Annotated in this window: 33 protein-coding genes and 2 tRNA genes; 30 read left to right on the top strand and 5 right to left on the bottom strand. The window is 39.9% G+C overall.

Features of this window, described 5'->3' with window-relative positions; genetic code table 11:
• The first annotated feature begins 943 nt into the window (after window positions 1-943).
• The 11 genes from V7161_RS05865 to V7161_RS05815 all read left to right on the top strand — a co-directional run bounded on the left by V7161_RS05865 (window position 944) and on the right by V7161_RS05815 (window position 13,967).
• Entirely contained in the window at window positions 944-1,618 is a 675-nt protein-coding gene (locus tag V7161_RS05865) for a GntR family transcriptional regulator (protein ID WP_335443055.1), read from the top strand.
• Between the two features lie 246 nt (window positions 1,619-1,864).
• Window positions 1,865-3,256: an allantoinase AllB gene (allB, locus tag V7161_RS05860; protein ID WP_335443053.1), complete on the top strand. Its 1,392-nt coding sequence runs from the start codon at window positions 1,865-1,867 to the stop codon at window positions 3,254-3,256.
• Window positions 3,257-3,591: 335 nt separating this feature from the next.
• On the top strand, window positions 3,592-5,094 hold the full coding sequence (locus tag V7161_RS05855; RefSeq protein ID WP_335443058.1) for an ABC transporter substrate-binding protein: 1,503 nt from the start codon (window positions 3,592-3,594) through the stop codon (window positions 5,092-5,094).
• Window positions 5,095-5,207: 113 nt separating this feature from the next.
• Window positions 5,208-6,146, top strand: a complete 939-nt coding sequence (nikB, locus tag V7161_RS05850; RefSeq protein WP_223588201.1) for a nickel ABC transporter permease — start codon at window positions 5,208-5,210, stop codon at window positions 6,144-6,146.
• A gap of 3 nt (window positions 6,147-6,149) precedes the next feature.
• A complete protein-coding gene (locus tag V7161_RS05845) occupies window positions 6,150-7,058 on the top strand; it encodes an ABC transporter permease (RefSeq protein ID WP_335443051.1) in 909 nt (302 codons plus the stop codon).
• Between the two features lie 9 nt (window positions 7,059-7,067).
• Window positions 7,068-8,081 (top strand): ABC transporter ATP-binding protein, encoded by a 1,014-nt coding sequence (locus tag V7161_RS05840; protein WP_335443048.1) that lies wholly within the window; start codon window positions 7,068-7,070, stop codon window positions 8,079-8,081.
• The gene (locus V7161_RS05835; RefSeq protein WP_335443046.1) at window positions 8,071-9,045 is read left to right on the top strand and encodes an ABC transporter ATP-binding protein; all 975 of its coding nucleotides are present in this window, start codon (window positions 8,071-8,073) and stop codon (window positions 9,043-9,045) included. The genes V7161_RS05840 and V7161_RS05835 overlap by 11 nt, the downstream gene beginning before the upstream one ends.
• Before the next feature lie 179 nt (window positions 9,046-9,224).
• Complete coding sequence (locus V7161_RS05830) at window positions 9,225-10,307, top strand: sugar phosphate isomerase/epimerase family protein (protein WP_335443044.1); 1,083 nt, start codon at window positions 9,225-9,227, stop codon at window positions 10,305-10,307.
• Window positions 10,300-11,289 (top strand): sugar phosphate isomerase/epimerase family protein, encoded by a 990-nt coding sequence (locus V7161_RS05825; RefSeq protein WP_335443042.1) that lies wholly within the window; start codon window positions 10,300-10,302, stop codon window positions 11,287-11,289. The genes V7161_RS05830 and V7161_RS05825 overlap by 8 nt, the downstream gene beginning before the upstream one ends.
• Before the next feature lie 43 nt (window positions 11,290-11,332).
• On the top strand, window positions 11,333-12,571 hold the full coding sequence (locus V7161_RS05820; RefSeq protein WP_335443040.1) for an ArgE/DapE family deacylase: 1,239 nt from the start codon (window positions 11,333-11,335) through the stop codon (window positions 12,569-12,571).
• A 157-nt stretch (window positions 12,572-12,728) separates the two neighbouring features.
• A complete protein-coding gene (locus tag V7161_RS05815; RefSeq protein ID WP_335443038.1) occupies window positions 12,729-13,967 on the top strand; it encodes an allantoate amidohydrolase in 1,239 nt (412 codons plus the stop codon).
• 247 nt (window positions 13,968-14,214) lie between these two features.
• On the opposite strand, the gene V7161_RS05810 is transcribed toward V7161_RS05815, so the two are convergent.
• Entirely contained in the window at window positions 14,215-14,541 is a 327-nt protein-coding gene (locus V7161_RS05810; protein ID WP_335443036.1) for a TM2 domain-containing protein, read from the bottom strand.
• 280 nt (window positions 14,542-14,821) lie between these two features.
• Here V7161_RS05810 and V7161_RS05805 point away from each other — a divergent pair, with 280 nt between their 5' ends.
• The 12 genes from V7161_RS05805 (at window position 14,822) to V7161_RS05755 (ending at window position 28,934) form a co-directional block, all read left to right on the top strand.
• On the top strand, window positions 14,822-16,063 hold the full coding sequence (locus tag V7161_RS05805; RefSeq protein WP_335443034.1) for an esterase/lipase family protein: 1,242 nt from the start codon (window positions 14,822-14,824) through the stop codon (window positions 16,061-16,063).
• Window positions 16,064-16,191: 128 nt separating this feature from the next.
• Window positions 16,192-16,265: transfer RNA gene (locus tag V7161_RS05800), tRNA-Gly, on the top strand.
• A 7-nt stretch (window positions 16,266-16,272) separates the two neighbouring features.
• Window positions 16,273-16,346, top strand: a tRNA-Ile gene (locus V7161_RS05795).
• 100 nt (window positions 16,347-16,446) lie between these two features.
• On the top strand, window positions 16,447-17,256 hold the full coding sequence (gene mutM, locus V7161_RS05790; protein WP_335443032.1) for a bifunctional DNA-formamidopyrimidine glycosylase/DNA-(apurinic or apyrimidinic site) lyase: 810 nt from the start codon (window positions 16,447-16,449) through the stop codon (window positions 17,254-17,256).
• Between the two features lie 201 nt (window positions 17,257-17,457).
• Complete coding sequence (locus V7161_RS05785; protein WP_289984960.1) at window positions 17,458-18,093, top strand: helix-turn-helix transcriptional regulator; 636 nt, start codon at window positions 17,458-17,460, stop codon at window positions 18,091-18,093.
• A gap of 16 nt (window positions 18,094-18,109) precedes the next feature.
• Entirely contained in the window at window positions 18,110-18,925 is an 816-nt protein-coding gene (locus tag V7161_RS05780) for a pyruvate, water dikinase regulatory protein (RefSeq protein ID WP_335443030.1), read from the top strand.
• Between the two features lie 2 nt (window positions 18,926-18,927).
• On the top strand, window positions 18,928-21,597 hold the full coding sequence (ppdK, locus tag V7161_RS05775; protein ID WP_335443028.1) for a pyruvate, phosphate dikinase: 2,670 nt from the start codon (window positions 18,928-18,930) through the stop codon (window positions 21,595-21,597).
• Window positions 21,598-21,701: 104 nt separating this feature from the next.
• Window positions 21,702-21,893 (top strand): YbxH family protein, encoded by a 192-nt coding sequence (locus V7161_RS05770; protein ID WP_223590867.1) that lies wholly within the window; start codon window positions 21,702-21,704, stop codon window positions 21,891-21,893.
• 100 nt (window positions 21,894-21,993) lie between these two features.
• Window positions 21,994-22,083 (top strand): putative holin-like toxin, encoded by a 90-nt coding sequence (locus V7161_RS30370; RefSeq protein WP_223590865.1) that lies wholly within the window; start codon window positions 21,994-21,996, stop codon window positions 22,081-22,083.
• A 182-nt stretch (window positions 22,084-22,265) separates the two neighbouring features.
• A complete protein-coding gene (locus V7161_RS05765) occupies window positions 22,266-24,842 on the top strand; it encodes a DEAD/DEAH box helicase (RefSeq protein WP_335443026.1) in 2,577 nt (858 codons plus the stop codon).
• Window positions 24,843-24,990: 148 nt separating this feature from the next.
• Window positions 24,991-26,343, top strand: coding sequence for a 3' terminal RNA ribose 2'-O-methyltransferase Hen1 (locus tag V7161_RS05760; protein WP_335443024.1), 1,353 nt, complete (start codon window positions 24,991-24,993; stop codon window positions 26,341-26,343).
• Window positions 26,340-28,934 carry a polynucleotide kinase-phosphatase gene (locus V7161_RS05755; protein WP_335443022.1) on the top strand — a complete coding sequence of 865 codons (2,595 nt, stop codon included), beginning with the start codon at window positions 26,340-26,342 and terminating at the stop codon, window positions 28,932-28,934. The genes V7161_RS05760 and V7161_RS05755 overlap by 4 nt, the downstream gene beginning before the upstream one ends.
• Window positions 28,935-28,982: 48 nt before the next feature.
• On the opposite strand, the gene V7161_RS05750 is transcribed toward V7161_RS05755, so the two are convergent.
• Window positions 28,983-29,807: a dienelactone hydrolase family protein gene (locus V7161_RS05750; protein ID WP_335443021.1), complete on the bottom strand. Its 825-nt coding sequence runs from the start codon at window positions 29,805-29,807 to the stop codon at window positions 28,983-28,985.
• Between the two features lie 167 nt (window positions 29,808-29,974).
• On the opposite strand from V7161_RS05750, the gene dacB reads away from it, so the two are divergent.
• Entirely contained in the window at window positions 29,975-31,408 is a 1,434-nt protein-coding gene (dacB, locus tag V7161_RS05745) for a D-alanyl-D-alanine carboxypeptidase/D-alanyl-D-alanine endopeptidase (protein ID WP_335443019.1), read from the top strand.
• A 50-nt stretch (window positions 31,409-31,458) separates the two neighbouring features.
• Here the strand turns inward: dacB and V7161_RS05740 are convergent, their stop codons facing one another.
• Window positions 31,459-32,184, bottom strand: coding sequence for a hypothetical protein (locus V7161_RS05740; RefSeq protein WP_335443017.1), 726 nt, complete (start codon window positions 32,182-32,184; stop codon window positions 31,459-31,461).
• Between the two features lie 186 nt (window positions 32,185-32,370).
• Here V7161_RS05740 and V7161_RS05735 point away from each other — a divergent pair, with 186 nt between their 5' ends.
• The 3 genes from V7161_RS05735 (at window position 32,371) to V7161_RS05725 (ending at window position 38,767) form a co-directional block, all read left to right on the top strand.
• A complete protein-coding gene (locus tag V7161_RS05735; RefSeq protein ID WP_335443015.1) occupies window positions 32,371-35,379 on the top strand; it encodes a PD-(D/E)XK nuclease family protein in 3,009 nt (1,002 codons plus the stop codon).
• The gene (locus V7161_RS05730) at window positions 35,372-38,572 is read left to right on the top strand and encodes a UvrD-helicase domain-containing protein (protein WP_335443013.1); all 3,201 of its coding nucleotides are present in this window, start codon (window positions 35,372-35,374) and stop codon (window positions 38,570-38,572) included. Before V7161_RS05735 ends, V7161_RS05730 begins: the two co-directional genes overlap by 8 nt.
• Window positions 38,573-38,668: 96 nt before the next feature.
• On the top strand, window positions 38,669-38,767 hold the full coding sequence (locus V7161_RS05725) for a putative holin-like toxin (protein ID WP_223590929.1): 99 nt from the start codon (window positions 38,669-38,671) through the stop codon (window positions 38,765-38,767).
• Between the two features lie 183 nt (window positions 38,768-38,950).
• Here the strand turns inward: V7161_RS05725 and V7161_RS05720 are convergent, their stop codons facing one another.
• Window positions 38,951-39,370, bottom strand: a complete 420-nt coding sequence (locus tag V7161_RS05720) for an acyl-CoA thioesterase (RefSeq protein ID WP_335443011.1) — start codon at window positions 39,368-39,370, stop codon at window positions 38,951-38,953.
• Between the two features lie 26 nt (window positions 39,371-39,396).
• Window positions 39,397-39,870 (bottom strand): SRPBCC family protein, encoded by a 474-nt coding sequence (locus V7161_RS05715; RefSeq protein ID WP_335443008.1) that lies wholly within the window; start codon window positions 39,868-39,870, stop codon window positions 39,397-39,399.
• A gap of 243 nt (window positions 39,871-40,113) precedes the next feature.
• Between V7161_RS05715 and eutL the strand changes: the two genes are divergently transcribed.
• The 3 genes from eutL to V7161_RS05700 are packed head-to-tail and all read left to right on the top strand — an operon-like array spanning window position 40,114 to window position 41,295.
• Window positions 40,114-40,770, top strand: a complete 657-nt coding sequence (gene eutL, locus V7161_RS05710; RefSeq protein ID WP_335443005.1) for an ethanolamine utilization microcompartment protein EutL — start codon at window positions 40,114-40,116, stop codon at window positions 40,768-40,770.
• A 52-nt stretch (window positions 40,771-40,822) separates the two neighbouring features.
• Window positions 40,823-41,164 (top strand): BMC domain-containing protein, encoded by a 342-nt coding sequence (locus tag V7161_RS05705; RefSeq protein WP_335443003.1) that lies wholly within the window; start codon window positions 40,823-40,825, stop codon window positions 41,162-41,164.
• Window positions 41,161-41,295, top strand: a complete 135-nt coding sequence (locus V7161_RS05700; protein WP_335443001.1) for a EutP/PduV family microcompartment system protein — start codon at window positions 41,161-41,163, stop codon at window positions 41,293-41,295. Before V7161_RS05705 ends, V7161_RS05700 begins: the two co-directional genes overlap by 4 nt.
• Window positions 41,296-41,313: the final 18 nt, after the last annotated feature.

Raw genomic sequence — 41,313 nt, 5'->3', positions numbered from 1 at the left:
TACATAGATTGTTTAATAAATCATCTTTAACGAGCTTTTACCAAAGAAATGAATGATTGAATTTGGAAGGAGGAAATGCTTTATGTGGCTATTGCAAGCTTTTTTGATTCAAAATACGAAAGAAAAATCTCTGAATACGAGTTTGCTCAAAGTGCATATCTAAAAGAAATAGATGAACTAAAATTGAATTACTCTGCTAATTAAACTAAATACAGGTTATTAGGAAAAGTTGATATTCAACCAAGGGATGGGATATTGGGTAAATGTGAGAAAGCAGGTAAATTACTAAATACCTGCTTTAAAATTTACAAATATATTTTTCACAAATTTTACACAATTCTTCAATGAAACCCTATAAACTCATTATTTATTACCTTGTTTCGACCCTGACCATCGGTATTGTTTTCCAGTAATGGAACGGATCACTTGGCAGCATGCAATGGATAATTTTCTATTTTGGAAGTAAGCGAAGGGAGGAAGTAAACCAACCTTAAAGGGATATTCCAATCAAATTTGCCATTTCTATATTCGGTTTGAGGATATCTGGAAAGATAGAGGAGGTTGACCCTATTTTAACAAAAAGTGTGATCCACTTCATTTTATAGCAGTAGTGATCCGCTACAGATTAAACAAGGTGCTTTTTTGTGTTTAAATCCTTATCTAAGAGTTTAAAAAGTGACCAAAAAGTTAGATTTATTATATTAGCAAGACCTTTCTTTGTAACAGAGGTTAATTGTACCAGCCATAAAGATATATCATAATAATAATCAGATTTTTCAGAAAATAGGTTGATATCTTAGAGAAAATATTGTAAACTTTGTTGTATAAGAGATTGCATACAATCATGTATTGATAGAAAAATACATGAAGGTTTTTCTTTTTTACACATATTGTATACATTTTATTCCAGCATCAAGGCTAGAAAAAGGGAAGGGAAAAACAAATGAATTCGAAAGAACTGGAAATTTACAAGAACATTAAACAAGCAATCGTTCATCAAAAACTGCGGCCCAATATGCAGCTAGTCGAGAAAGAAATCGCTGAAGCTTTTGGTGTGAGCCGTACTCCAGTCCGTAATGTCCTTCGAAAGTTGTCATATGAACGGTTGGTAAAAATTATTGAGAATAAAGGGGCGTTTGTGACCTGGTTCTCGGTAAATGAAGCAATAGAAGTTTTTGAGATGAGACGAATTCTTGAAGTCAATGCAGTTCGATATGCCTGTCGTCTGGCAACAGAAGAGCAATTGCATGAATTTGGGAAACTCGTTGAAGTCGAACTTAATACTTATCAAGATGCTGACTACATTGAAGCGATTCAAATGTCTGGAAAATTTCATTTGAAGATAGCAGAACTTGCCAGAAACTCTTATTTTTATCTGTATCTTGAAGACTTAATATCCCAAACTTCTGTTATTATCTCCATATATGGAGAGAGCCATGGAAAAAAAAGCACCTGTCTCCATCATCATCATATCTACAACGCCATTCAGCAGCGGGATGAAGACCTTGCAGAAAAACTGGTAATAGAACATCTGAAAGAAATTGAAGATACCCTCCATTTTGATGAAAACCTACAGATACCCGCATCTTTGTCGGACTTATTTCAAAATATGCTATAAATTGATCACACCTATAACCCAATAAATTACGTTCATTTTTCCTGATTACATAAGCTGGAAACTCCACATGAACCCTAAAAAATACAAAAATGAAAAAAGACGCTTTTTGAAAGGAATGGGGCTGCAAATCTCATTTTGCTAAACTAGTTTTTTCTTTGTGTTCAAATTTCTGAATATTCAAAATTACTTGTTCCTATTTTTATTTCTCACTAGGTTTCTTGGATTAAAGAAGAGAGGAGATCAGCAATGGGGTATGACTTAATGATTCGAAACGGTACGATCGTTTTTAGGGAAAACGTGAAAAAGGCAGATATAGCCATTAAAAATGGAAAAATAGTTGCCATGGCCGAGTGCTTAATAGGTACTGCTGATCAGATTGTTGATGCAACAGGTCAATTGGTAATGCCAGGGATGGTCGATGCACATGTACATATTTGTGAACCGGGGCGCACGGAGTGGGAGGGATTTGAAAGCGGTTCAAAAGCGTTGGCTGCTGGAGGCACCACATCCTACATCGATATGCCCTTGAATGCATTACCGGCAACAACGACAAAGGAAGCATTGGAATTAAAACTTGCAGCAGCTAAAGGGAAGAACTACATAGATTATGCTTTGTATGGGGGATTGGTTCCGGGAAATCTACAAAATTTGCAAGAGCTTTCTGATGCAGGTGTTGTAGCTTACAAGTGTTTCATGGCCACATGTGGAAGCGACCTGCCAGGTGATTTTAAAAATATTGATGATTTTACGCTTTATGAAGGGATGAAAAAGTTAGCCGAGCTTGAGCATGTCTTAGCCATCCACGCAGAGAATGCAGAGATTACGGACCGTTTAGCCCTAGAAATGATCAAGCAAGGAAAAACATCAGCCTCCGATTTTGTTGCATCCCGCCCTATTTTTACCGAAGTAGATGCAGTAAAGCGGGCGTTATTATTAGGGAAAGAAACGGGTTGTAAATTGCATTTTGTGCATATTAGCAGTGCAGATGCAGTAGGAGAAATTATCACAGCACGAAATCAAGGACAGGATGTGACCCTGGAATCATGTCCGCACTATTTTACAATTACGGCCCGTCAGTTTCAAGCTATTGGGCCCCTTGCCAAATGCTCACCCCCTTTACGGAGTAAGGTGGAACAGGATAAATTGTGGGAAGCATTTAAACAAGCCAAAATTGATATGTTAACCTCAGATCATTCACCTTGTCCACCCGAAATGAAGTTTAGTGCAACTAACAATATGTTTGAAGTGTGGGGAGGAATTTCGGGATGCCAGAACAATGTAGATTTGATGTTTGATGAAGCTGTTAAAAAGCGTAAAGTGCCGGTAACCCAATTTGTCCGGATGATCGCAACCAATCCTGCCGAAAGGTTCAACCTTAGAGCGAAAGGTGAAATCGCCATCTCCAAAGACGCGGATATTATCTTGGTTGATCCTAATCAATCCTATGTAGTAAAAACAGAAAACTACTACTATCGACACAAGCATAGTCCGTATACCAACAGAAAGATTGATTGCCGGGTGACCAAGACATTCGTTAGGGGGCAGTTAGTCTATGACTTAGATGAAGGGATCGTAGGAAAACCTATTGGACAATTAATTCTTTCCCAAAAATCTTCAAATTATATTGTGCCATCGTAGAAAATATCAATGAATCATGGTAAAGGGAGAAAGATAAATTTTGCAATTGATGGAAAACTATCAATTACTTAGAGTCTATTAAATTCTATAGAGAAAAGATTTGGGGAAAGCGAGGTAGGTATATCGATGCGTATTGGAATTAATGTTAGAAAGATGTCTGAGCAAATGGCGAGAGAACCGTTAGGCACTCTTTGCCATGCCAATTGAAGGGGGGGCCGTACCATCCTAGATGTAAGACTGATACTAGACAAATCGGTAAACTACCAATTATCGAGACAATCAAAAAAAATAAGGGGTGTGAAAAGATGGTAAAAAGATTTTCAGTTTTGTTTATTGTGTTTATTCTGATTGTCAGTGTTATGGCAGGTTGCTCAAGTCAAGCAGGAAATGGTACAACAGGCAAAAATAATACGAAGGATACTCTAACTATTGGAGTTCCAGAAGCGCCAACTTATATGGATCCTCAGATTCAAGCCACCCTTGCTTCATACCGTGTAACAACACAGATTTTTGACAGGCTTGTAGCTCTTGATGATGATATGAAAATTGTTCCTGCACTTGCGGAATCTTGGGACGTAGAAAATGAAACAACTACCGTCTTCCATCTTCGCAAGGGTGTCAAGTTCCACAATGGGGAAGAAATGAAAGCTGAAGATGTTAAATTTAGTCTGGAAAGAGCTATTGCAAGTGCAGGCGTAAATTACAATTACCTCATTATCAAGGACATCATTATAGTCGATGATTACACAATTAAGATTGTAACAAAACAACCTTTTAATGCTCTATTGTACAGGCTTTCGCTTGATGCAGCTGCAATAGTAAGCAAAAAGGCAGCTACGAGTGATAAAGATTTTAATAAACATCCCATTGGTGCCGGTCCTTATAAGTTTGTCTCTTGGGATCTAGGTGGCGATGTTGTTTTAGAGGCATTTCCTGATTATTACAAGGGCGAACCCAAAATTAAGAAATTGATTTTCAAGCATATTCCTGAAGCAATCAACAGATCTATCGGTCTTGAAACTGGCGAAATTGACTTAGCTTATGATTTGGCAATTACTGATTTGGATAAAGTCAAGAACAACAAAAATCTTAAAGTGGAGGAAGTTACCAGTACAACGGTAAATTATCTTGGATTCAATACCAAAAAGCCTAATCTTGATGATGTTCGCGTCAGAAAAGCAATCGCCTATGCACTTAACACTAGGGACATTATCGATATCGTTTTTAATGGCATCGCAACTCCGGCTCATAATACCATGCTTCCACCAAACCTTTCTGGTTCTGTGCCAGATACCGTTAAGTATGATTACAATTTAGACAAAGCGAAAAGCTTGCTCGCTGAAGCTGGGCACCCAAATGGCTTTAAGACAACTCTTTGGGTTCCTGATACCCAGGTTCTAAAAAGTGCTGCGGAAGTAGTTCAGGGGCAGCTTAGTAAGATTGGGATTGATGTTGAAATCAAGCAGATGCAGTCAGGAACATTCTATTCTTCTACAGGAAAGGGTGAACATGACCTGTTCTTTATGACAAAAACATCTATCGATCCTGATAGTATGCTTAGAGCTATTTATCATTCTGAAGCCTTTGGACTTTCAGGCAATCGTTCGTTCTGGGCAACGAAAGAAGTCGATGAAATGTTAGATAAAGCAAGTGAAACAACAAATCCCGACGAAGCTAATAAGCTTTATGCAGAGGTACAGAAAATTGTGGCTGACCAAGTTCCGGTTATCCCAATCGCCATTGAGCATTTAAATGCAGGAATGCAGTCAAAGGTTAACGGCTTCGGCTTATATCCTGGAAAAACGCATTACATTTATGGGACGCATTTTGGTAAATAAGATTTGTTCTAAGTTCCATGCCGATATCCTATCGGCATGGAACCTAAAAAACTAACAATCTCATAAAAGCTGATTTTTCCACGTACGTCAATTAGATTTTTAGGGGGTGCCAGATGCATAAATTTATTCTACGCAGGCTTGCCATGCTGATTCCAGTATTATTGGGGGTAAGTTTCATTGTATTTTCCATTATGGATCTTACTCCTGGTGATCCTGTTGAGATGTATTTAGGTGATAACTATACACCTGAGGCGCATGCTGAGATGACGAAGGAGCTCGGTCTCGATAAACCATTTATTGTCCGTTATTTAAATTATATCGGAAATGCGGTTCAAGGTGATTTTGGTATTTCTTATTCAACAAAACAACCAGTACTTGATGAAATTCTGGCAAGATTTCCTAATACTCTCGTTCTTGCCATCGCTGCATTAATCTTTGCTATTGTGGTAGGTATTATATTGGGAACTATTTCAGCAGCTAAGCAAAATTCAATATTTGATTCAACATCAACATTTACAGCTTTGATAGGAGTTTCAATGCCAAACTTTTGGTTTGGGTTAATGTTAATCATAATATTTGCCGCAGGTTTAGGGTGGTTTCCATCTTCAGAATTCAGTGGGGTAAAGTCCTTGGTTCTACCGGCAATTGCTTTAGGGACAAACTCGCTTGCCATAATTACACGAATGACACGTTCTTCCCTTTTGGAAACAATCAGGCAGGACTATGTCAGAACAGCACGTGCAAAGGGACTCAAGGAGTATAAAGTAATTATTAAACATGCGCTTCGTAATGCGATGATACCAATCATTACCATATCGGGGTTGCAGTTTGGTTTTCTTATTAGCGGTGCTGTGGTTATAGAGACTGTTTTTTCATGGCCTGGAATTGGCAGGCTTCTAGTTGAGGCCATTCAATTAAAAGATACGCCTATTGTATTATCACTTGTCCTTATTAAAGCAGCAATGTTTACGGTTATTAATCTAGGCACTGATATCATGTACGCATTTTTTGATCCGCGTATAAGAGCACAGTACAAGGCGAAGAGGGTGTAGGGAATGAATACAACCATAATACCGAGTAGGAACCAAAAATCTGAAATATTACCGGAAAAGAAAAAAAAGTCCCAATTGGTTTCTATCTGGAAACGCTTGAGGAAGAATAAACTGGCAGTTGCCGGCTTAGTTATATTAACTTTTATCATTCTTTCGGCTGCTTTTGCAAATGTTTTATTTGATTATAACACAGTAGTAATTCAACAAAATGCCGCAGAGAGGCTGCAACCACCATCAGCAAAACATTGGCTTGGGACTGATGAATTAGGAAGAGATATTCTCGCAAGAATCGTTCATGGAGCGAGAGTTTCAATCCCAATCGCGTTTACAACCATCCTAATTGCAACAGTTGTAGGTGGTTTAATTGGGGCCATTTCCGGTTATGGGAGTAAAAGGGTTGACAATATTATTATGCGGATTATGGATATTTTTCTAGCCATCCCCGGTATCTTATTATCTATTGCCATTGTAGCTGCGCTTGGCCCAAGTTTGAGGAATTTGTTAATTGCTATAAGTATAGCAAATATACCTCCATTTGCTAGAATCGTAAGGGCATCTGTTTTGTCCATTCGTAACGAAGAGTTTATTGAAGCGGCTAGAGCGATTGGTGCAAATGGTGTACGAATTATTTTTAAACACATCATTCCCAATTCTATGGCCCCAGTAATCGTTCAAGCAACTTTGTGTATTGCTGGTTCGATATTAGAAATTGCCGCCTTAAGCTTCATCGGTCTGGGCATTCAGCCTCCTGCTCCCGAATGGGGCGCTATGCTTAGCGGCGGTCGACAGTATATACGATATGCATGGTGGATTTGCGCTTTCCCTGGCATAGCGATTATGTTAACCATTCTTTCTCTCAATCTACTTGGGGATGGATTGCGTGATGCATTGGACCCTAAATTGAAAAATTAGGAGGTAACTATGAATCGTAGCAAACTACTTGAAATTAATGATCTCACTGTTGAGTATAGAACTGATGATGAGATTGTTTATGCCGTTAACTCTCTTAATTTGAGTTTACATTCTGGAGAAAGCCTTGGTCTGGTGGGGGAGACAGGCGCAGGTAAATCAACAACAGCACTCAGCATTTTGCAGCTTGTTGCAGACCCACCCGGCAGAATAACGAGCGGTGAAATTCTTTTTGAGGGTGAAGACCTTCTAAAAGCGAAAAAGGATTTTCTGCGTCATATCCGAGGAAACAAAATATCCATGATTTTTCAAGATCCTATGACCAGCCTTAATCCTGTTTATTCCGTTGGCGACCAAATTGCGGAAGTAATTTATCTCCATGAGAAATGCAGTAAAACGGAAGCACAGCAAAAGGCTGCTGATATGTTGGAAATGGTCGGTATTCCTAAGGATCGGTATGATGAGTTTCCACATCAATTTTCAGGAGGAATGAAGCAGCGGGTTGTCATCGCCATGAGTATCGCATGTTCGCCAAAACTTATCTTGGCGGATGAACCAACGACAGCGCTTGATGTGACGATTCAAGCACAGGTGCTTGAATTGATGAATGATTTGAAAGTGAAGTTGAACACTTCGCTTCTTCTCATTACGCATGACCTCGGTGTTGTTGCTCAGGTATGTGATAGAGTCGCCATTATGTATGCTGGTGAGATTGTGGAAATCGGAACGGTTGAGGAAGTGTTTGAACATCCAAAACATCCCTATACGGTAGGCCTTTTTAGATCAATTCCTGCGCTGGATGAAAAGGTTGATAGATTAAAGCCGATAAAAGGGCAGATGCCGGATCCTACAGACTTGCCATCGGGTTGTAAATTCCATCCGCGTTGCCCGTACATGAATGAAGTCTGTACGAAAATGAAACCGGCCATGACGAATGTTGCAGGAACTCATATAGTGAATTGTCTTATCCACGAGGGCAAGCTTGATTCTACGGAGTTTATGGAGGAAGTCAATTATGTCAGATAATATTCTGGAGGTTAAGAACCTTAAAAAACATTTTAAATCGAAAAACGGAACACTTCATGCCGTCGATGATGTTTCTTTCAGTATTAAGCGCGGTCAAACATTGGGTCTTGTAGGCGAATCAGGCTGCGGGAAGTCAACAATAGGACGCTTAATATTAGGGCTTCATCAAGCGACAAGCGGGGAAATACTCTTCAATGGGCAAGACATCTGTAAAATGAATAAGAAGCAGATTCATGACTTGCGAAAAGATCTGCAAATTATATTTCAGGACCCATTTGCCTCACTAAATCCGAGGATGTCCATTGGTGAAATTATTGGAGAACCGCTCTTAATCTATAAAAAAGTAAAGCGGGCAGAACTTGATTCCGAAGTCAGACGTTTAATGGATGTTGTTGGATTAAGTAAAAGATTTATCAATTCTTATCCCCACGAACTTGATGGGGGACGGCGGCAGCGTGTTGGAATTGCAAGGGCTCTTTCCTTGAATCCACAGTTTATTGTTTGCGATGAACCAGTATCTTCTTTGGATGTTTCGATACAGGCCCAGGTTCTGAATTTGCTTAAGGACCTTCAGGCTGAATATGGGCTGACTTATCTATTTATCACCCATGATTTATCCGTCGTTAAATATTTTTCAGACAAGATAGCGGTTATGTATCTTGGGCAGCTTGTTGAAATTGCAGAATCAGATGAATTGTTTAAAAAGACTGTTCATCCCTATACACAAGCATTGCTTTCTGCAATACCCGCCCCGAACATACGTCAAAAGATGCAGCGAGTTAAACTTATTGGAGAACTGACAAGTCCAATTGATCCTGAACCTGGCTGCAGGTTTGCAAAACGATGTTTGTACAGTCAGGCACAATGTATAGGTCAAGATTTAGAGCTCAAGGAATTTGGAAATAGCCACTTTTGCTCATGCTGCAGAGCCGATGAGTTACTAAATACCACCATAAGTAAGTAAGAATCAAGTGTATGAAAATCATCCAATCGTTATACAGCCAGAACTGAGACATAGTTGAGCAGGTGACTCCGCAGTAGTCGGAGATAATAGGACAGCAGGTTTGTCAAATTTCCACACAAAATATTCAGAATCCACTAAATATTTTATAAAAAGGGAAATCGGGAAAGGATGTTTTAGCGATGCGTATTGGAATTGATGGTAGAAAAATACCAGAATCAAAGGTGAGAGGACCTTTAGGCACTCTCGATCATGCCAAAAGTCTTGGGATGGAAGGGGTGTTTTTTCGAACCATCCTAGATGTAAGCCCGAAACTCGACAAATCGGTGATCCGTGAAGTCCGTCAGCGTGCCGACGAGCTCGGGCTCTATCTTGAAGCAGGTCTTGGTAAGGTAAATCCCTTTGCACTTCCCGAAACACCTGAGATACGAGATATCGGTGATGGGGATACTTTACTCGGATTTCGTAGAATGATGGAGGCTTGCGCAGAATTCGATATTAGAGAGCTTTGGATTTCCACTGCCGGGATAAAACAACAATATAGAGGTCGATTCACTACAGACCGCTTCAGAACAGATGTGTCCTGGGAAGAGCAACTAGAGGCCACACGGAGCTTTATGATGAAGCTTAAGCCCATTGCTTTGGATCTCGGGATCCACTTGAATCTTGAGACGCACGAGGAGATTACAACATTTGAAATTCTCCGACTTATTGAAGCTGTCGGTGAGGATGTTGTAGGGATAGTCTTTGACACAGGTAACATCCATATTCGGGGTGAGCATCCGGTGTATGCCGCTAAGCGCATTGCTCCGTACGTACGTCAAACACACCTAAAGGACGCTTATGTTGAACTTATAGAAGATGGTGCATATTACCAGTCACGTATGATCGGATCAGGTCTTGTCGATTTTACTGCGGTGCTTACTGAACTGAACAAATATCGCCCTGACCTTAACTTAACAATTGAATGTGATCCTCCACGATTGGGCGCGGTAAAAGGTGAGCCGCACTTTCTAGAACTTTATAACCCAGAATGGATCGCAGGACATCCTGACCTTTCAAGAGAAGAATTTGCCGCCTATTTTGAACTCGTTCGTGAGTTCACTGAACGAATCCGTAATGGAATGGTCAAGAGCTGGCAGCAGCATAACTCAGATACCTTTGAGTATCCTGAAGCCATCCAATGTATCGAGTATTCAAAACAGCACATTGAAAATATCTGTCTGGAGCTTGGTATCACAAGGGGGGATAGGGCCCATGCTTGAAAATTTACCTGAAAGAGTTGGAATATTTGCGAAGGATCTCTGCGGTTCATCATTTGATGTTAGGGACTCCATTCAAAAGACACTCGATCATAAGCTAAAAGGTTCCTTCATTGGGAATGCCCTCAAAGCCAGTCCGACATTGGACCGGTGGGAATTGGAGGACATCCGGCAAGTTGCACAGGAATCAGGCATCACGCTTGGTCTCCAGCTCGGGATGCTGAATCCCTATCGGCCTGAACGATCCTCTGATGCTTTGAAAGTCGGAAACGGGGACCTTGCCAAAGGTTTGCTTAAGTTGACAGAGGCAGCTCTCCAGCTCGGACAACCGAATGTGATGCTGGTTGTTGGTATGGAAGAAGATCGCTTTAATCAATCGGTGGCATGGTCTGATCAGTTGGCAGTGGTCTCCTCTTTCTTGAAACGACTTGAACCCGACCTCCGTTCGCTAGGCTCCCGGGTGCTGATTAAGACTCACGAGGAAATCACTTCCTGGGAGGTTCGTCGACTGCTCGAAGGACTCGATTCCAATCTATTCGGCGTTGCGTTCGATCCTGTTAATCTAATCGTACGGATGGAGGATCCGACAGCAGCAGCGGAACGTCTAGCAGGTCGCATTTGGCAAGTCCACGTTGACGATGCACATCTCTTATGGAGCGGTCGAGGCTACTCCCGGTTGCTTTGTCCAGTTGGTAAGGGGTGCATCGACTGGCCAGCCCTGATTACCCGAATCAGCACAAGTGACCCAGATGCCTGGTATTGGGGGGAAATCCATCGCGCCGAACTTGATACGCCGTTCTTGAAAGAGGGTTGGTTTGACACACATCCAGATAACGAAATTACTGAAGTAGCGACGTGGCTTTCGAAAGGAATGCCGCTATCCGAATCGCCTCTGTCCCTATTGGGAGATATTGATGAACGAATACGCACTGTTACCAGGTACCTTACCTGTTTTGATGTTGGGCTAAATCAAACCACCGCTTGAATGTGGTTTGTGACTTAATAATTTATGTAAAGGAGAAATAACTTTGAATGGAGCCAAAATAGAAATACTACAATGGGTAGAAAACAATCAGAAGCAAATTATTCAATTTCTACAAGAGCTTGTTGCAATCCCGTCCGATAACCCACCTGGAGATTGTTATGCTATAGCTGATCATCTTCATAAGAGGTTAAAGGATTTCCAATTCGATGATGTCCAATTCTTAAACGTAGATTCGGAAGAAGTCAAAACTAGCGGGATGATCCGTGTAGCTAATGTAATTTCAACCACCTCCTTTGGAAAGGGAAAAGGCCCTGAAATTGCCTTGAATGCCCATGGGGATGTAGTTGCTCCCGGAATGGGATGGACATATAACCCATATGGAGGAGAAATTGTAGATGGGAAACTTTATGGTAGAGGAGCAGCTGTGTCTAAGTCAGATATCGCTACCTATACTTATGCCCTATTGGCACTTCGTACCGTGGCAGAAGAATTGAATGGAAAGGTATCTTTGGCTTTTACGTTCGATGAAGAAACAGGAGGAGAAATTGGTCCAAAGTGGTTACTGGATAGGGGGTTTATTAAACCAGATATGGCTATTGCAGCAGGGTTCACGCACTCCATTGTCAACGCCCATAATGGATGTCTGCACTTGGAAATTCGGGTAAAGGGGAGATCAGCTCATGCTGCGGCGCCACATACGGGGTCTGATGCAATTCAGGCAATGAGCGCAATACTCCACTCCTTGTATGTATATCGCGAGACACTTAGCAAAGTCAAATCATCCGTCTCGGGAATTGAATCCCCAACGTTAGTAGTAGGTTTAATCTCTGGGGGAATTAATACTAATGTGGTTCCTGACCGGTGTACTATTCGTTTGGATCGGCGTCTTATTCCGGAAGAGAACAGTGATCAAGCGGAAAAGGAAATCCAGCGGGTGGTTGAGCAGGCTATTCGTGATTACGAAGGCATTGAAGTAGAAGTAGAGCGAATTCTTTTAGCAAATAGCTTTGGACCGGTTCCGGAGGATGAACCATTGATCCATACTTTAGGGGCTAATTGGAAAGAAATCATGGATGGAGAACTTGAAATCCATGGGGTTCCGCTTTATGCCGATGCCAGGCATTTTTATGAAGCGGGTATACCGGTTGTTATGTTTGGAGCGGGGCCTAAAACCTTATTGGAAGCAAACGGTCACAGAGCCGATGAGCATGTCCGTATTGATGACTTGGTGAAGGCCACAAAAATTGTAGCTTTAACTCTTTACGATCTATTAAAAAAATAAGTAACATACTTATAAAAACATTCCCAGCTTGTACCTCAATACATGCAGGGCTGGATTAATTTCTAGGGGCGCTATAGAATCTATTAAACATACTTTCAAGCAAAAAAGTGGGTGCTAGACTACTTAGGTCAAGTTTCATATAAAGGAGAAATGGAATATGTTTGGCCTATCTCAAATAAGGAACATAGATCGCATTATTGGACGTCTTGATGATTTGTCAAAGATTAGTTTAACCGAGCGAGGTGTAACACGTCTTTCCTTTACTAAAGAAAGTGAGGAGGCTAACCGATTAGTTAGCCATTGGATGGAAGAAGCAGGGATGATTGTAAGAAGGGATGCTCTGAATAACGTTGTAGGAAGATATGAAGGAACTCAAGAAGAAGCTCCTGTTCTTCTGATTGGTTCCCATCTAGATACGGTAGTCGAAGCCGGCAAATATGACGGCATTCTTGGAGTGATTTTAGGAATTGAAGCTGTGCAAATTCTCCATGAGAAGGGTATATACCCGAAACACCCTATCGAAGTTATTGCATTTTGTGATGAGGAAGGGACCCGCTTTCATACAACGCTTCTCGGAAGCCGGGCGATTGCTGGAAACTTTCTGGAGGAAGATTTGGAAGCTGTGGATAAGGATGGCGTTACATTAGCAAAGGCAATGCGGGAAATCGGAATGGATCCCTCTCTATATCGATTAGCGGCAAGGGACCCAAATTCAATCCTAGGATATCTTGAACTTCACATCGAGCAAGGTCCGGTATTAGAAAAGAAGAATCAGTCCTGCTCATCCGTAAGTGGTATAGCGGGTCAATCCCGGCTAGAGTTTCGCGTGAAAGGGTCGGCTGGCCATGCGGGGACAGTACCGGTTGCGATGCGCCAAGATGCACTTGCGGGGACTGCAGAAATGATTCAAGCCGTGGAACGGATTGCTCTTCAATACGAATCACTGGTAGCGACCGTTGGAAAGCTGAACGTTTATCCGGGAGCAAGCAATGTTATTCCTGGTTTGGTGGAAGGGGCGCTGGACCTGCGCTCAATCGATGATGCTACTAGGGAGGTAGCGTTAAAACGTATTCAAGAAGAATGTCAGCAAATTGCTAACCGCAGGAAATTGACATGTGAATTCCATCTGGTTATGGAATCCCCAGCAGTCCACTGTTCATCCCATTTTATCAATATTATCGAATCTGTTCTGGAAGAACATCACATGGACCCGCTTCGTCTAGTAAGCGGTGCAGGGCACGATGCGATGGCTATTGCTAAAATTGTAGATACCGGCATGATTTTTGTGCGCTGTAAGGAAGGACTCAGTCATCATCCGGATGAATTCGCATCTGAGGAAGATATTGAAGCGGGACTTTCTGTTCTGCTTAATACCATATTAAAATTATTAGCCTGATAACACAGGAAAATCAATAAAATGTTGATAGAATCTACATCACCATAATATTGACATCTATCATTTAGCAGTTGGGTAGAAGGCTTAATGAAACCACTTGTTCAACAGGTGGTTTGTAATAAGTTTTTAATTATGACCACCCGTTTCTGACACTAATTAAAGAAACGAATCAGTTCTAAAGAGTAACGCTCAAAAAGGGTAGTTCCTTTTAAGGAACTACCCTAATAACATTCCATTTTGTTTAATATCATGCACTAGCAGTGCCTTTGTTGTTTGATAAAGCTTTAACAGTCCTAATAATATTGTTTTCAAGTTCTTCATTTTTTTGTTCAATTCTTTTTCCAATGAAGAATACATCAACAAAATTCCAAATAAATAATGTCGCCCATCCAAATAATAGCATTAGGATCGCTCGTCCGATATCACCTGAATAAAAACGGTGTCCAGCGAAAGTACCTAAGAAGAACCAAAGAGCATAAGCAATTCCCTTTGATTTTTGTTTTTTGTTCATTTCACTATTTACCATAGCAAGTTGTTCTGCCGATAAATCCTTTTTCATTAATAGGTTATTCAATATATGTCAACTCCAATGAATGTATTTCGTAACGTTCAATTTCTAACAAGGGTAATCATAACTCTTATTCCGAAATGCTTCACTAGTAGATAACAGTAAAAATAGGTATTTTAACCCATGAATATTGTCGTTTGTTTCCGAAAAACGCAATGAATAAATGAATGGAAATTTATAGTATAAAAGGATTCCTACATTTGTAGGGTCCTTTTTTATTTGTTTTCTTTTAAAATAAAACTGTAATTCAGAAAATTATAAATATTTATCGAAGGGGGTATCATAAATGAGGTATGTCTTATCATCACTTTTCTTCTGCAGCTTGCTCATGCCAGCTTTCTCAGCAAGTGCTGAATCGTCTTCAACAGCTGAATCTTCCGGTAATGATTATCCAATTGTATTGGTACATGGACTAACAGGATGGGGAAGAGATGAATTGTTTGGTTTCAAATATTGGGGAGGCATAAATGACCTAGAACAATATTTGAATAACAGCGGACACAGAACGTATACTGCTGCGGTTGGACCAATTTCTAGTAACTGGGATAGGGCAGTGGAACTCTATTACTATATTAAAGGAGGGACGGTTGACTATGGGGCTGCCCATGCAAAAGAATTTGGGCACGCAAGGTATGGAAAGACTTTTCCTGGCCTCTATAGCGAATGGAATGGTAAAAATAAAATTCATCTTGTTGGGCATAGTATGGGCGGACAAACTATCCGAACGCTGACAGAACTATTGGGAAATGGAAGTAAGTCCGAAAAAGAATATTATAAGGAGCACCCTGAGGAAGGAATTTCTCCACTTTTTGAAGGGGGGAAGCATTGGGTCCATAGTGTTACAACTCTCGCTACTCCCAATAATGGTTCCACGTATGCGGATGCAGAAAGAGTAAAAACGCTTGTTAAAAGTATGGTTACTAATTTTGCCGCCCTATCAGGGGCAGGCGGAGACAATATCGTTTATGATTTCAAGATGGACCAATGGGGATTGAAACGAAACCCTGAAGAATCCTTCCTTACTTATATGAATCGTGTCATGAACAGCTCAGTTTGGACAAGTAAAGATATAAGTTCGTATGATTTAAACACTGTCGGAGCTGCTGAACTTAACAACTGGGTGAAAACCCAGCAAGATGTTTACTATTTTTCCTATACTGGAGATGCCTCTTATAAAGGACTTTTGACTGGTCATTATTATCCGCTGCCAACCATGACCCCTCTGTTATGGGATTCAAGTCTGTTCATTGGATCTTATACAAGAACAAACCCTTCACCTGTGATTGACAAGTCTTGGTGGCAAAATGATGGAATTGTAAATGTGAAATCTTCCAAATTTCCATTCGGACAGGCAAATAAGCTTTTTGACGGCACGATTCAAAAGGGAGTATGGAACTATTATCCTGTTCAATATACTTGGGATCACTTTGATTTTGTTGGAATAAGTGAAGCTCATGTAATTGGAATTAGAGAAATTAATGACTACTATTTAAAAATCGCCAATCAACTCCATGGACTTCCAAAATGAGTTAATTTGATTGAACGGATACCAAAATAAAATTAGTGTTCGGTTAATCAAAAGACCTTTTACTAATTGGATATAGACAAATAAATAAATTACTGCTATAATTACATTCGTCGTTGAAAAATAAATATGCGGGTGTAGTTTAGTGGTAAAACCTCAGCCTTCCAAGCTGATGTTGTGGGTTCGATTCCCATCACCCGCTCCATTCATTTGGGCCTATAGCTCAGCTGGTTAGAGCGCACGCCTGATAAGCGTGAGGTCGATGGTTCGAGTCCATTTAGGCCCATCATTTCGTTTTAGAGAAACCGAACAATTTTGTTCGGTTTTTTTGTGTCTTTGGGGAAAATAATTCGGAGGAATCAATCTTTAAAATGGAGGAGCATGAGATGCCAGAACTTCCGGAAATGGAAAACTATAAAATCTTGTTAAACGAAAAAATAGCTGGTCAGATTATTACCGATGTTCAAGTAAATAGGGAAAAATCAATTAATCTTAATCCAACACTATTTATCAATACCATTAAGCAGCAAAAGGTCCTCAATATAAGCAGGCGTGGTAAGCATTTGCTTTTTCAACTGCAAAATGGACAAATCCTTCTTTTACACTTAATGCTCGGAGGCTGGATGTTTTATGGAACTGAAGCGGAAAAACCAAAACGAACGGTTCAAATCCGGTTATCGTTTGGGCAAAATCATTTGTATTTTATCGGTTTAAGACTAGGATATCTTCATCTCTATAGTCAATCAGAAGTTGAAAAGGAGCTTTCCCATTTGGGCCCTGAACCTCTGTCAAACGATTTCACAGTAAATGATTTTTTATTAAGAATCAAAAAAAAACATGGTCGCTTGAAAACAACGATGCTGGATCAAGAATTCATTGCTGGTATTGGCAATTGCTATTCTGCTGAAATATGCTTCGATGCAAAGATTTTACCAACAAAAGATATAGATGACATTAACGATGTGGGGCGAAGTCAGTTATACCAATCCATGAAATTTGTCCTGCAGGAAGCCCTAAAGCATGGAGGATACCTTGAAAATCCTTTTTATAATGGCGACAAGTTAACTGGAAGCTTTTATAAAATACGCAAAGTTTATGACAGAAAAGGTGAGGCATGTACAAGGTGTGGAGCGACAATCATCGAAGAAATGATTTCTTCTAGGAAAACTTTTTATTGTCCTAATTGTCAGAAATAGTCCCGCATTCAATAGCGGGAATTTTTTAAAAAAAATGTAATCCGAATATTTAGAAAAGAAAGTTTTCTGTTTTGTTAAAAAAAGTATAAGTTATTGTTTCGAATTTGTGTTAAATGTAATATACTATATACAAATAAGTATAACACATTTAAAATTATCCTATAAAATAGGACCACATAATGGAAAAGTGAGGGGGTGTTAATGATTAAACTAACGAAACGCCAAGATGAGATCCTTGAAATTGTGAAACAGAATGGACCAATAACGGGGAAAGAAATTGCCGAGAAATTATCTTTAACAAGGGCAGCATTACGGCCAGATCTCGCCATTTTAACCATGTCAGGAAATTTGGATGCAAGACCAAGAGTCGGTTATTTTTTTAATGATAATTATGAAGTTAAGCTTCAAGCTAAGGAATTTATCCATCAAAAAGTGACGGACTACAAAGCACATCCAATTGTAGTTGAAAAATCGACTTCAGTTTACGACGCTATAGTCCAATTATTTTTAGAAGATGTTGGTACCCTTTATGCCGTAGATACAGAAGGGCATTTGGCAGGGGTGATTTCCCGTAAAGATCTGCTCAGAGCATCACTAGGAAACAGGAATCTTCATGAATTACCAGTCAGTGTGATCATGACGAGGATGCCGAATATCATCACCATTCATCCAGATGAAACTCTGCTTGAAGCTGCGAAAAAAATGATTAATAACCACATAGACTCCTTACCAGTTGTAAAGGAAGAGCAAAAGAATACATATTTGCTTGTGGGACGAATTACAAAAACGACGATTACGAAAGCCTATTTAGAAATTATGGAAGAAAAATCACACTAAGGGGAGAGGCGCCATTTTGGTACAGAAAGAGGTTGTCTATGTAGTTTCTGACTCAGTAGGGGAAACGGCTGAGTTTGTAGTAAAAGCAGTGGCAACACAATTTAATGGAGGACAGGTTGAAATTCGCCGCAATTCCTATGTAGATGACTTTGAGGATATTGAAGACGTCATCATGCTGGCAAAAAGGGGTCACTCCATTATTGCGTATACCATTGTTATTCCTTCCTTAAAGGAATATATAGATCAACGTGCTTCCGATGAGGGTATTTTAGCAGTTGATTTGCTTAGCCCCTTGATGAATGCATTTGTAACAAGGTTCAATAAGCAGCCACATCATCGCCCAGGGTTAATGAGAAAACTGGATGAGGAATATTTCAAGAAAATTGAAGCAATTGAATTTGCTGTAAAATATGATGATGGACGTGATCCAAGGGGGATTACCAAAGCTGATATAGTCCTGATCGGAGTTTCAAGGACCTCCAAAACACCTTTATCGATGTATTTAGCTCATCAACGCTTTAAGGTCGCAAACGTACCATTAGTTCCTGAAGTACCGCCGCCAGATGAATTGTTCCAAGTTCCACGGAAGAATTGTATCGGCTTAATCATATCACCAGATAAATTAAACGAAATTCGCAAGGAGCGCTTAAAGGCTTTGGGGCTCGGATCGCAGGCAAATTATGCAAGCTTCCAGCGAATCTTAGACGAACTCGATCATGCTGAAAAAATTATGAAGCGGGTTGGCTGCCCAATTATTGACGTTTCAAATAAAGCAGTAGAGGAAACTGCGGGGTTAATTTTAGATGTGTTGAAAAAAGAGAGGAGCTTTTAATCATGGAGAAATTCGTTTACTTATTTCACGAGGGTAATGGCGATATGAGAGAATTGTTGGGTGGAAAAGGAGCAAATCTAGCAGAAATGACTCGGATTGGCTTGCCAGTCCCGTATGGCTTTACGATTACGACGCAAGCATGTAATGCCTACTATGAAGCTAGCAAAACCATTCCAACAATCGTAGAAAAGCAAACTATAGAAGCTCTTACCCTTTTAGAAGAAAAAATGGGCAAAAAATTAGGTGACCCGCAAAATCCTTTACTCGTATCTGTTCGTTCTGGTTCAGTTTTTTCCATGCCTGGGATGATGGATACCATTTTGAATCTAGGGATGAATGATGAAACAGTAGTCGGAATGGCAAAATTAACGAATAATGCTCGTTTTGCCTTTGATTCGTACCGTCGTTTTATTCAAATGTTTAGTAATGTCGTTCTTGAAATCGACACGTATTTCTTCGAACAGTTTTTAGAAGAAACCCGCGAACAAAAAGGCTATTCCTCTGACCCTGAAATGACTGCAGAGGACTGGCAGGAGGTTATTGCCGGGTACAAAGGAATTGTCAAAAAGCATACGCGAAAAGACTTCCCACAGGATCCAAAAGAGCAGCTTTTCCTTGCCATTAATGCCGTATTTAACTCTTGGAATAACCAGCGGGCGATTGTTTACCGCCGTCTCAATAAAATAGCTGATCATCTTGGAACAGCTGTTAATATTCAAAGTATGGTGTTTGGCAACATGGGAGATGATTCGGGAACAGGCGTTGCGTTCACTAGAAATCCCTCCACTGGAGAACACGTTCTTTATGGTGAATACTTAATTAATGCCCAAGGTGAGGATGTGGTGGCCGGAATTCGTACACCGCAGCCAATTGCCACTTTAAAGGATGAAATGCCTGGGGTTTACAAGCAATTTGCTGATACCTGCAAACGACTTGAGCAGCATTACAAAGAAATGCAAGACATTGAATTTACGGTTGAACGGGGCAAACTTTTCATTCTTCAAACCCGCAACGGCAAGCGTACGGCTCAAGCGGCAATTCGAATTGCCGTTGAAATGGTTGAAGAAGGCATTATTGATAAGAAAACAGCGCTTCTTCGCGTCGATCCCGATCAATTAAATCAATTGCTGCACCGCCGCATTGATGACAAATTTGAAAAAAGAATTTTAGCAAAAGGCTTACCCGCATCCCCAGGTGCGGCAACAGGTAAGGTAGTCTTTGATGCCGATGAAGCAGAACTTTTAGGGAATGATGGGAAAAAAGTAATTCTCGTTCGTCCGGAAACAACACCTGATGATATTCATGGAATCGTAGCTTCTCAAGCGATTTTAACAAGCCGCGGTGGAATGACGAGCCACGCAGCAGTTGTTGCTCGCGGAATGGGGAAAGCTTGTATTTGCGGCTGTGAGTCGTTGAAAATTGACTTAAAAGCCAAACAATTTACGGTTGGTGAAACTGTTGTTCATTATGGCGACATTATTACCATCGACGGTTCAACGGGCGAAATTATGCTAGGAGAAATTCCTATGATCGACCCTGAGCTTTCAGATGAATTCCAGCTGCTGCTGGCTTGGGCCGACCAAGAACGAAAATTGGGTGTTCGAGCTAATGCCGATAATCCAGAGGATGCAAAAAAAGCGTTTGAATTTGGGGCAGGGGGAATTGGCCTTTGCCGAACGGAACATATGTTTATGGACCTGAAGCGGATTCCAATTGTTCAAAAAATGATACTAGCGGAGCATTACAGTGAAAGAATGGAAGCACTAGACGAGCTTCTGCCAATGCAGCAGGGCGACTTTGAAGGGATTTTTGAAGCGATGCAAGGCTTCCCGGTAACCATCCGTTTACTAGATCCGCCATTACATGAATTTTTACCAGATAAAGAGGAACTTTTAGTAGAAGTGACAAAGCTGCAAATTTTAGACCCGCAATCTCCTGAATTGAAGAAAAAAGAACTTTTGCTTAAAAAGGTTCGACAATTAGATGAATTCAATCCAATGCTCGGCCACCGCGGCTGCCGTCTTGGTATGATTCATCCGGAAATTTATGATATGCAAGCGAAGGCGATTTTCTATGCGGCAGCAAAACTTGCAGAAAAAGGGATGGAAGTACAGCCGGAAATCATGATTCCGCTTGTTGGCCATGTGAATGAATTAAAGCAGATGCGCCAGCTGGTTATTGATGCGGCAGTTAAGATTCAAGAGGAAACAGGGAAAACGTTCCAATATACAATAGGAACGATGATTGAAATCCCTCGTGCTGCATTGACGGCTGATCAAATTGCTGAAGAAGCGGATTTCTTCTCTTTTGGAACGAATGATTTAACACAAACAACCTTCGGATACAGCCGTGATGATGCCGAAGGAAAATTCCTGCAGGCGTATATTGAAAACAAAGTACTCCCAGAAAATCCGTTTGCAGTACTTGACCAGCATGGGGTTGGTAAGCTTGTAGAAACAGGCGTAAAGCTTGGCCGCAGCACAAAGCCATCGTTAAAAACAGGTATCTGTGGTGAACATGGCGGTGAAAAGAGTTCAATTGATTTCTGCTACCGAACAGGCTTAGATTATGTCAGCTGTTCGCCGTACCGCGTACCGCTTGCAAGATTAGCAGCTGCACAGGCAACAATTCGTCATGAGTTAAATAAGGAAGAGGTATATACAACTGCTTAACTATAAACTAGGACGGTACCTTAATAGGTACCGTCTCTTTTAATGGGATTATACTTTTATTTTCTGCTTATACTAAAAAAAATCATGGAAAAGGGAGTTATGATATGGGGGCAATCGAACGGAACGGGTACCGGTTTGTACCAGAGTATAGCATCATTCAACAAAATGGAGCTATACATGTTTACAACAAAGATCATTTCATAGAGGAAATTCAATTTCAGTTTTCTGGAAAATTTCCTGAATTAGATCAAATCGAGGACCTAGTGGACCGATATTGCGATTTACATAACATTTAACAGAACACTTGTTCGACAAAGAGATAAATGCTATAATTAAAAATGCAATAGAATTGAATTTCTCAAGGGTGGGCGGCACACTTCCGATTGGAAGGAGGTGATGCTTTTGACAGTTTTTCAAGCATTGATGTTAGCTATTTCCTTTGCTAGTCTCATTGTCACGGTTCTGTCTTTCCACAAAAAAAAATAATCCACCCTTGAGCCGGCAAGCATAAGCGGTGGATTACTGCCTTATATGCCGATTCCCCTGAGGGAAACAGCTATTGCATGACCGAGTCGTTTAGTCATGCTCGGTCTTTTTTACTATATGAGAATCTATACTAACATTATACATAACTTATTAGAAAAAAGAAATATTGAGGTGAAAACGAAATGAGTAAATTAATAACCATTTATCCTCAAGCGATAGAACATACAAAAATGAAAGTATTTGAAGATATTGATCGATATTTGGAAACGAAGGAATCGGGGCCATCCTTCGAGCAGTATCTAACCGACCGAAGCCACTATCTTGAACAGCTTTGGATCAATGTCTGGCTAAATAAATCCACGAATGATGTTCCCAAAAATGAAAAAAAGCAGTTTTTAAGTGAAAAAGAATTTGAAGTTCAAGGAGTGGACCGCAAACTCATCAACAAGCTTTTTCGCGATGAAATGAGAACCTATAAGCCTTTTAACGTTATATCATGGTTAAAAGAATACTTTCAGAATCAAGATGAGGAATGGACAAAACGATATCAGATAGCGAAGGAGAATTTTATTAAAAGAGAAGAGAAACAGCAGTTTGAAGAACAAAAGCTAAATATTCAGAATGAAATTGAGGAAGAAGCTGCTCTAATTTTAGAAGAGAAATATCAGATTTTCTATTTATATGTCCGATATTTTGTAGCAAAGCAGCTAGCTGCCGATATAAAAAACAATGTGAAGTTTAAATCTGTAGATACGTTTGCTCTTGAAGAAAAATTAGAGGATGAAGGTGCATTTAACCCTTCGACATATACGACAGTTGGGACTTTTTTTGAGGAATTAACTGGAGATATCCATAAAACGCTAAATTGGGGAAGAAGCTACTTTGAATATCAGACTTACTTCTATGTTTATGAAGGTCTTATTTCAGATTACCTTTCAGAACTGATTCCTCAAAAAGTATTGGAAGGGCTACCTCCTGTTCTGTTGGAAGAGTTTTTTGAAACTTTTCATGAAAAATTAACGCCCTCCTTTGTGAAAGGGAGTATAACAGAACTTCTATATGATGTAGAGGGATATTTTATTGAGGATATCCAGGCTGAATACCTTTCTGACTTATTAAAACTGGCGGAGATTCCCTTTGACTTCTCTGTGCATCAAGAAAGGTTTGAACAGGATCTTCAAGAACGAGAACGGAAGCAAGCGGAAGAACAAGCAGAGGTGGAGCGGAAAAAAGCAGAAGAAGAAAGGATCATGAAGGACATTTTTGGTGCCGAATATGATCCTTCCTTACAAAGACAATCCCGCTATGTGCTGCATATTGGGGAAACAAATACAGGCAAAACCCATCATGCTTTAGAAAAAATGAAAGAGGCTAATAGCGGTTTATATTTGGCACCATTGAGATTATTAGCATTAGAAGTATATGACAAGTTAAATGCCGAAGGAACTCCTTGTTCATTGAAGACGGGTGAGGAAGAGAAAATCCATCCAAATGCCAGCCATATTTCCTGTACGGTCGAAATGTTTCATGAAAAGGAATTTTATGAAGTGGTGGTCATTGATGAAGCACAAATGATTACGGATAAGGACCGGGGATTTGCTTGGTATAAAGCGATTACGAAGGCAAATGCAGAAGTAGTACATATTATCGGCAGCAGAAATTCAAAAAATATGCTGCTTGAACTTTTAGGCGATTCAGAAATTGAAATTCATGAATACACGCGGGATACACCTCTAGATGTCGAATCGAAAGAATTCCATATTAAACATGTTAAAAAAGGTGATGCACTTATTTGTTTTTCTAGAAGACGTGTTTTGGAGATGGCCTCTCGACTGCAAAATGATGGTCATTCGGTAAGTATGATTTATGGCAGTATGCCGCCCGAAACAAGAAAAAAACAAATTGAGCAATTTAATAAAGGAAAAACAAAGGTCATTGTGGCAACAGATGCCATAGGTATGGGGTTGAACCTTCCGATTCGCAGGATTGTTTTTTTAGAAAACGAAAAATTTGACGGCACAAGAAGACGTCTTTTGAATTCTCAAGAAGTGAAGCAAATTGCCGGGCGTGCCGGACGTAAGGGCATCTATAATGTCGGAAAGGTTGCATTTACCAGCGATATAAAAAAAATGAGGAACTTATTATTGCAGGAAGATACGCCGGTTCATTCCTTTGCTATTGCACCGACCAATTCAGTTTTTGAACGATTTATGCGCTATTACCGGGACCTTGGCACCTTTTTTGAACTATGGGGGAAATTTGAAAGTCCAAAGGGGACCAAAAAGGCCTCATTGTCTGAAGAACGAATTCTATATGAAAAAATTGCCGGTACAGAAATTGAAGCACGTCTTTCCCTAACGGATTTATATGGCTTCTTACACCTGCCCTTTGCCAAAAATGAACCTTTACTTACTCAGCAGTGGGAAGATACCATGTATGCGATTATCCGTGGTAGTCAAATGCCTGAGCCCATTGTAAAAGAACGAAGTTTAGAGGAATTAGAACTTAGCTATAAAGCAATTGGCCTGCATTTGTTATTCCTTTATCGATTGGGAGAACGGACCGAAGCAATGTATTGGGAAAGGCTGCGTGAGGAAATAAGTGATAAGGTACAGGAACGTCTTAAAACCGATATCAAAAAATTCGTCAAAAAATGTAAAAACTGCGGCAAGAAACTTCCATGGGATCATACATTTCCTACCTGTGATGCTTGCTATCGGGCAAGATTTAGAAAATATTGGAATGATGAAGAATTTTAATAAAAGTTAGTTTCATCATTTAAAATCCACTTAAGCGAGTGGATTTTTTTGTTTGTTTCGGAATTGACTTTTACCATAAATTCCTTATTAATGAAATAATTGATAAAATAAGTCTATGAATGTTTTTTAGGAAAGTGATGTGTGTAAAATGCAGCTTTTATTAACAGTGATGGGCACAGATGCTGAAGTGGTGTCCCATTTGTTAGCCAAAAATCCCAATAACCTCTATGAGCGTGGTGAAAAAGGACTAACCGTTCGCCTTGTTTATCCTAAATTCTCGCCAGAAGAGGTTCAAGTGTTAGTCTATGTTAAACCGGACCCAATTGATTTAGTGAAAAATTCACCCGACCTTTTTGATATTACCCATTACATAAATGATCGTGAATTTGCAGCGAGCAGTATTTTTGTCTCCTCCATCCGGAAGGCCTTAGGAACTGCGTTAAATGGGAAGCCAAAAGAAGAATTCAATGTATGGGTAGGGCATCCGTTCGAAATGGAACTGGCATTTGGTCCGATTGCTACTGACTTACGCGATCAGGAAATTGAAGCATTATTTGAACCAATCGGTTATCAGGTAGAGATTGAACGTAGTCAAAGCTTTATTCGTGAAAAAAGTTCCGCTAGGTTTATTAAATTAAAGGGTAAACAAACCGTGCAAATGGCATTAAGACATGTTTCCATTCTCATTCCTGTGTTGGATAACTATAAACATTATTTTATCGATGAAAGGGAAATTGAAAAGCTGGACCGCTATGGGGAAGGTTGGTTAGAATCACATCCATTAAAAGTAATGATATTAAAGCGCTCTTTACGCTTTCAAAACATGATTTCCCAATCTATATTCTATGAAAAAGAAACGAATTCTGTAAAAATAGATGAACCATCTAAAATTCGGTTAAATGACCTTCGGTATGAAGCAATCATCAATTATGTCAAAGCATTAGAAAAAAAAGAATCCATTGTCGACCTGGGGGCAGGTGAAGGAAAGCTTTCAGTACAACTAGGATTTTTGGATGGAATAAAGGAGATCTTTTCTGTGGAGCCATCCAATAAAGCGCGTTTAAGGGCGCTCGATAGGTTTGAACTGGCAAAAGGAAAACATGGATTTTTGGAGCCAATTTCAGTTACAGGCTCATTATTTTATTTTGATGATCGCCTTAGAAATAAAGATGTAATGATTTTATGTGAAGTGATTGAGCACATCAATGAACATCGACTTCCTAAAATATTTGAAACCATCCTTAAAGATTATCGGCCAGGTGTACTGATAGTGACTACCCCAAACAAGGAATACAATGCTGTTTATGAAATGAAAGAAGAAATGAGACACGCTGACCATCGTTTTGAGTGGACTAGAAAAGAGTTTAAGAGAAATTGTGAGGATTGGTCGAGTCTGTTTCCATACCAATTAAGCTATCAAGGAATAGGCGAGGAGCATCCAATCTATGGCCACCCAACACAAATGGCGATTTTCACCAGAAAGGGGGATAGTCACTCATGACAAAGATATATTTACCATATGCAGGCATCGTCTTATTAGTCGGACCATCAAATAGCGGCAAGACGACATTATTAAACCGGTTAGTGAATGAAAAAAGCATTCTATCATCCGAGGTGATTAGCTCAGACCATTTTCGTGTGCTCGTAAGCGATGTTGAATATATTAATTGGAATCAGCGGCCAAAGGACGAAGCAGATGTACTCTATGATGAGTATTTCCGCGTCTCAAACGAAGCTTTCGATACAATGGACTTCTTAATCGGGAAGCGGTGCCGTTTAAATAAATTAACGATTATTGATGCTACCCATTTAAAAGAAGACGATCGTGAACGCTATATTCGTATGGGCAAGAAATATCATGTTCCCGTAGTAGCGATTGTTTTCAATGTTCCAGAAAAAGAGCTCCTAACACGGGATGAGCATCGTGATTACCCACGCGGAAAGAATCGTATCAAACAGCAATACCAGCAATTTAAAAGGACAATAAGGTTTATAAAAAAAGAAGGCTTTCATCGCACATATATCTTAAATGAAGAAGAACTTAAGACTCTGGAAATGGGACGTCAACAGAATTCTTTGCTTGTGAACCTTGGAAATGGTATTGATTTTATCGGAGACATTCACGGCTGCTATGAGGAATTTATCGAGATATTAGAAAAACTGGGTTATAAGGAAAATGCAGAAGGGTATTATTTACATCCTGAGGGACGAAGAATATTATCTTTAGGTGATGTTATGAGCCGCGGTCCACGTTCATTGGAAACCTTGCAATTTTTTAAAAAACATGTGGGAACGGGTCTCGCCTATATGATTGACAGTAACCATGGCTGGAAGATCGCCCGTTGGCTCGATGGCCGCAGTGTAAAGCTCGCACATGGAGATGAAAAGCTGGCTGCTGAATTTGAAGAATATGAAAATTTGTATGGACAAGAAGCTTCTAACCAATTAAAGAATGAATTCAAAGAATTACTATTAGCAGCCAAATCGCATTTAATTATTGAAAAAAATGGAGTAAAGGTTGCAGTTGCCGTACACGCTGGCATAAGAGATCATTATGTTGGCAAACAATCGCAGAGGATTTCTGATTTTTGCAGGTATGGTGATTCGGATGGACTCGATGAAAATGGTAAGCCAATCCGTAAAGATTGGACCATCGGTCATCAATCTAGTCAATTAATTATCTGGGGCCATGATCCAAAACCGCAGCCCCTGCTAGTCAATAATACCCTGAATATCGACCAAGGTGTGGTTTTTGGGGGCCGTTTAACTGCTTATCGTTATCCCGAAAAACAATTCGTTTCCGTTGAGGCAAAGCGGGATTATGCCAATGTTCCGGACAATCCACTTCGTGAGTGGGAGCGAAAACGTATGGCACCGCCGAACCTAGGAAAATTTATTAATGGCTTTTCCGTGTTAACAGAGCAAATAGGGGAAATTTCGATATACAAAGAGGGGATCAAATCGGCCCTGGATGATCTTTCCCATTACACATTACCACTTGAGGAAATTATTTATCTGCCGCCGACGATGAGCCCGACACCAAAACCATCAAGTTTAGAAGGCTACTTGGAGCACCCGTTGGAAGCCTTTGAATACTATCAGGCTAATGGCGTGGATACGATGGTTGTGGAGAAAAAACATATGGGCAGCCGGGGGATTTTGTTTCTATTTAAAAATAAGGAAGCAGCGAAGGAGTTAATCGGCAGAGAGTCTCTAGGCGCCATTTATACAAGAACAGGAAGGGCTTTTTTTCAAAAGGAACTGGAGACACAAATTCTTGAGGTATTAAATAAAGATCTCACTGACTATTTTCAAAAATACAACACCGACTTCGTTTTACTTGATGCAGAAATCCTCCCGTGGAATTTAAAAGCAAAAGAGCTAATCATGAACCAATATTCACATGTTGGTGAAATGGCACTTCTTGATAGAAATAAATTAAGGGCCGGTCTGCAAAAGGCATATGAAAATAGTAAGGACGTTGGTGACTGGCTGAGAGAAACAGAGGAAAAGATTGATAATGCTGTTGTTTTTAATGAGGTTTATCAAAAATACTGCTGGGAAACGGAAGGACTGGAAGGAATTCAAATTGCACCCTTCCATACATTAGCCCACAGCACCGAGACCTTTTTCAATAAGCCCCACACCTGGCATATGGAGAAAAATAAAGAATTTAGTGAGCTATCTTCTTTGTTCGTGGAAACAGAGTATCGTGTGGTAACGGATGAAGACTCCATGAAGAATGCGATAAAGTGGTGGGAAGATATGACAGAAAATGGTCTTGAAGGCTTTGTGGTAAAACCGGAGTTGTTTGTGGCTCGCAACAAAGGGAAGCTTTTGCAGCCAGCCATCAAAGTCAGGGGAAGGAAATACTTGCATATCATATACGGAATCGATTACTTGGATCCTGAGAATTTGTTAAGGCTAAAGAAGCGCAATGCCGGTAAAAAGCAGCGCAATGCTTTGAAGGAATTCTCACTGGGCATTGAAGCAGTAAACAGATTTGTAAAAAGGGAATCACTGGAACGATACCACGAATGTGTGTTAGGGGTATTGGCACTGGAAGCAGAGCCGATTGATCCTAGATTATAAGTGATAAAGAGCATCGGTCTTTAAATACCGATGCTCTTTTCTAAATTCTTATTTAGTTATCTGGTTTAAAAAGTTTAATGTTCGTGCAAAGGCATCGCGGGCATGTGTAACGTGATAAGTTGGGTTCGTATCATTGAAGAATGCGTGTTTTGCATCCGAATAGATGACTGCTTCGAATGATTTTCCATTCTTTTTCATTTCTTCCTCAAAACCTGGCAATAAATTCGTAATATTTGGGTCCTCGCCGCCATAAAAACCAAGTATTGGGCAATTAATATTCGGAATTCCCTGCTGAGGCGGCCGCCCATAAAATACAATCGAACCAGAGTGTTGATGATCTAAAGTCGCTAATAATGCTGAAAGGGCCCCACCCATACAGAAACCTACAGAAGTGACTGGCATACCTTTAGATTTTTCGAATGTCGTTCTGGCATAGTCAGCTGTGTCTGTTAGAATTCCTGCTAGTGACTTGGATTTCGACGGATTAAGCAAGCCAAACAATCCATTTAATGTCGATCTGAGGTATTCCTGACGTAATGAAGGCTGCTTTTGGATTTCGTTTTCCCGCTCATCCGGATTGAACCAGGAAGAATGGGGAATAGAATGTAAAAATTCCTTCGCATCATCTAACCGTTCAGCACTTAGTTCTTCTGGACGGTCACCATCAATTGCAAATAAATCTGGAGCTATGGCAACATAACCGGCAGCGGCAAACCTTTCTGCTATTTCCTGGATATGTTTGTTAACTCCCCATATTTCCTGAATGATAATCACTGCAGGACGCAACTCCAGTGCTGGTCCGATTGAAGCAAAATATGCCCTGCACTTGCTGTTTTTTCCATTAAAAGTTTTCCATTCCGTATGTACGGTCATGATAAGTCACCTCACAAAGGATATCTTTCCTACTAAATATAGGAGAAAAACACTAAATTATCCACTTATTAATCAATTTTTAATCTTTTGGGAGATTTTGGACAAACTTAAAGAAAAGAAGAAAGGCTGGAAAAGGTTTGCTTAAAAAAGGCATGGTAATTTTATGTATGGTAATATCCGTATCATTTGCTTATAATCAGACTGTTTTTGCAAATGAAAACACATCTTCTTTGAAAAGCCAACTTAATCAGGTACTATCAAGTGAACCTGCATTGCAAGGGGCGATTACTGGAATCAGCATTCGCTCTGCTGCAGATGGGAATATTATTTATCAGTATCAAGGCGATTTAAGGCTGCGGCCGGCCTCTGATATGAAGCTATTAACAGCTGCCGCTGCACTCAACGTTTTGGGTGAAAACCATACTTTTTCGACGGAAATATATGCTGAAGGCCCAGTGAAAAAGCAAATACTTAAAGGAAATCTGTTTTTAAAAGGAAAAGGTGATCCGACACTTTTAAAAACAGATTTCGACAAGATGGCGGATGAGATTCAAAAGCTAGGAATTAAAAAAATAAAGGGAAATTTAATAGGCGATGATTCTTGGTACGATGATGTACGTTATTCACTCGATCTGCCCTGGAGTGACGAGACCGCCTATTACGGCGCACAAGTATCAGCTCTAACTGCCTCACCAACAACGGACTATGATACAGGGTCTATTAAAGTGGAGATTCAGCCCGGAATCCATAGATGGGACAAACCCATGGTGAAAATCACCCCGAAAACGGATTATGTGAAAATAGTAAACAAGGCAATTACGGTGCAAGAGGATGGCAGAAAAAAACTTACCGTCAAACGTCAGCATGCGACTAATACCATTACGATTGAAGGAACGATTCCAATGAAAGCGAAAGTTGAAAAAGAATGGGTTGGTGTGTGGAACCCTACTCGTTACGCGGTTACACTTTTTCAACAGTCTTTAGCAAACCATGGTATTACATTGACTGGTAAAATAAAAACCGGCAGGGTCCCTGAAAACGCAAGAAATTTATACATTCATCATTCCATGCCACTTTCAAAGCTATTAGTTCCTTTTCTAAAATTGAGCAACAATGTTCATGCTGAAGGATTAATTAAGGAAATGGGGAAGGTAGTGAAAGGGGAGGGAAGCTGGGAGAAGGGATTGGACGTACTAAAGACAGAAATGACAAACTTAGGTGTTAACCCGAGGACAATGGTAATACGAGATGGTTCAGGTATTTCCCATGTGGATTTGATTTCAGCCAACCAATTATCGCTGCTGTTATGGAATGTACAAAAGCAAAAATGGTATTCATCCTATCTAAATGCACTGCCATTATCAGGTATCCATGAAAAAATGGTGGGCGGCTCACTGAGAAATAGGATGAAAAATCCGGACACTCAAGGTAGAGTAAGAGCCAAAACTGGCACCATCTCAACCGTCAGCTCATTATCAGGGTATGTACACACCAAAAGTGGAAAAAAATTGATATTTTCGATATTGTTAAACAACCTTTTAGATGAGTCGAAGGGCAAGAAAATTGAGGATAGGATTGTATCTATATTAGCCAGCCAATAATGGTGTGATAATAAGAGGGAGCATGCAGATAAATGGCATGCTCCCTTCTTTTATTGATAATCATCAAAATTAAATTCACTTAATTGATCCATATGACTTGCAATCATTGCAATAATCGTACTTGCTTCTTCTCTGCTAAAAATAAAATGAGATTCATCCTTGATTAACTCATCCTCAGTTGTCCAAATCCGGTTCACCCGCTTGATGACACCATCCCCAGTTGCTTGAACGACACCAAATTGATAGGTAATTTCGACTTCATCCTCGTGCTTGAAAGCCGTAACCTCTGGTGTGGACCAATCAACATCGATTTCCTCAAAAATGTCATCGCTGTTCACTTGTTCAGCCTGGTAATACTCGTCGTCATTATCAACGGTTTCACAATCTTCTTCATAATCAAAGACCTCATCTGTCTGAAGAAAAACCCCATCATCCGTATAGTGATCCTCACCATTCATGTAATCATGAAGACTTTCGTGAACTTCCTCGATAATCTCCTCGATATCAGAAAGGATGATTTTTGCTGTGTGACCGCTGTCAACATCAAAGGTATCAATATAAAACTCTTCGTTTTGCGGATCAAAGAAAAGAGAGCAAAAATATTCACGATCAAGTTCATCAGTTTCGTTATCCGCTGTCTCGACGAAAAATTCTATCCTCGGATGTTTGGCGGCTCTTTCAATTGCCATTTGGCCGACTTGATCATATTCTTCACAAATAGACTCTAGATGATCCTGCAATTCCCCGCAAACTCTGTCAAACCATTCTAACGACATCCGTCATCGCATCCTCTCAAAGTTAATCGAGGTTATTATTTCCAATATGGTTAAAATATATGTTGAGTTAAATGGCTGAAAAATCAACCCTCAATCCATTTTTCCTAAGCCTTTCCCATTTTTGGTAATGCTATTGGAAAAAAATGTGGGATAATAAATTAATAGATAAAATATGGTGGTGATCGCTTGATAACTCTAGTAAATGAATTAAACCAAATTTGTACCAAATATATTTTTAATGAAAAAATCGTCATTGTCGATTCTCACTCAATTGGAGAGCAAATCAATGAAGCATACGTAAAAAAAGGCCATCAGGCCATTAATCTAAAGTATAAAACGGTGAACGACCTTGCGCATAATCTAGTCGAATTGAATTCGGACGAGGAGATCAAGCTTTTGGACCATTCCATTGGGGTTCAATTAACGTACACCATGCTGCATGAGTTAAAGGAAAAAGGGAAACTTCGTTACTTTGAAGGAATGGAAATTACCCCTTCTTTTAGCCATGCCATCTACAACACCATACAATTCCTTCGTCTTTCAGGTTATACAAAAGATACGATAGAGAAGGATGCCTTTATCACTCCTGTCAAAGCGGAGGATATGGACAAAATTCTTGCAGCATATGAAGAAAAGATAAATAGTCTGGAATTTATCGACAAAGCTGCTCTTTTAAAAATGGCAAGCAAATATGTAAAAATAAATGATCATGTGGTAATTATTTTACAGTCGAATCTTCGTCTTTCGTACCTGGAAGAAATACTCTTAAGTAAAATATTGCCTGAAATGCATTATAAACTTCCACTCGCCCCTGTATTTGGTATTAATACCCCTGAAGGGACAAGTTTTAGTTCCATTCGCTGGGCTGACCCAACTCCTCTCAGCTATCTTTACCAACGGGATGATGTAAGCGGGGAAGCGGATTTGTATCTTTTTACGGCAAAAACAGAAGAGCTGGAAATAAAACAGGTTTTAGAAAAAATAAAAATGACAGATGAACCATTAGATGAAAGTGTCATTTATTATACAAGCGGTGATGCCTACATTACTTTGCTTTATCAGCTTTCACAAAAGATGGAACTGCCAATTACTTTTGGAGACGGCCTTCCTATTACCTTTAGTCGTCCAGGCCGGCTGACTTTAGTGCTGTTGGAATGGATTCAGTCCAATTATAGTGTACAAGTCTTTCTGGATATGTTGAATGAAGGCTTAATTGAACTTGGAAAGAGTGTCCCATTTATAAATTCAGGATTTTTTGACCTGGATAAAATGGTTGTTTCCAAAGCGAAAATAGCAAAGATCCTAAGGAGACTTCAAATAGGATGGTCACCTGAACGCTATGATAAGCAATTTGGAAATGAAATCGATCGATTGAGTGAAGAATTTCTCAAAGATACAAAAAATACTTCACTTGAAAACTATATTAAAGAACATTATTGGATATGGAGCAGTTTTAAAACCATTTTTAAAAACCTTCCTCCGGTTGATTCGACCATCAACTATAAAAAATGCTTAACAGGAATTAAGTTTTTACTTGAAAATAATTGTAATACGGGATCGGCCCTGGATGAATTATCAAAATCAGCATTACTTAAGGCGATTGAGAGAATCCTCCCGCATGCGGATGAAACGTTGACTACTTATGATGTTATTGAAAAGGCAAAGGACCTCCTGCTATCTATACGGGTCAATCAATCTCGTCCAAAACCGGGCCATCTCCATACTTCTTCCTATCAGGATGGAATTTATTGCAGTAGGTCAAATATTTTTATAGTTGGTTTGGATAATAAGAAGTTTCCTGGAAATTCCAGCGAAGACCCAATGCTTTTAGATACAGAAAGAATAAGGCTTGGAAACAATCTACCGTTGCTTCGCGAAAAAGGGCAAGAGAGTTTATATACCCTGCTTCAGGTTTTAGCTCAATCGGCAGGGCGAGTAACGGTTAGCTATTGCAATTTTGATATCAACGATAATCGGTCCATCAATCCAGCTTTTGTTGTGCTGCAATGCTATCGCTTGATGACCGGCAATAAAGAGGCCGAATTCAAAGAGCTAAGAAAACTGCCTTCCTCCATCGTTGCTGATGATATTTTTGAAGATAAAGATTATTGGAATAGAAAATTAACTGAAGTTGTAACAGGTCATATGATGGATGGGGTTTTGCAGCACTTTCCTAATGTCATAAATGGTTTAAATTCCGAAAGAGCTCGTCATTCAATTGGCTATTCAGAATACGACGGGATTGTAAAAATCGATGCAGCACAATTTGACCCGCTTCAAAATCAAGAAAAAACCATGAGTGCCGGAAAGCTGGAAACACTGGCGAAATGTCCATATTCCTACTTCTTAAAAGAAGTATTAAAGGTAAGACCTGTTGAGGATGTTTCATATGATGCCAATAAATGGCTCGATGCCGCAACCCGCGGAAGCTTGCTGCACAGTATTTTTGAAATTTTTTATAAAACATTGACGAAAGGCAACATAAAGCCTTCGGTTGCTAAACATTGGAAATTGATTCAGGATATCGCTGCGAACTTAATTAAGCAGCAAAAAGAGTTTCTGCCTCCTCCAAATGAAAGAGTCTACCAACGTGAAGTGAAGGATATTTTAGCATGCTGTGAAATCTTTTTAAAAGAAGAGGAGCAGTATGGCGAAAATTACGATCCGCTTCATTTTGAATATTCATTTGGGATTGGCGATCAGGAACCAGCAATTGTCACTCTTCCTTCAGGCGAGCTTAAAATCTCCGGAATCATCGACCGCGTCGATAAATCGAGGGATGGTAAATACCATATCATTGACTATAAAACAGGAAGCACCTATGGTTATGCGAAAAATGGCGCTTTCAAGGGCGGACGCCAGCTGCAGCATTTGATTTATGCCTTAGCCGTTGAACAGCATTTAAATCTTGGTGAAGGTGCCGTTGAAGAAAGCACCTATTATTTTCCGACCGTGAAGGGTATGGCGGAGCGGTTTTCACGAAAGCAGGACATCACCCTCAGAACAAAGGGTTTAGACATTTTAGAAAAATTAATTGATGTAATCAAACATGGTTATTTTGAAATGACTGATGACGAAAATGATTGTAAGTTCTGTGAGTACAAGCTTGTTTGCCGGCGCCATTTTTATCCAAAGGAAACCCTGGAAATAAAGCAGTCCAATCAAAAATTAAAGGGGGTTAGAGCTTATGACTAAAAGGATTCCTGATCAAGAAGCACGCGATAAAATCAAGTTTGAACTTGGAACGAATTTTCTTGTTGAGGCTGGGGCAGGTTCTGGAAAAACAACCAGTTTGGTAGACCGTATGGTTAACCTGATCTATACAGGTACCGCCGAAATTCAAGAAATTGTTGCAATTACTTTTACACGAAAGGCAGCAGACGAGTTAAAGGTCCGTTTTCAAGCAAAATTAGAGGAAGTATCGAAGAAGGAAACCGACCTTGATGCCGTATTCCGCTTAAATGAAGCCTTGCAAAATTTAGAACGCTGCTTTTTAGGGACAGTCCATGCCTTTTGTGCAAAACTCCTTCGTGAGCGTCCAATCGAAGCCCAGCTTGATTTGACCTTTAAAGAGCTGGAGGAAGCGGATGATTTGGCCGTATTAGAAGAAGCTTGGCAGCTCTATTTACAAACCCTGATGGATGAGTCCCCCCGCCATTTTGAGCAAATAGATGAAATCGGAATGACAGTGGACCAGCTTCTTCCATGGTTAAAACGTTTAAAGGAGTATTCTGAAGTAGAATGGATAACAGATTTGGTTCAAAAACCTGATTTACACTCGGAATACCAGTCTTTTATTAACCTTATTAAAGAGGCAAAAAAATGCGTTCCTGACAAGGAGCCTGATAAAGGGTACGATGCCCTGCAGAAGTCCATCGTTACGGCTTTGCAAAAAAGTCGGTTTATCGATAATCCAAAAGAGAAGGATATCATCAGCATTTTCAGCTTATTTGATAAAAACTTAAAACCGACCTACAACCGCTGGCTTTCAAAAGAAGATGCAAATTTTTATTTTGACAAAATTGGTGCAGTATTCGAGGATACAATCAAGCCGCTTCTTAAAGCCTGGAAGGAATACTGTCATCCTAAGATTGTAAGTTTTATAAAGGAAGCCTTACAAACTTATGAGACGCTTAAAAAGCAGAGGTCATTGTTAAACTTTCAGGATTTAATGATGTATACTTCAAAACTTCTAAAGGAAAATCCAGAAGTTCGTGGTTATTTCCAAGAAAAATATCGATTTCTGCTGGTCGATGAGTATCAGGACACCGACCCGATTCAAGCAGAAATTATGTTTTTTTTGACAGGTGAAAATATCTACGAAAGAACCTGGACTAATTGTAGGCCAAATCCAGGGTCCCTATTTGTTGTCGGCGATCCTAAACAGGCCATTTACCGATTCCGCCGGGCAGATATTGATACTTACAATCGCGTCAAACAGCTTATGGAGGAGCATGACGGGAAAGTGCTCCAGCTGACCACCAACTTTCGAACCATAGATACGGTTACGAAAGAATTAAATACAGTTTTTGAAAACCACTTACCCGAATTTGAAACTGATTATCAAGCAGCTTACCGTCCATTAATCTCTTATCACGAAGATTTGGGAAATGGGTTTTCTGGAATCAAAAGGCTTTCGGTGCCAGCAGATTTCAAGAAGAAAGAAGAAGTACTCCTAAAAGATGCCGAAAACATTGCATCTACTATATATCACTTAATGGCTCAGGGACATAAGGCAAAAGACTTCATGGTGCTGACCAGGTACAACGATGGAGTCGCTGTGTATGCAAAAATGATTGAAGACCTGGGTATTCCAGTCAGTATAAGCGGTGAAGTCATTATTGGTGAGACAAGAGAGTTCCAAGATTTGTGGATTCTTTTGAAATCATTCTTGGACCCAACCGACGAAGTCAGCCTTCTGGCCGTTTTAAGGGGGATATTCTTTGGCATTAGCGATGAGGAATTGTATCAGTGGCGATTGAACAAGGGCCGCTTTTCCATTTATGCGAATGCACCACTTGGTTTAGTTTCAGAAACAAAAGCAAAGTTTGAATATGCTTTGGCAAAATTGCAGCTTTGTCAAAGGTTTATTCGTCAACTAGCTCCTACTGCAGCGATCGAAAAAATAATCGAAGAAATCGGATTTTATCCATTACTTTTAAGAAATGGACACAGTAAACGGACGTATAAAAGTCTTGTGCAAATGATTGAAGCCTTAAGGAAACAAGAAGCAGAAGGAAATACCACCTATAAACAAGTTGTGGATGCTTTAACCGATATGATATTTGAAAAAACAGCCGTTGCTAATATGGAAGAAGAGGCGGATGCCGTACGATTAATGAATGTTCATAAGGCAAAGGGACTGGAGGCGCCGATTGTCTTTTTAGCCCATCCTGTTAAGGCAGTTAGTCCGGAATCTTTTTTATCACAGCATATTAAACGGGAAGACCAACAATCAAATGGGTATTTTACTTTTTCAATAGAAAATGGATATGGCAATAAAGAGGTGGCAATTCCTCTAGAGTGGGAGCTTCATAAGGCTGAGGAATTAAAGTATTTAACAGAAGAGGAGCTACGGATTATTTACGTAGCAGCAACTCGGGCAGAGAAGGCGTTAATCATTAGTTCAAACGGAGGAAACAAAAAGAATCCTTGGAGCATCCTTTTTGAAATAGAAGACATGAAGGAGCTTGAAATTCCTGACCCAGATAGGTTGGAAAAGAGTGATGTATTCTCAGAGATTAAACTAAGTGATTACCAAGCAAAAACAGGCAGCAAAAATGCCTGGCTCGAGCAAAGCAAGATAAAAACCTATGACCATTGGACACCGACAAAGGACAAGGACTTTTCAGAAATAACGATAGAGCGGGAGTCTGGAGGCGGAAAACAGTGGGGAACACTCATTCATGATATTTTTGATAAAGTAGTCCAGGGAATGGACGTGTCACATTATATAAAAATGGCATTAAATAAATTTAACCTCCCAGTGGCAAGAGAAGAGGCAGTAAAACGTTATTTGGATAATTTTAGGTCGACTCCACTTTGGTACGAATTACAGGCGTCTGAAGAAATACTAACTGAAGTGCCGTTTACATTTAAAGTAGAAAAGAGTCAATATCTCTATTCACTTATTACACAGGATCCTGATGATACTCATCCATATTATGTTAATGGAATCATTGACCTTATCTACAAAAAGAATGGGACCTGGAGGATCATAGACTACAAAACGGACCGAGCTAAGCAGAGCGAGGACTATGAAAAGCTGCAGGTTTTTTATACTAGTCAGCTTAACTTCTATAAGCATGCCTGGGAAGGGTTAACCGGAGAAAAGGTAGAAGGAGTATACCTCTATTTCCTAGAGCCCAATCGATTGGCGGCCCTCTAGTAGTTAGACAATTGCAGGAGCGAATATTATAATAAAACAGTACAGCAAAAAGCCGGGTGGCAGCGGCACTCCTTTTTAGAAGGGGGGTGACGCTTGATGCTAACTGTTTACGAGGTAATCAGTCTGATGATTGGTTTTGGAAGTTTAATTGTGGCAGTTATAGCAGTTGTTATTTCTTCTCAACAAAAGAAATAACCCACCCCGCTCTTGGCTTAAGTTGGGTGAGTTATTCTCCTCTAGGCCGCTGCACATCTTGCAGCATGCTGTACAAAGAGCTTCCGGCCCGCCAGCCGGGGCTCTTTTTTAGTATATGAAATTCTAGTTAAATTATATCCACAAAATGGTGATAAGTAAAGGTTGTGAGATTCAGCTCATAGATTAGCTGCCATTTTCAAATGCTTCGATTCGGGTACGGACAAAATCAGGAACAGGCTGAGAGGATTTCGTTTCTTCATTATAGCTGACGTAAATAATTTCTGCTAAGAGGATGGGGTCTTCTTCTCCCTCTCTTGTAATCATACAATTCATTGTCATACTTGTTTTGCCGACTTTACTCATTTTGCACCAAATCGTTAACCAGTCATTTAATTGGGCGGATTTTTTATATTCTAAAGTGGATTTTGCCAGGACAAAATCAAAATCTGATTGTCCCAATTCCAGTTTTAACCCTTCTTGAAAATATTCCGTTACGGCCACATCGATATAAGTCAGGTAATGGGCATTAAACACAATCTTTTGTCCGTCAATTTCTGAATAACGAACCTTTAACCGATGCGAAAAACGATAACCAATAGTCATAAATATCACCTTTCTATTTGGTAAAACTACTTTAATATAAACTTTGAGTTTTCGAACTCATCCTCTGCTGTTTCCTTAACTCTCTCACAAAATTGGACAACAATGCGATCACTTGCTAAAAACATGAATAATTTGAGGAATGATTTTAATGGACGATTGGTACAGGTGTATTTAAAGAGAGTTTTGTTTTCGTTGAGTGAGTTGAGTTCATACAAGGCTGTAATCTCGAACATTTTAGCAAGAGTAAATCCAACCTTTAATTTCTTTTTTTTAGAGGTATTTAGGTAGTCTAGTGTTTCTACATCATACTCTTCAATTCGTTTCCCTTCCTTATATTTTTGTCGATAAATACTTCCCACGGATTCTTCCGTCAGTTTCACTGGCTGGTGGTCGACAACCTGAGGCATAATTTTTTGCATTTTTTCCAAGGGTCCTTCTAATAAATCCCATACATAGTCAATGGGCGCATCGATTTCAATTTCTCTTGTCCATTCCTTCAACAAACATCACCTCTGTTATTTTTTTTATTAATACTTCTATTTTTTAAAATAGAAACCCTTTTGAAAAATAAAAAATCATCAGTTAAAAATAAGTCTTTAGAACGTATGGACAACATTCCGGCTTAAAAAGTCATAGATTGAAAGAAGTAGTTATATATATAAGTAAATAGATGCTGGATTTGGTGCCTTGAATGCAGTCTAGCACTGTTTTCAGGGCACTTCTTGGTTGCAGGAGGTGATTTTTTGGAAGTAATAAAAGTGCCCGCTCTTGCTCTGGCAAGCCGAATTATCCCGAATGTAGAAAATGGATTAAGAGATTCTTTAAAGCTTCCGGATTATATTAAGAGTCTTGCCTTCGTTACTAGTACTAGTGATGATGTGGGTTATACTGCATTAGACGAAGCGACAAAGAAATCTGCTGTCGAGGTTGTCTATGCAAAGTCCTTTTACGCAGGGGCTGCTCATGCCTCTGGTCCATTATCAGGTGAGTTTTTGGGGATTTTAGGTGCAGCGACTCCATCAGAAGTAAAGAGCGGTCTTGAAATTGCGATTCAAATGATAAACGAAGGGCCAGCATTTTATGCAATGGACGAATCAGGAGAACATGCCTATTATGCCCACACGATTTCAAGAACAGGAACCTATCTATCCAAAATGGCGGGAATCAATCCAGGAGAACCATTGGCGTATTTGATCGCGCCTCCGCTGGAAGCCATGGTCGGTTTGGACGCCGCCTTGAAAGCTGCAGATGTAAAGCTTTGCGTTTTTTATGGTCCGCCGACTGAAACGAATTTTGGAGGCGGTCTGTTAACAGGAAGCCAATCTTCCTGTACGGCCGCTGCGGAAGCGTTTGCTGATACAATTAAGAAAATTGCCAAAACTCCTCATCTAACATTTTAAAAGGGTAGGAAAATTATAACAACATTAGTTTCTTACAAAGGTGTAGAATTCAATGACGGAAAAGAAGCAGCGCGTCATTCAAGAATATGTTCCTGGAAAACAACTTACATTAGCTTATATTATAACCAACCCAGATGAGGCTTTGTATACAAAGCTGGGTATCGGACATGCTGGAGCGATCGGAATTTTAACATTAACTCCAGTTGAAACAGCCATTATTGCGGCCGATATTGCGACGAAAGCTGCGGATATTGAGATAGGGTACTTAGACCGTTTTACAGGATCGTTAGTCATTTGTGGAACGGTGTCAAATGTTGAAATGGCCAAACAAGCCATTAATCACTTTTTAAGCAGGCATTTAAAATTTGAACCTGCAGAAATTACTCGGTCATGAAAAAAGGAAAGGTTATGCTGATTGGTCCGATTGGTTCAGGAAAATCCACGTTAACGGCGCGATTATTGGAGGAGTCATCTCCGGTCTTGAAGACACAGTCCCTTAAGCGATTTTTCGGGTATCATCGGTAACTTTGGAGGGAATATCGG

The organism is Neobacillus drentensis, assembly GCF_036965425.1.
In the GTDB taxonomy this organism is placed as follows: Bacteria; Bacillota; Bacilli; order Bacillales; family Cytobacillaceae; genus Neobacillus; species Neobacillus drentensis_F.
The sequence above is the reverse complement of the archived record's forward strand: the minus strand, read 5'-3'. Positions and strand labels throughout refer to the sequence as shown.

What these genes read in the sequence shown, in the direction of transcription:
- V7161_RS05865 (WP_335443055.1), top strand. Translation starts at nt 944, where the DNA reads ATGAATTCGAAAGAACTGGAAATTTACAAGAACATTAAACAAGCAATC.
- allB (WP_335443053.1), top strand. Translation starts at nt 1,865, where the DNA reads ATGGGGTATGACTTAATGATTCGAAACGGTACGATCGTTTTTAGGGAA.
- nikB (WP_223588201.1), top strand. Translation starts at nt 5,208, where the DNA reads ATGCATAAATTTATTCTACGCAGGCTTGCCATGCTGATTCCAGTATTA.
- V7161_RS05845 (WP_335443051.1), top strand. Translation starts at nt 6,150, where the DNA reads ATGAATACAACCATAATACCGAGTAGGAACCAAAAATCTGAAATATTA.
- V7161_RS05840 (WP_335443048.1), top strand. Translation starts at nt 7,068, where the DNA reads ATGAATCGTAGCAAACTACTTGAAATTAATGATCTCACTGTTGAGTAT.
- V7161_RS05835 (WP_335443046.1), top strand. Translation starts at nt 8,071, where the DNA reads ATGTCAGATAATATTCTGGAGGTTAAGAACCTTAAAAAACATTTTAAA.
- V7161_RS05830 (WP_335443044.1), top strand. Translation starts at nt 9,225, where the DNA reads ATGCGTATTGGAATTGATGGTAGAAAAATACCAGAATCAAAGGTGAGA.
- V7161_RS05825 (WP_335443042.1), top strand. Translation starts at nt 10,300, where the DNA reads ATGCTTGAAAATTTACCTGAAAGAGTTGGAATATTTGCGAAGGATCTC.
- V7161_RS05815 (WP_335443038.1), top strand. Translation starts at nt 12,729, where the DNA reads ATGTTTGGCCTATCTCAAATAAGGAACATAGATCGCATTATTGGACGT.
- V7161_RS05805 (WP_335443034.1), top strand. Translation starts at nt 14,822, where the DNA reads ATGAGGTATGTCTTATCATCACTTTTCTTCTGCAGCTTGCTCATGCCA.
- mutM (WP_335443032.1), top strand. Translation starts at nt 16,447, where the DNA reads ATGCCAGAACTTCCGGAAATGGAAAACTATAAAATCTTGTTAAACGAA.
- V7161_RS05785 (WP_289984960.1), top strand. Translation starts at nt 17,458, where the DNA reads ATGATTAAACTAACGAAACGCCAAGATGAGATCCTTGAAATTGTGAAA.
- ppdK (WP_335443028.1), top strand. Translation starts at nt 18,928, where the DNA reads ATGGAGAAATTCGTTTACTTATTTCACGAGGGTAATGGCGATATGAGA.
- V7161_RS05770 (WP_223590867.1), top strand. Translation starts at nt 21,702, where the DNA reads ATGGGGGCAATCGAACGGAACGGGTACCGGTTTGTACCAGAGTATAGC.
- V7161_RS30370 (WP_223590865.1), top strand. Translation starts at nt 21,994, where the DNA reads ATGCTTTTGACAGTTTTTCAAGCATTGATGTTAGCTATTTCCTTTGCT.
- V7161_RS05765 (WP_335443026.1), top strand. Translation starts at nt 22,266, where the DNA reads ATGAGTAAATTAATAACCATTTATCCTCAAGCGATAGAACATACAAAA.
- V7161_RS05760 (WP_335443024.1), top strand. Translation starts at nt 24,991, where the DNA reads ATGCAGCTTTTATTAACAGTGATGGGCACAGATGCTGAAGTGGTGTCC.
- V7161_RS05755 (WP_335443022.1), top strand. Translation starts at nt 26,340, where the DNA reads ATGACAAAGATATATTTACCATATGCAGGCATCGTCTTATTAGTCGGA.
- V7161_RS05750 (WP_335443021.1), bottom strand. Translation starts at nt 29,807, where the DNA reads ATGACCGTACATACGGAATGGAAAACTTTTAATGGAAAAAACAGCAAG.
- dacB (WP_335443019.1), top strand. Translation starts at nt 29,975, where the DNA reads ATGGTAATATCCGTATCATTTGCTTATAATCAGACTGTTTTTGCAAAT.
- V7161_RS05740 (WP_335443017.1), bottom strand. Translation starts at nt 32,184, where the DNA reads ATGTCGTTAGAATGGTTTGACAGAGTTTGCGGGGAATTGCAGGATCAT.
- V7161_RS05730 (WP_335443013.1), top strand. Translation starts at nt 35,372, where the DNA reads ATGACTAAAAGGATTCCTGATCAAGAAGCACGCGATAAAATCAAGTTT.
- V7161_RS05725 (WP_223590929.1), top strand. Translation starts at nt 38,669, where the DNA reads ATGCTAACTGTTTACGAGGTAATCAGTCTGATGATTGGTTTTGGAAGT.
- V7161_RS05720 (WP_335443011.1), bottom strand. Translation starts at nt 39,370, where the DNA reads ATGACTATTGGTTATCGTTTTTCGCATCGGTTAAAGGTTCGTTATTCA.
- V7161_RS05705 (WP_335443003.1), top strand. Translation starts at nt 40,823, where the DNA reads ATGACGGAAAAGAAGCAGCGCGTCATTCAAGAATATGTTCCTGGAAAA.
- V7161_RS05700 (WP_335443001.1), top strand. Translation starts at nt 41,161, where the DNA reads ATGAAAAAAGGAAAGGTTATGCTGATTGGTCCGATTGGTTCAGGAAAA.